The following is a 56,471-nucleotide window of genomic DNA, read 5'->3' on the forward strand; positions in this document are numbered from 1 at the left end:
GTGGTCGCATCGGAAGAACAGATCGTGGTCATTGCGCGTGTCGATTCGCCCAGCGACTACGGTTTCGTTGTGCGGGTAGGGCATCGCAGGCCACTCGCACATGCGACTTCAGGTTTGGTTCTTTTCGCCTTCCAGGGCGACGCAATGCGTGCACGCTGGCTTGCGATCCTGGATGCGAAGGGAGCCACCTACAAGCGCAAGCGCTTCATCGAGCATGCGGACGCCGTGCGCGCACAGGGCTATGCGAGCCTGGCCAGCGAGGCGGTCGATGGCGTGATCGATCTGTCGGCGCCGATCCTCCGTCATGGCGAAGCGGCCGGCGCGCTGACGATCCCGTTCGTCGAGAGTCATCCGGCCAGAGTCACCGTCAAGCGCGCGGTGGAGCGGTTGCGTGTGGCAGTGGAGGATATTTCGCGGGCGCTTACCGTGTGAGGTCGGGCATCGGCACAGTCGGTATCCTGCTCGCGTGTGCCTGCGCCTGTTTCACCACGCATGTCGCCGCGACAACCGATGACCAGACGCGTGCCGCAGCGCTGGTGGCAAAGATGACACTGCCGGAAAAGGTTGCGCAGGTGCAGAGCGGCGCTGCATCCATTCCGCGGCTCGACGTGCCTGCATATGACTGGTGGAGCGAAGGCCTGCATGGCAATGCCCGCAATGGATATGCCACGGTATTTCCACAAGCCATCGGCCTGGCGGCCAGCTGGAATCCGGACCTGCTGCAGCAGGTCGGCACCACGGTTTCCATCGAGGCGCGGGCCAAGTTCAATGCCGTCGGCAGTGGCCACGACCATGTCCGCTACCAGGGGCTGACCATCTGGTCGCCCAATATCAACATCTTCCGCGATCCGCGCTGGGGCCGTGGCCAGGAAACCTACGGCGAGGATCCCTACCTGACCGGCCGGCTCGCGGTCGGTTTCATTCGCGGTATCCAGGGTGACGACCCGGCACATCCGCGCGCAATTGCCACGCCCAAGCATCTGGCCGTACACAGCGGGCCGGAATCCGGTCGCCACGGTTTCGATATCGATGTGTCGCCGCACGATCTGGAAGCCACCTATCTGCCGGCCTTCCGGGCTGCGATCACAGAAGGCCATGCCGGCTCGGTGATGTGCGCCTATAACGCGCTGCACGGCACGCCAGTGTGTGCCGACAGCTGGCTGTTGACCACGTTGCTGCGCAAGGACTGGGGCTTCAAGGGCTATGTCGTGTCCGACTGCGATGCCGTCGATGACATGACCCGGTTCCATTATTTCAAGCCGGATAATGCGCAGTCGTCCGCCGCGGCGATGAATGCCGGAACCGACCTTGACTGCGGCCATGCCTACGCCGACCTGCTCGAAGCGGTGCGCCAGGGTCATGTGCAGGAATCGGTGCTCGACACCGCCCTCATGCGCCTGTTCGCTGCCCGCTACGGTCTCGGCGAAATGGGAGCGAAGGGCGACGATCGATATGCAAGTATCGGTAACGAGCAGATCGACAGCCCGACACATCGCCTGCTGGCCCTGAAGGCTGCGCTGGAATCGATGGTGCTGTTGAAGAACGCGCATGCGACGTTGCCGCTTCGGCCCGGTTCCAGACTGGCGGTGGTCGGCCCGAACGCCGACACGCTGGAAACACTCGAAGCCAATTATCACGGCACCGCGCGTGCGCCTGTCACGCCACTGCAAGGGCTGCGCGAGCGTTTCGGTGCGGGCCACGTGGGCTATGCGCAAGGTGCGCCGATCGCCGCCGGCGTGCCGGTGCCGATTCCCGAAACCGCGTTGCGCTCCGGAAGCAGGGTCGGCCTGACCGGCGAGTATTACGCGGCGCCCGATTTCAGCGGTGCGCCGCTGGCCACCCGCTCGGATCGCGTGATCGACTTCGACTGGGATCATGTTGCTCCGATCGAAGGCCTGTCCGATGACCGCTATGCCGTGCGCTGGAGCGGCCAGCTGATTCCGCCCGGCGTCGGCGACTACACCCTGGTCGTGCATGTCGACCGCTGTTTCGATTGTTCCGGGCACGATCCGGTCCGGCTCTACGTCGATGGCAAGCAGGTGATCGACGATGACGGCGATGGCAGACATGCCGCGGCTCTCGTGCATTTCGCCGATAGCCGACCGCATGCGATACGCCTGGAGCTGGTGCACAGCGGGCAGGACCAGGGTGTGCGCCTGCAATGGCTGGCTCCGGCCGAAGCGCAGCTGGCCAGGGTTGATGAAGTGGTGCGGCATGCCGATGCCGTCGTCGCCTTCGTCGGCCTTTCGCCGGATGTCGAGGGCGAGGAGCTGCAGATCGACATACCCGGCTTCGACGGTGGCGATCGCACCGACATCGCCTTGCCAGCCGCGCAGCGTGCATTGCTCGAACACGTCGCCGCCAGCGGCAAGCCGCTGATCGTGGTGTTGATGTCGGGCAGCGCGGTGGCGCTTAACTGGGCGCAGCAGCATGCCGACGCCATTCTCGCCGCATGGTATCCGGGCGAGGAGGGCGGCCGTGCGATCGCGCAGACGCTGGCCGGCGACTACAACCCCGGCGGCCGTCTGCCGGTGACGTTCTATCGTTCGACGCGGGATCTGCCGCCGTATGTCAGCTATGCGATGAAGGAGCGTACCTATCGCTACTTCACCGGCACGCCGCTGTACCCGTTTGGCCACGGTCTTAGCTATACGCACTTCGCCTATGCCGACGCGGCATTGTCGACGACACGACTTCAGGCCGGCACACCGCTGACGATCAGCGCCAATGTGCGCAACGACGGCAAGCGTGCCGGCGACGAGGTGATCCAGGTGTATCTGGACAGCCCGGACTCGCCTGCGGCGCCACGTCATGCGCTGGTGGGTTTTCGCCGCGTGCACCTCGCTGCTGGTGAAGGCCGCCGCATTCGTTTCGAGCTGTCGCCACGTCAGCTTGGCATGGTCGACGCCAGTGGCCAGCGTGCCGTCGAAGCGGGGCACTATCGCCTGTTCATCGGTGGCGGCCAGCCTGGCGATGCCGCCGGCCTCACCGCCGGGTTCACCATCGCCGGCCATGCCGCGCTGCCGCGCTGAGGGAGGCGATTTGTGATCGGTCCTGCCCGTTCTTCCCACCGGCATGGCATGAAGCGCCGAAGACGTCAGGTGGAATATGCGGCCTTGCCTGTCGGATCAGCGACTGCCGGCGACATTGAACAACTGGAATTCGCGGATACGCGCCGTACCTGCGCTGGACAGGATGTTCAGACGCACCTTGCTGGTGCTTACCGGCATGAAGTGGTCGATCTTCATGTGACCGATGGCCTCGGCGCTGGCCACGGTGGTCCAGCCGCCGTTCGTCCACACCTCGATGGCATATTTCTGCACATGCTGGCCGACGTTCAGCCACTCCATGGTGAGCGCGTGATCGATGGTCACCGGCTGCGCGAAATCGACCTCCAGCACGGCGTGATGCGAACCCGGCGGCGCCGACCAGAACGTGTCTTCGTTGCCGTCCAGCGCTGCGGCAACATTCGCATCAGCGGTGGTGTGCTGGCGCGCCAGATCGCTGTCCAGGCCGTAGCGTTTCTTCAGCGCCTCGCCGAAAGCCTTCAGGCGGGCAACATCGGCTTCCGGCAGGATGCCGTGACGGTTCGGTGCGATGCCCAGCATCAGCTGACCACCAAGGCCGACGCTGTTCTCCCAGATATCGATCAGCTCGTCGACGCTCTTCAGCGTCCGGTCGCTGTCCGGATGCCAGAACCATTGCAGCGTGTGCAGAGGAGTATCCACTTCCACTGGCCGCCAGCGCAGTTCGCCGTGGCGATCGATGACATTCCAGTTCTGGCCACGGATATGGCCATCTTCCTGGCCAACCCAGCGAATGTCGCCGTAGCCGAACAGCGAGACGTCGGCAAATACCTGCGTGTTGGGTTGGTAGGTACGCAGTTCCTCGACATATTTCCGGAAATCGTAAACGTGACCGGCGCTTCCCGCACCGTCGAGCCACCACTCGGCCAGCGGACCGTAGTTCTGCGCCAGCTCATCCAGTTGCGCCAGATAGTATTTGTCGTACGCCGTTGCATCGGCATAGCGCGGCTCATGGCGATCCCATGGCGACAGATAGATGCCGAATTCCAGCCCCTGCTTGCGCACGGCCTGTTCGGTGAGCTTTACCAGGTCGCCCTTGCCATGCATCCACGGGCTGTTCCTGACCGAATAGTCGCTCTGGCCGGTCGGCCAGAGCGCAAAGCCATCATGGTGCTTGGCCACCAGCACCAGGTATCTGGCGCCGGCGGATTTGGCGGCGCGCACCCACTGGTCGGGATCAACGTGATCGGGATTGAACACGCCGGGATTGGCGGTGCCATCGCCCCATTCGCGGTCGAGAAAGGTATTCGTGCCGAAGTGGACGATGACGCCGAACTCGAGATCCTGCCAGTGTGTCTGCTGCGGCGACGGCTTCACGTCAGTGAAGTTCTGTGCGGCGGCCGTGCCGCCAAGGCTCAGGGTAAAGGCAAGGGATGCGCGCAGGAGACGGCGATGAATGGGCATCATTTGCCATGTATCCGTGAGATTGTCTATGGACGTAAAAACGTCCATACGAAGATCATCGATTAGAGGTGTTTGATAGCGGCATGTCAATCATCAATGGTGGTATTTCCGTAGCGGTTCGATACTTGGACCGTGAGGGTTTCGCATTGCCCGGATTTCCCGTTGCCCCGCTTGCAATCGCTTCTCCGGCAGGCTGTTTCCGGCTGGTTGGTCGGCACGCCGTCATCGACCATCGTCGAGGGTCCTGCGGGTCTCGTCATCACGACGATCAGTCGCTTATTGAGGCGGCCTTACTTTGCCTGCACGCAATTCGCCGTTTGCGCGGCGCTGGCGAGCGCGCCACGGATGCGGCCGGAATTGGAGACCACCACGATCAACGCCTGATCGGACTGGCCCTGGCGGCAGAATCTCCAGGTGTTGGTGGTGCCGCTGGCGCTGCCATTGCTCTGGAAGCGAACGAGGCGGCGCCCGCTGTCGCCGAGGATGTTGATTTTCTCGTAGCCGTGCCCGGTGCGCAGCGGGCCGTTGTCGGGCTGGTTGTCGCGATCGGCATCGTGACCGATCAGCCAGCCGCCATCCCAGCGCGATTCATCGCTGCAGCTGCGGCCGTTGCGGCTCGGGCAGAACAGGGTACGTTTGCCGGTGGTGATGGCGGTGCCGCGGGCGTGCTGCAACGCTGCGATGAAATCGGTCTGCGCGACCTGCAACTGGTTGCGGCTCAGTAACTGCAGCAAGGGCGGTGCGGCGATGCTGGTCAGTACGGCCACGATGGCGAGCACCATGATCTGCTCGATCAAGGTCACGCCGAGTTGTTTGCCCGATGATCCGGAGTTCCTGTGAATCCGCATGGCGCCATCCCTGCACAGCCAGGACTTCATGCTAGGGCGGCACGGGAGTGCGGCCACCAGCCGAACAGGCGCCAGGGTGTCAGACTCTGCTGACGCATCCTGTCAGCAGGTCCGATTTAAAATGACTTGCCCCGCCCACATCTGTAGCCGATGACTGACCGCTTCCAGCTTGTTGCTCCCTACCAGCCTGCCGGCGACCAGCCGCAGGCGATCCAGCGTCTGGCCGATGGCTTCGAGGCAGGCCTGGCGGCACAGACGCTGCTCGGCGTGACCGGTTCAGGCAAGACCTACACTATCGCCAACATGATCGAGCGGGTGCAGCGGCCGACCATCGTGATGGCGCCGAACAAGACGCTCGCCGCGCAGTTGTACGGCGAGTTCAAGGAGTTCTTCCCGAACAACGCGGTGGAGTATTTCGTCAGCTACTACGACTACTACCAGCCGGAGGCCTACGTGGTAGCCTCGGACACCTTCATCGAGAAGGATGCCTCGATCAACGAGCACATCGAGCAGATGCGGCTGTCGGCGACCAAGGCGCTGCTGTCGCGACGGGATTCGATCATCGTCGCCACCGTGTCGGCGATCTACGGCCTGGGCAATCCGGAGGATTACCTGTCGCTGCGGCTGATCCTGGCCAAGGGCGAGCGCATCGACCAGCGCAAGCTGATCCATCAGCTGACCGAACTGCAATACACCCGCAACGAGATGGAACTGCGTCGCGGCACCTATCGCGTGCGCGGCGAGATCATCGACGTGTTTCCCGCCGAATCGGAAACCGAGGCGTTGCGCATCGAGCTGTTCGATGGCGAGGTCGAGAACATGGCACTGTTCGACCCGCTCACCGGCGAAACCATTCGCAAGGTACAGCGCTATACGGTCTATCCGCGCACGCACTACGCCAGCACGCGCGAAAGCGTGCTGAACGCGATCGAGACGATCAAGGTCGAGCTGAAGGAGCGGCTGGAGCAGCTGTACAAGGACAACAAACTGGTCGAGGCGCAACGGCTGGACCAGCGCACCCGTTTCGACATCGAGATGATGGCCGAGGTCGGCTATTGCCAGGGCATCGAGAATTACTCGCGCCATTTGACCCGGCGCGCCCCCGGCGAGCCGCCGCCCACCTTGTTCGATTACCTGCCGGCCGACGGCCTGCTGGTGGTGGACGAGTCGCACGTCACCGTGCCGCAGCTCGGTGCGATGTACAAGGGCGATCGTTCACGCAAGGAGACCCTGGTGGAGTTCGGTTTCCGGCTGCCATCGGCGATGGACAACCGGCCGTTGCGCTTCGAGGAGTGGGAAGAGCGCGTGCCGCGTGCGATCTATGTCTCCGCCACTCCACGCGCGTACGAGCTGGATAAATCGGGTGAGGCGGTGGTCGAGCTGGTGGTGCGCCCCACCGGTCTGGTCGATCCTGAAGTGGAAGTGCGCCCGGTGCGTACCCAGGTCGATGACCTGCTCGGCGAAGTGCACAAGCGCGTGGCGATCGGCGATCGCGTGCTGGTCACCACGCTGACTAAGCGCATGGCAGAGAATCTCACCGAGTATCTGGCCGAGCACGATGTGAAGGTGCGCTACCTGCATTCGGACATCGAGACGGTCGAGCGCAGCGAGATCATCCGCGACCTGCGCCTGGGTGAGTTCGACGTGCTGGTCGGCATCAACCTGCTGCGCGAGGGCCTGGACATGCCCGAGGTGTCGCTGGTGGCGATCCTCGACGCCGACAAGGAGGGCTTCCTGCGTTCCACCGGCTCGCTGATCCAGACCATCGGTCGTGCCGCCCGCAACGTGCGCGGCAAGGCGATCCTGTACGCCGACACGGTCACCCGCTCGATGCAGGCGGCGATGGACGAGACCGCCCGCCGCCGCGAGAAGCAGATGGCCTGGAACGAACAGCAGGGCATCGTGCCGACCACCATCGTGCGACGCATCGCCGACATCATGGAAGGCGCACGCAGCGAGGCGGGCAACCGCCGTGGCAGCAAATCGTCGCGCGGTCGTACCGCCGTGGCCGAGCAGGCTGCCGATTATGTCGGGCTCAACACGCAGCAGGCGGCGGCCATGCTGAAGAAACTCGAGGCGCAGATGTACAAGCACGCGCAGAACCTGGAGTTCGAGGACGCCGCCCGGCTACGCGACCAGATCCATCAATTGCGCGAACAGGCCTTGCGCTGATTGGCCAGCGGCGCGGGATATTGTCGAGCGCCAGCCGCTGCCGTATACTGCGCGGCTCGCGCGGTCATCCGAGGCGAGACGGGCGGTTAGCTCAGCGGTAGAGCACTACCTTGACATGGTAGGGGTCACAAGTTCGATCCTTGTACCGCCCACCAATTGAAATCCAGCAGCGGCGCGGCCTTTCGGGTTCGCGCCGCTGCTGTTTCCGGGCGATTGCTTCAGCATTGACCCCGGACTGTCCTTGCGGAGCTGAGGTACCCTCGCCGCCGGCTCGGCAAGCCTCGCATCGGGCGCCAACTGGGCTTGGCTCAAGTAGTTCGGGTCGTACTTTCCGGGCGACTCTTAAGTCCGTGGTCGCGGTTCCTCCATCAGGCCAGACCATCATCCGGAGTGTCGCCTCAAGGGCAGCGATTCCATGGACGTACGGATCATTCGTGCATCCATCGCATCCAGGCATGTGCCGAACAATTGGGCCGCCTCCTGCAGCTCCAAACTGGACAGTCCGCAATAGCCGAGAAGAAGGCCGGGCATGGCGGGCCTTGCATGGTAGTGCGGCGCTATCGGGTACAGCCCGAGCCCGCGTTCATGCGCATGATCGATCAGAGCCTCCAGTTGTGCGTGATCGTAGTCGCGCAACCAGACAACCACGTGCATGCCGGCATGCGAATCCGCAATCTGGATGCGTTCACCGGCATAACGTCGCAGCCCGTCGATCAGCACTTCGCGGCGTGCCTTGAGCGTTCTTCCCATTTGCCGCAGGTGTCGCTCAAAGCCGCCGCTCTCCATGAAGTGCGCCAGGGCGGCCTGTTCAATCACCGGATTGCAAATATCGGCCAGATATTTGGCGTTGATGAAATCCTGGCGCAGCGCGGCGGGCAACACCATGTAGCCCAGGCGCATCGAGCCGAACAGCGTCTTGGAAAACGTACCCACGTAGATCACGCGGTCGCCCTCGTCGAGCGAACGCAATGCTGCCAGAGGCTGGGAGTCGAAGCGAAACTCGCTGTCGTAGTCGTCCTCCAGAATCCAGCTTTGCCTTGCTTCGGCATAACGCAACAGCTCCAGGCGTCGTGACAACGACATGGTTGCGCCGGAAGGGAACTGGTGTGAAGGCGTTACACAGATCAGGCGGGGTGCCTGCGCTGGCAACTCGGCGCATACCAGGCCCTCGCGATCCGTGCGCACGGGGAGCAGGCTGGCCCCGTGCGCGGCGAATGACTGCCACATGCCGAAGTAATGCGGCTCCTCCATGACAGTGGCGTCTCCCTCGTTCAGCAGGACACGCGCGGTCAAGGCGTAGGCTTGTTGTGAGCCATTGATGATGAGCACCTGGTTGGCATGCGCATCAACACCGCGCCGAAGTGCCAGGTAGCGACAAATCTGCTCGCGCAAGGCAAGCAGTCCTTGTGGGTCTCCTCGTTCAAGCGGGGTGTAGAGCGCAGCGCGAGCGAGTTCACGGGCCCAGAGGGTACTCAACGCCGGCTGGGTCATCGGTTCGCCATATTGCATATTCAGACGCAGCCCGTGGTGGCGGCGCGTAATCAATGGATCTCTCTGTGTTCTCGCACGCTTTGCGTAGCGCGACGGTGCCGCGATGGGCTCCGCTTTCAGCAGGCGGAGTGGTGGAGGGGTTTGCAAGTGGCTGACATAGCTGCCGGCGCCAATCCGGACATAGACGAAGCCTTCGGCACGGAGTTGCTCGTAAGCCGCCAATACGGTGATGCGCGACATGCCAACTTCCAGGGCAAGTGCGCGGGTGGAAGGAAGGCGCGTATGGGCTTTCAATCGTCCGTTGAGAATGGAAGCTTTCAAGGCACGGGTAAGTTGTGCGTAAGCCGGCCCTTGACCATCGAATTCGAGGAACATGGAAACCTCAACAAATGGTTGTACCGTTCATGCGGCAGTCCGGATCAGCACGATGCATACGCAGCGTCCTCGATCGATATCCATCCATGCGTCCCGCGATGACGGGCCGGCAGCCATTCGCGCACGCGGCGCCTGCAGACGGCGAAATTCACCGTCAATGCTGTCGGTGTACCCGGCGTGACGCCCGTGATCCTTATCGACCCTGCACGACCGCCACGACGCCCGCACTGATTGCGGGTGTGGCAACGATGTGGGGTGACTCGTCGATCGCCCGTGCGACGATGGTCTGTGGCCCCAGGCCCACCTTGCGCTGCGCCTCCATCATTTGGGCTTCGTGTTGTGCCTTCGCGAACTCAGCCGGCGAGTGGGCGACAATGGCCATCACCGCGAAGCCGTTGTCGAGTTCGACAATTTGCTCGTCCGTATGGGCGACGGCCGCAGTGCCGATACAGGTCAGACCGACAGCGAGGGTTGCACCAATCATCAGACGTTTCATGATGTTCTCCCGACGGGCGGGATGCCCGTACGCAGGATCCTAGGCAGCCGTCGCAGGCGTTGCTTGAGGAAATATCGCTAAAATCATGAGGCGTTTGCTAGGTTATTTGCGGGATCTGCGGCTGCCGTCAGGAATGCGTGGATCGGCCATGGCAGCATGCCAGCGAGGCATCCAGGGAAACGGGCACGATTCGTTGGCGGGGGTGGTCGGGGCGCGTGTGCGGCCTCATCGGGCAGGGGTTTCCCGGCCGCGTTTCGTCTTGCGCTGTCGCGTCAGACACGCACCTCAACCGCCCCAATGTGACGTCGGTACAGCAGGGGTGGATGTCGATTTGCCAATCCCTCGTTCGTCGTTCAGAGGTACGGTTTTGTTGGGTCAGACGTACACAGTCGCGCCCGGCGACCCGTTGGAAATGCCCGTTTTTACCCATGACGGACATGGCCGATGCTCGCAGAGTCGCTGTAAAGGTGGGCAACACCGGTACCTGGTTCAGATGGCGCCGGAATGCTGTTCAGGAAACAACGAAATCCACGTATGGGCCATACCGGGGCTCGTGTCAGACTTGGTGTAACCTGAACGGGAGCAGGAGCGGGAATGGAGGTCGAGCAAATGGCTGTAGAGTCCGCCCCTGCTGCGTGGATTGCGTTCGGCAGGGTCGAGATCGACACCCTGGGCCATCGCCTGTTTGTCGATGGCGAGGAGGTCGCGCTCGAGCGCAAGGCATTCGCCGTACTCGTGCTGTTGGCGCGCGAACCCGGCCGCGTGTTGAGCCGCGACGAGATTCTCGACGTGGTGTGGGGGCATACCCATGTCACGCCTGCCGTACTCAGCCGCATCATCGCGGTGTTGCGCCATGCGCTCGGCGAGAGCGGCGAAGAAAGCCACTATCTGCATACCGTGCATGGCATCGGCTTCCGCCTCGATGCCCAGGTGCGATCCGCCGCGTCGCGTGGGGAGTTGATTGCGGACAGGGCGTCAGCGACCGCGGAACCTGCATCCTTGCCGGCAGCCCTCCCCAGCGAGGTCACCGCGCCACCGGCCGCGACGGCAATGAGTCCGGCAATGCCCTTGCAGGCTGACAAGACACGCCGGCTCGATGGGCGACTCGTTGCCGTGGTCACGGGTCTGCTCGTGGCGGCGGTCGCGCTGTTCGGGTGGTACCAATTCGCACGTCACCCTGCGGACACGGTGGCGGCGGTCGATCTCAAGTCCATCGCGGTGCTGCCGTTCGAGAGTCTCAGTACAGAGCAGAACAACGCGTATTTCGCCAGCGGCATGCAAGACATGATCCTGACCCAGTTGGTGGGTATCGGCGGACTCAAGGTGATCGCCCGCACCTCGACAGAGAAATACCCGAGCCATCCGGAAGACGTGAAAACCATAGCGCGACAATTGGGCGTGGCGACGCTGCTCGAGGGCACGGTGCAGAAGGCCGGCAATCAGGTGCTGATCAATGTGCAGTTGATCGATGCGAACAGCGGCAACCATCTCTGGGCGAAAGCCTACACGCGCACGCTGGACAACATTTTCAATGTGGAAGGCGAGGTCGCGCAGAACGTCGCGGAGGCGCTGAAGGTGCAGCTGACTTCCGCCGAGGCCGCGCGCATCGAGAGAATGCCGACCTGGAACGCCGCAGCCTACGATCTGTACCTGCAAGCCGGTGTGCATGCCAACCGCGCATTCGATGATCCCGAGCTGTCACAGTCCGAGTTGCCCTTGGCGATCGCGCTGTATCAACAGGCACTGGCCAGGGATCCGGACTTCGCGCTGGCTGCGGCCGCGCTGGCGCGCGCCCACATGCAGATGTATTTCTTTGCGCCTGATCGCACGAACGCGCGACTGGCTGCGGCGAAGACCGCTGCCGATCGCGCCCTGGCGCTTCAGCCGAATCTGGGCCAGGGACATTACGCGCTGGGCTTGTATGACTACTGGGGGCATCGGGACTACGCCAGCGCCACCACCCAACTGGAGCTGGCCCGGCGTGCATTGCCCAACAGTGCCACCGTGGAACTCATCATCGCCTCGATCGCCCGGCGCCAGGGTCACTGGGATGAGGCGGTGGCGTTGTTTCACACGGCCACCGTGCTTGATCCACATAGTGAATTTGCATTCGGCCAACTCGCCGTGACTTATCAGAGCATGCATCGCTACGCAGATGCCGACCTGGCCTATGCCGGCGCCATCGCGGTGAGCCGGGATCCCGCCGGCAATCGTGTGGCACAGGCCTTCAATCAGCTGATGTGGAAGGGCGATCCGGCACCGCTGCGCGCCGCGCTGGCCGCGCTCGCGCCGGGCAGCGAGGCCTATGCCAGCAATATCATGACAATGTATTTCGAGCACTGGTTGGCGCGTGATTATGCCGGCGCGGTCAAGGTAGTCGAGGCGGACAAGGCCGAAGACTGGGCCGATCCGAACAACATTGTCCTGCCCCGACGCCTGTATCTGGCGTGGGCCTTGCAGGCGGCGGGAGACACGGCCAAGGCGACGGCGACGTATGCCGAGGTTGCAGCGCGCATGCGCGCCACTCTCGTCGAGCGGCCGGACGACGCGGACCTGCATCTGGCTCTGGGATTTGCGTATGCCGGGCTCGGGCGAAAACCCGAGGCCGTCGCTGAAGGCGAGCGTGCCGTCGCCTTGATGCCGGTCAGCAAGGATGCCCTCACCGGACCGGATATGCTTGCGTCGCAAGCACAGCTGTATGTGCGGGTCGGCCAGCCCGACCAGGCCATCGCCCTGATCGGGCGCGTGCTGTCCATACCTAATGGCAGTCCCCTGTCGAGCGCGTTGCTCCGGCTCGACCCGGCCTGGGATACGCTGCGCGACGATCCACGTTTCAAGGCGCTGCTGAAGTCGCCCAACACCGGCTAGTCTGCCAGTGCACCGCTCGGTAACGCAGGCCAGTGCGTGTTGCCGGGTATCGAGCACCGGCTGATCAAGCCACGGCACCCGCAGGCCAACGGCATGGTCGTCCCGGAAAGGGAATGAAGGCGCTTCAACGAGCGCATCTGCGACGTCCTGGCGACGACGCGTTTTCGTTCCAGGGAAGACCCGCAGACGACACTCGAACGTCAATCGCTCAGTGCATCCCTCTGCTGCAGGAAGTCGATGGGCAGCATCCGTTCCAGACCCACCGGGCGTGGCACTCGCCTTGGCGATAGAACGGTTCAATCACCGCACTCAACTCGGCCCCCGGCACCACATCGCCCATCTCGGCCAGGAACACATCCTGCCGCATGCGTTGGGGATATGTCTCGAGTCCACTGGCGAGCCACCCGGAATCATGTCCGACACCGGCGCTGATATGCGCCGCGCCGTCCAGGGCTGGATCTCTTCGTCCATCGCGTCGCTCATCGGTGTTTCGTTTGAAAGCCAATACTCGGACAGCAAATCGATGAGTCGTACATCGTGGTATTCGCATGTCTGATAGTGGTCATAACGAAATCAAGGGAGAGTGGCTATATCGAACTTTTCCAGGCGTCGTTCCGGGCGCCCTTGCATAATGATGACTGGTCATATCCAGACTTAACCGGAGTGGATATATGAAGTCACTCTTGGTTTAGATATCGTAAATGTGCGGTAACAACGAAAGCAATGCATTTCAAGTGAATCATTATATCGTGATCAGGCTTGTTTGTATTCGACGTCGATGGTCATGATCGAGGCGCGAATTCAAGCCGGTGTGTCATGAATTCGATTCATTAACTCCATGGAAGGCGTTGTCGAATAGTTGTTTGCTACCGGTTGATAAGGAAGGGTGCGTGAATGCGTCCGACATATTATCCCGAAGAACTGAAGGCTGAAGCCATAAAACTGGTTGTGGAACGTCATCTTCCCGCAACCGTGGTTGCCTCGAGACTTAATGTTCGGACTGATGCGGTTCGAGTATGGGTGAGGAGGTTTCGTTTCAGCAAGAGGCCATTGCCTGGTGCCGAAGTTAACCGCCTGAAGGTGGAACTTCATGAGGTGGCCGTCGAGCGCGATGCTTTAGTCAGTCTGGCGGCCCGATTGCTTGCCAAGTTTGGTTGACGGATCGTTGGTGCCGACCTGTATCACCTGTCTGGCTTGCCATTATCAATGATGGCTGCTCAGGTTGAAGCAACCTGGTTTTGATGACGGTCACAGCTGCATTTACCTGACTGATATGCGGTTTCTATGAAGAAGCCGAGAAACAATCAGGATGTTGGCTATTCCTGGTTCATGAAAATCATCGGAGGGTGTCTGTAATGAAACTCGAGGTCACAAAACTATCTGCAGCAGTTCGCCTCGCGTTTTCGCTGGGCGCTGTCATTGCGGTTGGCGCGTCGGGCACGGCATTTGCCCAGGACACCAGCAACCAGTCCACAACCAGCAACCCTCCGCCGGACCAGCACAAGGCAAAGTCCCTGCAGACGGTGGTGGTCACCGGCTCGCTGGTCCGTCGTGTGGATCTGGAAACCTCGAATCCGGTGGTCACCATCGACCGCGCGCAGATCGAAGCCACCGGCAAGATGACGCTGGGCGACCTGGTACAGGATCTGCCGGCGATGACAGGCGGCAACACGAATCCACAGCTCAACAACGGCGGCGGTACCGGTGCTTCCACCATCAACCTGCGTGGTCTTGGCAACAAGCGCACCCTGATCCTGGTCGACGGTCAGCGTGTGATTGACGCCATCGGCACTTATATTTCAACTGAAGGTACATCACCGGATGTAAACGCCATCCCGGCGGCCATGATCGAACGCATCGAAGTATTGACCGACGGCGCATCGGCGACGTACGGCTCCGATGCGATCGGCGGCGTGGTCAACTTCATCCTGAAAAAGGATTATCAGGGCGCCCAGTTTACCGCCAACGTCGGCGAGTCCGACCACAACGATGGTGACCAGTCCGGCTACAGCTTCACTTTCGGGCAGACGTCCGACAAGGGAAGCATCATGGGTGGCATCGAGTACAACAAGCAGGATGGTGTTGAAGCGAGCAGCCGCAGTTTCTCGAAGAATGCGGTGTCGATCTATGGCACGAATGGCACTGGCCCGAGCGCGCCGCAGCCGGCGACCGCCAACATCGGCGGCTCGTCGTCCTCGCCTTACGGCCATATCCAGATCACCGGCACACCCGTGCAGCCGCTCTTTGGTTGCAGTTTTGTGGCGCTCAACCCGGGTGGCAACAGTCAACTGGTCAACACCTCCAATTATCACTGCTACCAGAACAACGGCGCGAACAGCGACAAGTACAACTACGCGGCGATCAACCTGATCCTGACGCCGCAGGAACGTACCAACGCGTTCGTGATGGGCACGTACCGCCTGTCCGACAACGTTTCGGCCTACATGAATGCCTACTACAACAAGACCTCGTCTGATTTCCAGCTGGCTCCCGGCATCTACGGCGACAACCCTTATGTGGCCGGCAACGCGATCATCGATGTCAACAATTACTTCAACCACTTCGGTGCCACGTTCAGCAGCGCCGGCCCGACCATCAACTCCCGCCTGTCTTCCCTCGGCAACCGTGTGGCGACGTTCGGTGCCAACACCGAACAAGTCAATGTCGGCTTGAAGGGCAGCTTCTCGCTGTTCGACCAGGACTGGAACTGGGACGTCGGCCTTGACTATGGCCATTCGGGCGCGGTCACCACAACCTTGAATCTGCCAGATGGGGGCAAGCTGTACACAGGGCCCTCCTACATGTCGGCCACCGGTTTGGCGTGCGGCACGGCGGCAGCCCCCACGGCCTGTCCGGCCGGTATCACTTCGACGGCTTTGGAGTTCAATCCGTTCGACTTGTACGCTCCGGGTTCGATCGCCGCGCTGAAGGCAGCTGCGTCACCGGCCATCACCAATCAATATGCGAGCCTCAAGGAGTGGCACGCGGGCATCAATGGGGGCGTGCTCAACCTGCCCGCAGGCACGGTGCAATTGGCGGCTGGTGCCGACTATCGCCAGGAAAATGTCAACTCGTACGTGGATCCGCTCCTGAATTTCGACCCGGTCGCGGGTACCTGTGTGCTGGGCAGTCAGTGCGTCTCGGCCACGCAGGGCGGCTACAACGTGAAGGAGCTCTATGCAGAGGCATTCATTCCTGTCCTGAGTGAACTCCCGCTGGTGAAGTCGCTGAATGTAACCATCGGCGATCGCTACTCGCGTTACAACGATGGCTACGGCAGCACCAATGACTTCAAGTTCGCCGTGGAGTACAAGCCGATCGACGACCTGCTGCTGCGTGGCACCATGGCGCAGGTGTTTCGCGCACCGAACCTCGCGGAGGAATACAACGGTGCGGCGGCCGACGCACCGAAGCTGTCAAACGATCCCTGTACAGGCTATACCGGTGCACCGGTCAATCCCGCCTGCGTGAATGTGCCGACGAATGGCACGTTCATCAACCAGGCCGTTGCCGCCAACAACCAGATCACCGGCATTCTGTCGGGCGCTCGATTCGCCGGTATCCAGCTCAAGCCTGAGCAAGGCAAATCGTTTGACTTCGGCGCGATCTACAGTCCGTCGTGGGCCCCCGGCTTGTCGACCACGGTTGATTTCTGGCATGTGTATCTCAACAACACCATCACTACGGTGAATGCGCAAAGCGTCCTCAACGTGTGCGCCGCCGGCAACCTGGCATTCTGCCCCCTGATTCACCGCAATCCGGTCGTCGGACCCAACCAGGGCCAGATCCTGACCATCGGCGAGCCGACCGCCAATCTGGGTACGCTGAACACCGGTGGCGTCGATTTGTCGCTGGCGTACAAATTGCCGCAATTCTCCTTCGGTCAATTCATGGCCGGCATCAATGCCACGTACCTGAAGTATTACAACCTGCAGACCGCCCCGGGTACGGCGAGCAACACGACCTATACCGATGCGGGCCATTTTCTGCCCTTTGGCTCGCCGCAGGAGGCGGCCTGCCCGGGCATAGGTACCTGCCTGTTCCCGCGCTGGCGTGCCCAGGGTTTCGTGAACTGGCAGCTGGGTAATTGGTCTGCCTCCTGGCGCATGCGTTACATCGGTCGCTTCCAGATGGGTTCGAAGAACCCGTCGCAGGATGTGTTGCCGGACGGTACGTGCTATTACCAGGGCAAGCCGAATCCGGCGGGCGGTGTTTATCGGTGCAACATCACCGGGGCGGTATACAAGTACGGCGCCACCGTCTACAACGATCTGTCGTTCGGCTACAACATCGAACCGCTGAACACGCGCATCGATTTCGGCGTGAACAATGTCTTCGACAAGCAACCGCCGATGCTGTACGCGAACAACACGCTCAACGCCAACACCGATCCCAGCGATTTCGACCTGATGGGTCGTTACTTCTGGGCCCGTGTGACGGTCAAGTTTTAAGCGTCAAGCGAGTGCGTTAACCTTGGTGGGCCGCGTGATCGAATCACGCGGTCCTCTTTATTGATGGCATGACTACCGAACCGGCCATTCTGATCTTCGAAGCCCTGCAGGCAGCAAGACCAGCCGATGCAGAGCGACTCTGTCGTGCGCAATTGGCCGACAACCCCAATGACGAGCAAGTACTGCAGTTGCTCGCCATGAGCCTGCACTATCAGCGCCGTCTTCCTGAAGCCACGGCCGCTTACTTCCGTTTGACCGAGTTGACCCCCGGGTGCAGCGCCTATTGGTGCAACTATGGAACCGCGTTGCTGGAAAGCCGCGCGACATCGGAAGCGGAGCACGCCTACGCGACTGCGATCAGGCTGGATCAGGGTAATCTCATGCCCAAGGTCCAGATGGGCTTGTTGCTGCTTGAACGCAAGGATTACCTGGCCGCGCGCGAGACCTTGCTTGATGCGTTCGACCTCGACAAGAGTGCGCCGCTGACACGCATCCACGCGGCGCACGCGTGCTGCTTGTGCCAGGATTTTCATGGCGCTGCCGACCTGCTGAAGCCGTGGCGGACGTGGTTGCCGCTCGACAGCGAACTGCTCCAGCTGGAGCTCGCCAAGTTGCTGCAGCTGATGGGCGATACGCCGTCGACCGCCGTACTTCTGGAAGATCTTGTTGCCCGCAATCCCTCATGCCTGGAAGCCAGATTGCTGCTGGCCAAGGTCTACGAAAGATTGAACGAACTGGCCCGGAGCGAGGTGATGGTGCGGGCACTTCTTGCGGACACCATTGTCTCGACCGATGAGGCGCGAAGTGACGTCAGGCACCTTTTTGCCACACTTGCCCTGAGAAAGGGCGACATCGCCCATGCACGGTCCGTATTGGAGCAATGCGGGCCACGACACGCCAGCGATTACTCGCATTATTTCGAGCTGGCGGACACATACGACAAACTGGGCGAGTCGGGGCCGGCGATGCAGGCCTTGCGAACGGCTCACGAATGGCAGGTGCAGGAGCTGCGAATCGCTTCGCCGGAGTTTTTCGTGCCGGACTGCGCTGCATTGCCGGCGGCACTTCCCCACGTGACTCCCGAAACCTATCGTCGCTGGCCAACAACAAGCGCACCCGACTCGCGGGATTCGCCGGTCTTCATTGTAGGCTTTCCTCGTTCAGGTACGACCCTGCTCGAACAGATGCTGGACGCACATCCGGGCCTGCAGTCGATGGACGAGAACCCGTTCTTCAACCGGCTCGCCGATAAGCTGAAGAATCATGACGCAGGCATCATGGACAAGCTGGAAAAGCTCCAGCAGCGCGATTGCGACGAGCTGCGCAAGCTCTACCTGATCATGGTTTCCGAGAAGATCCCGAGGCGCTGGAATGCGCAACTTGTCGACAAGAACCCGCTGAACATGCTGTGGCTGCCGCTGATTTACCGGCTGTTTCCCCGCGCGAAGTTCATTCTCGCGGTTCGCCACCCGTGCGACGTGATTCTGAGCTGCTACATGCAGAACTTCCGTTCCAGCATCCTGGGTGCCGCCTGCGCTGACCTGCCGCGCCTGGCGTCAGCGTATGTGGGAGCGATGGATTACTGGCTGCGGCTAGTGGATATCTTCCAGCCGGACGTGTTGGTGTCACGTTATGAGGATCTGGTGGCAGATTTCGCAGGACATACGGCACGCATTGCCCAATTTCTCGGGCTGAACGATTCGACGCCGATGCTGCGATTCGACCAGCACGCCCGCGACAAGGGATATATCGCAACGCCGAGTTACGACCAGGTCATCGAGCCAGTCAACAGGAAAGGCGTGAATCGCTGGACACGGTACCAGCAGGAGTTCGAGCGGGTGCTCCCCACGCTCGAGCGCATGCTTCGACACTGGGGCTATTCGAGCTCCCCTGGCGATTGACGAGCGCTCAACCCACGGGAATTCGAAGCAGCTCCGGCACGTCCGACGCATGCATGTCGCCAGCGTTCCACGGAGCCGGTATGAACTTTTTCATTGCCGGGCTTTTGCTGCTTTGTGAAAAATGCCGTGGACAACGAAATCGGGGGGCGCAGTCATGGGAGAAGATCGTTGTCCACGGGCGAGGAACCAAGCAGGGGCCATGTGTCACGTCATATTGCAATCCGGGGTATTTACGGCCGAATGCGATCTCGATACCTGGGGTGCTTCGCGCCAGGATCTCTCAAGGTCGACACACCAAGTGCAGACTATGCAACGACACGGCATGTTTACAGGGCCACTTTCGCTGCGCCACGTATGGCCAGTTGTCGAGGCAGACCGGTACGGCCCGCCCATTCGGAATCGATCAACCACGGGTCACCGCTGTCAGGCCGCCGCGTCGCCTGCCGATGGTCGTGAAAACCAAGGTCGGGGACCTCGCTATTCGTCCTCGCTCGAGTCCGGCGCGACATAGTCGGGATCTTCCGAGTCGCGGGCATGGGCGATCGCGTTGCGCAGGCGAAGATCCAGCCTGTCCCAGGCCAGGATCACCTTGCCGGAGTGGACCGCACTGACTGCCGACACCGGCACCACGAAGTCGCCGGCATTCTCGATATAGATCACCAGCTCCGGCAGGCCGTGACGGACCTCGCGAACCGAGCCGATCCCCTCGTCACCATCGGAGAGGAAGACCATGAAGCCCTCGCTGATCTGTTTGTGCATGGCTTGATTCTCCTGCTGCGCAAACGACGACAAGGTGTCGCCCGCCGGCATGTCCTCAATGCGCGAACCGCCTGACCCACGCGACATAACTGTCCACGAAACCCTGCAGGAAATTCCGGGTGCCATCGCTGTGGATGGTGCCGTCGTCGGCGATGAGGTCGTCCTTGAAGTGGATGAACACTTCCGGCTGGGCCAGCAACGGCACGTCGAGGTAGGCCAGTATGTTGCGCAGGTGTTGCTGTGCCAGCGCGGTGCCGGTGGAGCCGATCGAGGTGCCGATCACGGCGCCGGGCTTGCCTGCAAACGAATTGGTGCCCCACGGGCGCGAGGCGATGTCGATCGCGTTCTTCAGCACGCCGGGGATCGAGCGGTTGTATTCGGGTGTGACAAACAGCAGTCCGTCGGCCGCTTCGACTTCCTTCTTCAGCTGGCTGGCGGGAACGGGGTAGTCGGCGTCGAAATCCTGCGAATACAACGGCAGGCCGCCGATCGGGACATGCCGGAACGTGAACCCGGTCGGCGCAAGCCGCTCCACGGCTTGCGCGAGCCGGCGGTTGAACGAATCCGCCCGCAGGCTTCCGACGAAAACGGCGATCCTCAGCTGGCTCATTTCCGGTATTCCTTGCTATGGCATGGAAAGAACGAATCGACTTGTCGAGTGGGAGGCTGTTCTGTTGCAGCTGACTGTGCAATGTACTGCCGGGGCGGGTTAAAGGCAGATGAAGTCGCGGCCGGCGGCGCAGCTTGATGGAAGCCCGCATGCCAGACGGGCCCGTATCGGTCGCCGCAGCATGTACTCTTTGCGACCAGCCCCGTGCCGTCTGTCTACCTTGCTGCTCCATCACAAGTGAACCCGCCCCATGCAAGCCATTGAAACCCTGATCAACGACGCCTTCGAGCGCCGCAACGAACTTACCCACGCCGAGATCGAGACCCATCTGCGGCCCGCGATCGGCCAGGTCATCGACCTGCTCGAATCCGGCGAGCGCCGTGTTGCCGAACCGGACAGCCACGGCAGCTGGACAGTGAACCAGTGGATCAAGAAGGCGGTGCTGCTGTACTTCCGCATCAATGACAACCGCGTGGTCGATGGTGGCTCGGCGCAGGCGTTCGACAAGGTGCCGCTGCGTTTCGCCCACGGCAACGACGCCGAACTGCAGCAGCTTGGCGCGCGCGTGGTGCCCGGTGCGCTGGTGCGCCGGGGCGCGCACATCGCAAAGGACGCGGTACTGATGCCGAGCTACGTCAATATCGGAGCCTGGGTCGGTGCCGGCACGATGGTCGACACCTGGGCCACGGTCGGTTCCTGCGCGCAGATCGGTGCCGGCGTGCACCTGTCAGGCGGCGTCGGCATCGGCGGCGTGCTGGAGCCGCTGCAGGCGAATCCCACCATCATCGAGGACCACTGCTTCATCGGCGCGCGTTCGGAAGTGGTCGAAGGTGTGGTGGTGGAAAAGGGCAGCGTGATCGGCATGGGCGTGTTCCTCGGCCAGTCCACCCGCATCTACAACCGCGCCACCGGCGAGATCAGCTACGGTCGGGTGCCGGCCGGCAGCGTGGTGGTGTCCGGCAGCCTGCCGGCGAAGGATGGCAGCCACAGCCTGTACGCCGCGATCATCGTCAAGCAGGTCGACGAGAAGACCCGCAGCAAGACCGGCATCAACGAATTGCTGCGGAGCGCCGAATGAATCCGGTTCTGTATGGACTTCCCAACTGCGACACCTGCAAGAAGGCACGCAACTGGCTCGCCCGTTTCGGGGTGGAGCACATCTTCGTCGATTACCGCGCGAACCCGGTGCCGGCAGCGACGCTGAAGGACTGGGCACGGCAGCTCGGTGGTTGGGAGAAGCTGGTCAACAAGTCCTCGACCACCTGGCGCAATCTGCTGCCGCAACGCAAGAACCCCGGCAGCGATCCGGAATGGACCTTGCTGCTGAAGGAATATCCCGCACTGATCCGTCGCCCGGTGGTTGCGCAGCCCGATGGCATCGTCAGCGTGGGCTTTACCGATAATGGCTTCAAGAAAATGTTCGGACGCTGAAGGAGCGCTGCCGCAATGATCGTGCGCCTGTCCAAGATTTTCCTGCTGGCGTCGATCACGCTATGGCTGGCGCTGGTCGCGTTCGGCAATATCACGGACTACGGCAGCAACTGGCTGTTCGTGCAGCATGTGCTGGCGATGGATTCGATCTTTCCCGGTGCCGGCATTCATTACCGGGCGATCCATTCGGCATGGCTGCAACATATCGCCTATCTGTCGATCATTGCTGTCGAGGTGCTGGCCGCCGTGTTGTGTGGAGCAGGTACCTGGCAGATGTGGTGCGCACGCAGCATGCCGGCGGCAGCATTTCGTCGCGCCAGGCGATTTGCCGTGGCCGGCCTCACGGCCGGCTTACTGCTTTGGCTGGGTGGTTTCATGGCGATCGGCGGCGAATGGTTCGGCATGTGGATGTCCACGCAATGGAACGGTCTGGCCAGCGCATTCCGCTATGTGGTCGTGTTGCTGCTTGCCCTGAGTTACCTCGGCCAGCATGACGATGAACTCGATGATTGATACCGGGCCGCCGACATGAGCAATCACCGCGCGCGGCGATTCCAGAATAATCTGCGCATTGAGCGTGACAATGCGGCGTTGTACGCGCAGTTAGCCGGATTGGCGACGGACGCACGTCTGAGCCGTGCCTATCAGCGCATCGCCGAAGGCGAGCAGGGCAATGCGCAGTTCTGGGAAGCACGCCTGCGCGAACTCGGCGCAGTCGTTCCGCCGACGCGCATCGGTCTGCGCGTGCGTGCATTGAGCTGGTTCGCCCAGCGTTTCGGCACCGAGTTCGTGATGCCGACCGTGGTGCGGCTGGAGCATGCCGATCACGGCGTGACGCCGGTCGATCGCAGCGGCCATCGCGACCATTTCATTCCGGCGAACGAGCCTGGCGGCCATGGCCACCGGCACCGCACGCAGAGCGGCAATACGCTGCGCGCGGCGGTGCTCGGTGCCAATGACGGCCTGGTGTCCAACGTCAGTCTGGTGATGGGCATGGCTGGTGCCGCTTCGGGTGATCGCGCGGTGTTGCTGGCCGGCCTGGCCGGTCTGGTCGCCGGTGCGTGCTCGATGGCGCTGGGCGAATGGCTGTCGGTGAACAGTTCGCGCGAGTTCTATCAGGCACAGATCACCGAACGGGCCGAACGCCTCGCCGTGTCGCCGGAAGACGGCCTGCAGCACATCGCGGGCATCTATCGCGAAAAGGGGGTGGAGCCGGCCGCGGCCGAACATCTGGCCGAGCATGTCGCCGAGACGCCGCGGGCGGCGCTGGACATGCTGGTGCGTGAGGACCTGGGTATCGATCCGGGTGAGCTCGGTGGTTCGGCATATGGTGCGGCGATCTCGTCGTTCTGCCTGTTCGCCTGCGGTGCGCTGTTTCCGGTGGCGCCGTACTTCTTTCTCGGCGGCTCCACGGCGCTGTTGGCCAGCGCATGTTCCACTGCCGTCGGGCTGATGCTGATCGGCATCGGCACCTCGCTGTTCACCGGGCGCAGCATGCTGTTCTCGATCGCGCGCCAGCTAGGCATCACCGTGGGCGCTGCAGCGATCACGTATGCAGTGGGTCACTTGCTGGGTGCGGCGATAGCGGGTTGAAGTGAGGTTCCGCAAAAAATTGTTGTCAATGCGTCGTCATGCAAATGACCGTTTGAGGCAACCAGCAATGTCGTAGCGTGGTCCATTCCCTCAACCCAGGAGAAACGTATGAGCGCTTCCTCGATCGTCGTCGGCAGCGTTGCCGAACTGGTTCGTGCTGCTCAGGATCCCGGCATACGGCAGATCGTGGTCGATGGTGAGCTCACCGAGGTGCCGGCGCTCAGGCTGTCGCCCGGACAGGTGCTGCTGGGGCAGGGTGATGACGCGGCGCTGATCTTCGCCGCCGGCATCGACGGCCTGCAGCTGACCTCGGACAACGAGGTCCACGGCCTGCATCTGGTCGCTTCAGCGGACCGGCGCGCGATCTACAACGACACCCAGGTGGAAAGCCTCGGCCGGCTGGTGCTGGGTGAAGTGACCACGATCGGACAGGTGCAGATCCTCGCGTGTGACAAGGTGCGCAGCGGTCACGTCGAGGTCGCCGGGCTGGATGTGGTCAGCGCCGATGCGCGTGCGCAGGCCGACCGGCCGCAGGGTTTCGGCGTGCACGTGCTGCAGGGCGCCTTCACGCTGTGGAACATGCAGGCCGATGCCACGGTGGTGATCAGCGCGCGGCTGGTCGGCCTGTCCGCCGGACGTGCGGCGGCGCCGGTACTCGGCAGCGGCATCTTCGTCAGCGGCGCCGGCTTCGAGGGTGGCCGGCTCAGCGTGTCGCTGCTGGAAACCGGTGAAATCCACAGCGATGGCCGCATCGCGCCGGGCACGCCCGACGTGATTACCGGCGGCGTGTTCACCGTGTTCAACGCCTTCGTCGATACCGTGCGCAACCTCGGCCCGGTGGTGACCTACGGGCAGAACGACATGGTGCTCGACAACTGGGGCTCGGTGGGCCGCTGGATCGCCGAGGAAAAAATCACCTCGTACGGTCCCAGCGGCATCGGCTTCGTCAACTTCGGCCTGGTCAACGAACTGGAAGTCGAGGCGCCGATCGAGACATTCGGACAGGGCGCGCGCGGTTTCAATGTCTACGCCGGTACCGTCAATCGCGCGGTGTTCAATCGCATCACCACGCATGCCGACGGGGCCGTCGGTATCCAGATCAGCCAGCCGATCGGTTATCTCAGCGTGCGCCGCGGCCTCGAAACCTTCGGTGGCACCGGCGATTCGCTGGTGAAGGGCGTGGTGTTGAAGCTCTCGGCGATCGCGCTCAGCGTAAAACCCGGCGGCTCTGCCCGCGAGATCGACATCGAGGGTGGCGTCATCACGCATGGCGATGGCATCGCGCCGCTGGAATTGCTCGGCGTGGTGGGGCGGTTGGGCATCGAAGGTGGGGTCAGCGCCAAGCAGGGACATTGATCATCGCGAGGGCGCTCCTTTCGGGCGCCCTTGCTATGCTGCGAGGCTGTTGATTCGTTGCGTCTGGCGAGTGCCCATGTCCGAAGTTCTCGATCTCACCTGTGACCTGATCCGTCGCCGCTCGGTGACGCCGGAAGATGCCGGTTGCCTGCCTTTGATTGGCGGGTGCCTGCAACGTGCCGGGTTCCGCGTGGAGCATCTGCGCTACGGTGAAGTGGACAATCTGTGGGCAACGCACGGCACGGACGGACCCACGCTGGCCTTTCTCGGCCATACCGACGTGGTGCCCAGCGGCCCCGAAGCGTCGTGGCGGAGCCCGCCGTTCGAACCGACGATTCGTGATGGCCGTCTGTACGGCCGCGGCGCCGCCGACATGAAGGGCTCGGTGGCGGCGATGGTGGTGGCGCTGGAGCAGTTCGTGGCGGCGCATCCCGATCATCGCGGCCGGGTCGGCCTGTTGCTGACCAGCGACGAGGAGGGGCCGACCAATCTCGATGGCGTGCGCAAGGTGGTCGAGCATTTCCGTGCCATCAGCGAGCGCATCGACTGGTGCGTGGTTGGCGAGCCATCGGCGAAGGAGCGGCTCGGCGACCTGATCCGCGTAGGTCGTCGTGGCTCGTTGTCAGGCACGCTCAGTGTGCGTGGTGTGCAGGGGCATGTGGCGTATCCGGATAAGGCGCTGAACCCGATCCATGCGTTCGCGCCGGCACTGGCCGAACTGGCGGCCGAACGCTGGGACGAGGGCAACAGCGATTTCCCGCCGACGTCGTTCCAGGTCTCCAACCTCAATGCGGGCACCGGCGCCACCAACGTGATTCCGGGCGAGCTGAAAGCACTGATCAATTTCCGCTATTGCACCGCCAGTCGTGCCGAAGATCTGCGAGCGCGCACCGAGTCGATCCTGCACCGGCATGGCCTGGACTTCGCGCTTGACTGGAACCTGTCAGGCGAACCGTTCCTCACTCCTCCGGATGGTCTGCTGCGCGAAACCGTGGTGACGGTCTGCCGCGAGCTATGTGGCCTCGATCCCGAGCAAAGCACCGGCGGCGGCACTTCAGACGGCCGCTTCATCGCGCCGATGGGTGTCGAGGTCGTAGAGATCGGTCCGGTCAACGCGACGATCCACAAGGTGGACGAATGTGTCGCGGTGGATGAGCTTGAGCGATTGCCGGCGATATACCGGACGATTTGTGAACGCTTGCTGCAGCGTGAGGACTTGCGATAGGCATGCTCCGCATCCGTGTGGCACTGTCCGCTCCTTCTGCTGATTGAGCCGGAAGCATGGATCGGGGCATGTCGGAAAGCATTGAAGACAAGGCGTCGGCATCCACGCCAACGTGGCCTGTCGACGAACTGGAACGCGTGCCCGTGTGCCCGCTATGCAGCGGCTCGACGCGCGAACTGCTGCTTGGAAACCTGGTCGACAACGCATTCTTCGTTGCGCCGGGCTGCTGGACTCTTTACCGCTGCATGCATTGCCGCAGCGCTTATCTGGATCCAAGGCCGAGCGAGGCAAGCATCGGCAGGGCCTATGGGGTCTACTACACCCATACCGCCGACGGGGTGCGGGATACGCGAAGCCAGCGAGGTGCCGTAAGACATCTGAAGATGGCGCTGACGAACGGCTATCTGAATTCGCGTTACGGGACCCGGCGTCAACCGGCCAGCGGGCTAGGTGTCTGGGTGGCGAAGATCCTGCCGCTGCGACGACAGAAGCGCGATGCCGAATTTCGCTATCTGCCGAAGCCCGGACCCGGCCAGCGACTGCTGGATATCGGTTGCGGCAACGGCGACTTTCTGGCCAATGCGCGTGATGCGGGCTGGGATGTGGTGGGGATCGATACCGATCCCAAGGCGGTGGCCGTCGCGAAACAGCGTGGCCTTGACGTCAGAGTGGGCGGCATCGATCTGTTTGCAGGCGAATCGGATGGTTTTGATGCCATTACCTTGAGCCATGTGCTGGAGCATCTGCACGATCCAAGGCAATTCATCCGTGCCGTCCATCGCCTGCTGAAACCCGGTGGCGTGATCTTTGTCGACACCCCAAATATCGAAAGCCGCGGGGCACGGCGCTGGGGCAGGAACTGGCGCGGTCTGGAAACGCCCCGGCACCTGGTGCTTTTCAGTCAGCCAGGCTTGGTCGGGCTTTTGAAGGCTGCCGGGTTCGAGGATATCCAGACGAAACGCCGCACCGCCGTCAGACGATCCATGTACCTGGCCAGCCTGCGGATGCAGCTGGGGAAGTCGCCCGACGGATCGGAACCGCACCGTCTGCCGCCGCTGATGCGGCTCTGCTTGATGTGGCCGATTGCCCGTGCCCAGGACGATGAATTCCTGACCTTCCTCGCGCGGAAAGGCGAGGCGTGACCTGGTCACCCATCAGCCGGCATGCGTCCTTGAGTATCAGCAGGACTCACGAGGTGGCAGGTTCCAGCGTCAGCGTGTGCTGATCCGGCCCCGGCAGCAACGGCGTGGGTCGCCCCTTGACCCAGTCCTCGTGTCCCGCGCCGAAGTACGGTGACAGCGGGTTGTCGCTCTGCCCGCCAGGCATCTCGAGGATGCCCTCGGCCTCGTGGCCCGGCGCCACGTCGAGGCGTTCGGATGCGCCGAAGCCGGGTGCGGCGACGCGCGGCATGTTGTTGTCGCCGGGCAGCGGCTGATCGGGCATGTCGATGAGGCGGCCGAGCCAGTGCGGCAGCGCGGCGGCCAGCGGGTGGTTGATCCCGCTGCGGTTGTGCTCGCCCCAGCTGCGTGCGGCGAGGCCGCCGGGTTGCCGGCCGAGCTCGGTGGCTACCTGCGTGGCGGCGTCGATGAGCAGGGCGTGCCAGTCGCGGTATTTCGGGTCGAGCAGCTGCGCCGGTTGCGCCTGGATCATCGCCCATACCGCCGCCTCGGCACTGTTCTCGCCGGGCCAGCTGAAATCGTCGTAGCGATGCTTCACTTGCGCGGCGAACGGGGCCAGCACGTTCTCGCTGACCCGGCTGCGGAACGCACGCACCAGCCGGTAGTCGACGCTGTCGACAGCGGCGCGGCGCTGCCAGGATGCAGTGAGCTGACGCAGCTGTTGCAACGCCGGGTCACGGGTATCGGCCAGCGTCTGCAGCAGCAGTTGCTGCCAGCGGCTCAGCAGCACGGCGCGGTTGTCCAGCTGGATGTCGAGCAGGTCGGCAGGGGTGAAGCCGGCGCGTGCATGCAGGTCATCGCGGATCTGCTGCGCCCGCGCGCCCAGATCGTGGCCACCATTGCCGAGCAGGGCCAGTTCATCGCCGCCGACCGTGCGGTTGTTGGCGGTCCACAAACGACCCTCGGCGGGATGCTCGATACGCGGGTATTGCGCCGGTGTGGCCCAACCCTGCCAGCCAGAACCTGGTTCGGACCAGTCGGACGGCAGCACCGGATCGATACCTGCACGCAGCGGGATGCTGTTGCCGGCAATCGTCCAGCCGATCTGCCCGCTGCTGTCGGCGACCAGCAGGTTCTGCGGTGGTATGCCCAGTTGCGGTGCCAGGTCCAGCGCGCTGCGCACGTCCGGCATATGTTCCAGCTGCATCAGCTCGATGTTGTAGCCGCGTGGCCGGCCGCCGATCCACGCCAGTGCCAGTGGCGTGCCATCGGCATCCTTGCCCATGATCGGACCCCAGCGGGTGTCTTCGACGGTGAGGATGGTGTCCGGTTTGCCCTTGACCTGGATGTGCTCGGCATGGGTTTCGATGCTGGCCCAGCCTTCCGGCACCTTGTAGCGGCCGGTGCTGGATGGATCGCGCAATATCCGTACCCAGTCCTGCCAGTCGCCGTAGCTGTTGGTGAAGCCCCAGGCGATCTGGCCGTTGGAGCCGACGATCATCGCCGGCGTGCCGGGCAGGCTGACGCCGTTGACGTCGCGCAGGCCGTTCGGTGCGGTCGGGTCGGGATAGCGCAGGCGGGTGCGGAACCAGATGTTCGGCACCCGCAGGCCCAGATGCATGTCGTTGGCGAGGATCGCCGCGCCATTGCCACCAAGCGCGCCGGCGACTGCGAAACTGTTGCTGCCGGGGCGTGGCGCATCGAGTGCCGGCGCGAGGGCGGCAGCCAGGCTCGCGGACGATCCGATGGACACGCTGGCTGGCACGAGGTGGCGCAGATCGAATACGTCGGCGCCGGGAATCACCGGGGAAGGCGACAACGGTCCGCTCAGGGGCGCTTCCCAATCGGGATCGGGCGCCAGCAGGAAATCCACCAGCGAACCAGGCAGCACGGCGCGCATCTGGGCGATGCGCAGCTCGCGCTCGTTGCGGCCGTCGCTGTTCAGGTCCAGGTACATCGCGGCGATCACCAGCGCGCTGTCTTCCGAACGCCATGGTTGCGGCTTGCGGTCGAGCAGCAGGTATTCCCACGGCTGCACGCGCAGATCGGCCAAGCCGGCGTTGACGCCGTCGCGGTAGCGGTCGAGCTGGAGTTTCTGCGCCGGCGGCAGCTGCGCATAGGCGGCCTCGACGACGGCGCGCAGGCGATGGCGCCGATGGTTCAGGTCAACCTTGAGCGCGGCCGGCCCGACCAGGGCGGACAACTCGCCAGCGGCCGCGCGGCGCATCAGGTCCATGGCGAAGAAGCGCTCCTGCGCATGCACGTAGCCGAGCGCATAGCTGATGCCGGTGCGGTTTTTGCCCTCGATGGTGACCGTGCCCAGCGCATCGCGGCTGATGCTGACCGGGGCCGAGATACTCGCTATCCGGCGCACGCCGTCGAGCTGGGCGCGGCTGCCGGCAAGCAGGTACCCGCCAGTCGCAAATGCGATCAGCAGCAGCGCCAGCAGGGCGATCAGCAGCGCGCGCAGGATGCGCCAGCGTCGGGTGATCATGGCTTCGCGAACACGGCGAAGATGCCGGCATAGGGCTTCACCATGAAGGCCGGTGCGCCGGTGTAGCCGTCGCCGTCGACGTACAGCTGCGAGATGCTGCCATCCAGGTACAGCGCGTCGCGGCAGCCGAGCCGGTCGCGGAACAGACGTCCAAACGTATGGAAATTCACCGGCGCCTCGCTCACGGCAAAGACCACTTCGTGGGAAGTTTTCACGCAGACACCGCTGCGCCATTTCAGGCTGGACGAATCATCGACGAACTGCTCGTTGAGCTTGCCGTCGATCAGCAGCATCGGGCCGGACTGGGTGGCCCACTGCGCCGGCTTGCCCTCGGCCTTGAACGCGGCGCTGGTGCGTACCGCGGCGTGGCCGTCCGGATAGATCGCAAACACGCCGTTCGGCAGCAGCGAGAAATTGCCGGAGGCGGGATTGCCGTGGGCGAGGTTCAGCGGCACCACGGTCTTGCCGTTTTCGACGTACAGGCCGAGCGGGGCGAACTTGTGATCGTAGATGCCGGCATTGGTCGCAAACAGCAGTCGCTGGCCGTGCGCCTCGCCCCACTGGCGCAATGACTCGATGCTGCCGAATGGCTGGCCGCTCTGCGGATCGCGCCAGTGCAGGCCGAGCTGCTCGCGCTTCAGGTCCAGATGGACGACGCGGTAATTCTGGCCCTCGAACGCCAGTTCGCTGCTGTCCATGGCCTTCGACGCAGGCGTGCAGCCGAACAGCTGGGTCAGCAGTGCCAGCGCCAGCAGGCAGCGCAAGGGATGGTGGCCGGGAGGCCGATGAAAAGATATCGGAGCATGGGGGCGCATCTGTCGATGGTCGCCGCCCGGCCGTGCCGGTGCAAGTCCGGTCATGTCCGATGTGCGGCCAGGACCAGTGCAGTCGCGCAACTGCAGCTAGACTTTGTCTTTTGTCGCAGGGCCCATTCATGCCGTACACCCCGATCACGGCCACGCTCGGCTATGTGCTGTCGCCCGATCGCAGCAAGGTGCTGATGATCCACCGCAATGCGCGCGCGGATGACCAGCACCTGGGCAAGTACAACGGCCTCGGTGGCAAGATGGAGCCGGGCGAGGACATCGCCGCCTGCATGCAGCGCGAGATCCTCGAGGAGGCCGGCATCGTGTGCGAGTCGATGCGCCTGCGCGGCACGCTGAACTGGCCCGGTTTCGGCAAGCAGGGCGAGGACTGGCTCGGCTTCATCTTCGTGATCGATACCTACCGTGGCGAGCCGCTGGCTGCCAATGCGGAAGGCACGCTGGAGTGGGTGCCGCGCAACAGGCTGATGGAGCTGCCGATGTGGGAAGGCGACCGCCATTTCCTGCCGCTGGTGTTCGACGACGATCCGCGTCCGTTCCATGGCGTGATGCCGTATCGCGACGGGCGCATGCAGTCGTGGTCGTATACGCGGCTGTAGCCCGTTGATCCCGTGGGAGCGAACTCACGCCACGTCGGCCAGCCACGCGGCGCTGCTGAACTTGTCCTGCGCCAGTACCTCGGCACGACCAAGCTCGTCGGGTTTCAGTACATCGCCGGTCAGCCCATGCAGGCGGCGGAAGGTGGCGATCATCTGCCCGATCACGGCTTCGCGAGACAGTCCGGTCTGGCTGCGCAGCGGGTCGACCCGCTTGGCTGCGCTGGTCGTGCCCTTGTCGGACAGCTTTTCGCGTCCGATGCGCAGCACGTCCAGCATCTTGATGGCGTCGATGTCGTAGGCCATCGTCACGTGATGCAACACGGCGCCGCCGCGATGCGTCTGCGCGGCGCCGGCGATCTTGCCCCCTTCTGACGTGATGTCGTTGAGCGGCTGGTACCAGGCCTTGATGCCCAGTTCGCCGAGTGCCTGCAGCACCCATGCATCGAGGAAGGCATACGCCTCCTGAAACGACATGCCCTTGATCAGCGAAAGCGGTGCGTAGATCGAATAGGTGATCGTGTTGCCGGGCTCGATGAACATCGCGCCGCCGCCACTGACCCGCCGCACCACCTGGATGCCGTGGCGTTGTGCCGCTGCTGCGTCGACTTCGTTGCGTAGCGACTGGAAGCGGCCGATCACTACCGCCGGCGCGGCCCATTCCCAGATGCGCAGCGTCGGTGCGCGGCGACCGGCGCCGACCTCGTGGGTCAGCACGTCGTCCAGCGCCATGTGCAGCGTGGGCGATTGCGGAATGGTGTGGATCAGTTGCCAGTCGTGGTCGCGCCAGTCGGTACGCATCATGCGCGGGAATCCCGCTGCAGGGCACGGCCCACGGCGACCGCGATGGCTTCCGGCGATACGCCATACATCATCACGCCGGCCGGCAGCGCATCGAGCAAGCTGGCGGCGAGCATGGTTTCGTCGGCATCCGCGGGCTGTCCATCCAGGGCGGCATTGATCATGTACAGCGCACTGTCCGGCTCAAGGAAGAAATCGCCGCTCAGCTGCACATTCGCGAGATGCCCGTCTCGCACGTCGAGGTCGATCACGACCAGCTTGCCGCCGGGTATCTTGTACTCGCCGTGCATCGACCGTATTCCCCGGATCAATCAGACAGCTGTATCTGCCGGTCAGTAGCCGTGACCACCATGGAAATTGCCCTGGCCTACGCTGACCGAGAAGCCGATCCCGCCGCTGGGGTGCTCGCAATCGCCGAGCGCCTTGGTGACGCTGACCTCGCCGGTCTGGTAGCTGCCACTCACATGGTTGCCGCCAACCACACCCATGCCTACGCTGCCATGTACCTGGGCGTCGTTGTACTTGGAGTCGTCACAGGTTTGTGCATCGGCGGTTCGGTCATCGCTCATGCGTCCACTGGTGTCACCGTAATACACACCCGGTGCCGGCTTGGCTGCTGCTGCGGTGGAGCTGGGGCTGGCCGGCTGCGCGGTGGTCGAGCTGGAGGCCGGCATGTCGCCAGGAGGCAGCTTGAGGTTCAGTGGTTTGGTGGCTGTTTGCGCCCACACTGAACTGACCAGCAGGGTGCTTGCCAAGGCAATGATCAGACGTTTCATGTTCATGCGTGCTCCGGGGATATGACGTGTTCAACGCACAAGGTCGTGCTGGCGTGCACATCCACATTTGAAACGCGGGATGGCGGGAAGTTCCTGCCACCCCTGCGTCAGGCCGTCGTCTCGATCCGCTCCACCCGGCGCAGTCCGCGTGGCAGCAGGCCACCGCGGGTAGCGCGGCTGCCACCATATTCCACCAGATCCGACCATTTCAGGGTGAGTTTACGCTGACCGGCGTACAGGGTGACCTCGCCCCTGCCTTCGCTGACCACGGCCACGCCGGCGACGCGCTCGTCGCCACTGGCCAGTTTGGCCTTCGGCACCTCGATCAGCTTGTTGCCCTTGCCCTTGTCCAGCTCCGGCAGTTCGGCCACCGAGAACATCAGCAGATGGCCCTCGGTGGTGACCACCACGATGCGATCCCGGGCTGGATCGGCGCTGACCTGCGGCGCAAGGACATGCGCGCCATCGCTGAGGCTGATGATCTGCTTGCCGGCCTTGTTGCGGCCGGTGAGTGCCTCGAAGCGGGTGACGAAGCCGTAGCCGAAGTCGGTGGCGAGGATCAGCCGGGTGTCGTTGTCGCCGGCGATCACCGCGTCGAAGCTGGCGCCCGCCGCGGGACTGAAGCGGCCAGTCAACGGCTCGCCGTTGCCACGCGCCGAGGGCAGGGTATGCGCCGGCGTGGAATAGCTGCGCCCGGTGGAGTCGATGAACGCCACCTGCTGGGTGGTGCGTGCCTTCACCGCGGCGAGCAGGCCGTCGCCCTCGCGGTAGTTCAGGCCTTCGGCGTCGATGTCGTGGCCCTTTGCCGCGCGCGCCCAGCCCTTCTGGCTCAGCACCACAGTGACCGGTTCACTGGCGACCAGCGCGCTCTCATCCAGCGCCTGCGCGGCTTCGCGCTGCACCAGCGGCGAGCGGCGGTCGTCGCCGAACTTGGCGGCGTCGGCGCGCAGCTCATCCTTGATCAGGCCCTTCAGCTTGGCCGGGGACTTCAGCAGCACGTTGATGCGGGCACGTTCCTCTTCCAACTGGTCGCGCTCGGCATTGATCTTCATTTCCTCGAGACGGGCCAGCTGGCGCAGCTTCGTTTCGAGGATGTAGTCGGTCTGTTCCTCGCTCAGCTTGAAGCGTGCCATCAGCACGGGCTTGGGCTCGTCCTCGCTGCGCACGATGCGGATGACTTCATCGAGATTCAGGTAGGCGATGCGCAGGCCTTCCAGCAGATGCAGGCGGCGCTCGACCTTGGCCAGGCGGTGGTTGAGCCGGCGCGTGACCGTACTGGTGCGGAACGTCAGCCACTCGGAGAGGATGCGCTTGAGATCCTTCACCTGCGGCCGGCCGTCCAGGCCGATCATGTTGAGGTTGACGCGGAAGCTCTTCTCGAGATCCGTCGTCGCGAACAGGTGCTGCATGGTCTCGTCGGCATCGACGCGGTTCGAGCGCGGCACGATCACCAGGCGGATCGGGTTTTCGTGGTCGGACTCGTCGCGCAGGTCCTCGATCATCGGCAGTTTCTTCGCGCGCATCTGCGCGGCGATCTGTTCGAGGATCTTCGACGGGCTGACCTGGTGCGGCAGCGCGGTGATCACGATGTTGCCTTCCTCGCGCTGGTACACCGCGCGGGCACGTACCGAACCGCCGCCGCTCTGGTACATCGCCAGCAGCTCGTTGCGCGGGGTGATGATCTCCGCCTCGGTCGGGTAATCCGGGCCGCGCACATGCTCGAACAGGTCGGCGACGGTGGCGTCCGGATCGTCCAGCAGGCGGATGCAGGCGCTGGCCAGCTCGCGCAGGTTGTGCGGCGGGATGTCGGTGGCCATGCCCACCGCGATGCCCATCGAGCCGTTCAGCAGCACGTGCGGTACGCGCGCCGGCAGCCAGCTCGGTTCCTCCAGCGTGCCGTCGAAGTTCGGTACCCAGTCGACCGTGCCCTGGCCGAGTTCGCCGAGCAGCGCCTCGGCGATCGGGCTGAGCTTGCTCTCGGTGTAGCGCATCGCCGCGAAGCTCTTCGGATCGTCCGGCGAGCCGAAGTTGCCCTGGCCGTCGACCAGCGGATAGCGGTACGAGAACGGCTGTGCCATCAGCACCATCGCTTCGTAGCAGGAGCTGTCGCCGTGCGGATGGAACTTGCCGATCACGTCGCCGATCGTGCGCGCGGATTTCTTCGGCTTCGCGGTGGCGGCCAGCCCCAGCTCGCTCATCGCGTAGATGATGCGCCGCTGCACCGGCTTCAGGCCGTCGCCGACGAAGGGCAGGGCGCGGTCCAGCACCACGTACATCGAGTAGTCGAGATAGGCCCGCTCGGCGTATTCCTTGAGCGGGATCTGTTCGTAATTGGCTTGCAGGTTCATGCGGAGACGTCTGATGGGTTGCGCGCGGAGCGCGGATAGCCGGTCGATGGTGCCAGAACGTGCCGGCCCGGGACAGCTTGCGGGGGCGCCGCCGTTGTGCCGCAACGCCCGTGGTGGCTCATCGGCTGTCGCCGTTGGCGGCGGGCAGTGGCGGCGCGCGCAGCGGGACCGGCGTGGATTGCACGATCGAGGTGGTGGTCTGGCCGTAGCGCAGGAAGCGGTCGAGGATCAGGTCGAGGTTCTCCAGCGCATCCAGATGCACTTTCATGATGAAGCAGTCTTCGCCGGTGACGCGGTGGCACTCGACGACCTGCGGCATCTTCTGTGCGAGCTCGGCGACCTTCGGCAGCTGTCCGGGTACCGGGCGCACGCGCACATACGCCGTGATCGGCCAGCCCAGCGCCTTCGGATCCAGATCGACCCGGTAGCCGCGGATCACGCCGGTTTCCTCCAGCCGGCTCAGGCGTTCCTTTACTGCCGGCGCGGACATGCCGACGCTGGCGGCCAGCTTGGTGACGGGCTGGCGTGGGTCCTCCTGCAGCGCCTGCAACAGGGCGACATTGCGGGGATCGGTCATGAGATTCGGAATCTGAGGCATATGGGTCACTCCACCTGCAATATACGAAATATTGATCGCTCAATCCTTTCTTTTGGCATGGATCATGCGCCAATACTTTGTAAAAGTGCAGCCATGAACGACGAACGGAATATCCCGGCGATCCACCGGCTGACGTCAATACAGGTCGCACTCGGCGACCGGCTGCCGCCGCACGTGTATTTCATTGTCAGCGCGGTCTTTCATTACCTCGGCCCTGCCTTCGCCGTCTTGCTGTTTGCGCGCGTCGAACCACTCGGCGTCGCCTGGCTGCGGATCGCCAGCGCCGCGTTGATCTTCGCCGCGTGGCGACGGCCATGGTGCTATTTCCTGCAGCAGGATGTCGCGGCGCGCTGGAACATCGTGGGTCTGGGCGTGGTGCTCGGCTGCATGAACATCTGTTTCTATCTGGCGATCGACCGCTTGCCGCTGGGTACGGTCGGCGCGATCGAGTTTCTCGGGCCGATCGCGCTGGCACTGGCCGGCACGCGCACCCGGCGCAACGTGGTGGCGCTGGCCGTCGCGGTGGCCGGCGTGTGGATGCTGATCCATGTGCGTTTCGCCGGTGCGCCAATGGGTTTTGTCTACGCCTTCGCCAATTGCACACTATTCATGCTGTACATCGTGCTCGGGCATCACGCCGCGAAGGATGGTGGCGGCGAGGGTATCGATCGTCTCGCCGGGGCGATGCTGGTGGCCTTGCTGCTGGTGATGCCATTCGGCCTGCACGATGCGGCGGTGGCACTGGTCAGCCCCGCGCTGCTCGCGGCCGGCATCGGCATCGGCATTTCGTCGTCGGTGATTCCCTATGTCTGCGACCAGCTCGCGATGGCGCGACTGCCGCGTGCCACCTTCGCGCTGCTGCTTGCGCTGTTGCCCGCCACGGCGAGCGTGATCGGCATCGTGGTGCTGCATCAGATGCCGAGTCCGGTCGAGATGACAGGCATCGCTCTGGTCATCGTCGGGGTCAAACTGCACCGGGTCAGCCGCCGGTGAGTGCCGTACATAACTGAGAAACCACCAGGAGGATTCGCGATGGACTACATCAATCTGGGCAAGTCGGGCCTCAAGGTCTCGCGCATCTGCCTCGGATGCATGAGCTATTCGGTAACACCCACCAAAGAGAGGCCATGGACTCTGGACGAGGAGCACAGCCGGCCGTTCATCCGGCGCGCGCTTGAGCAGGGCATCAATTATTTCGATACGGCAAACATGTACTCCAAGGGCGACAGCGAGCTGGTGCTGGGGCGTGCGCTGCGCGACTTCGCCCGGCGCGAGGAAGTCGTCATTGCGACGAAGGTGTTCTATCCGATGCGCGGTGACGCGAATGGCGGCGGCCTGTCGCGCAAGGCAATCATGACCGAGATCGATGCCAGCCTGCGCCGGCTCGATACCGATTACGTCGACCTTTACCAGATCCATCGCTGGGACGACACAACGCCGATCGAGGAGACGATGGAGGCGCTGCATGATGTGGTGAAGGCGGGCAAGGCGCGTTACCTCGGCGCCTCGTCGATGATGGCGTGGCAGTTCGCCAAGGCGCTGCATACCGCCGACCTGCACGGCTGGACGCGCTTCGTCTCGATGCAGCCGCACTACAACCTGCTGTACCGCGAGGAGGAGCGCGAGATGCTGGGGCTGTGCACCGACCAGGGCATCGGCGTGGTGCCGTGGAGTCCGCTGGCGCGCGGTCGGCTGGCACGGGCGTGGGAGGATAAGCCGAGCACAGTGCGTGGCGGCTCCGATCCGTGGGGTGATGGCGTGTATGCCGCGAGCAAGGCGGCGGACAAGGCCGTGGTGGATCGCGTCGGCGAGGTCGCCGTGCGGCTCGGCGTGCCGCGCGCGCAGGTGGCGCTGGCGTGGCTGCTGCACAAGTCCGCGGTCACCGCGCCGATCATTGGCGCGACCAAACCGCACCATCTGGAAGAAGCCGTAGCATCACTGGCGGTCAGATTGCAGGATGCCGAGATCGAGGCGCTTGAGGCGCCTTACCTGCCGCATGCAGTCGCCGGCATCGACTGATCAAATCCATGCATCGGAGTCGAAACATGCCGAAAAGCGTGCTTGCCCTCGGACTGGATCCGGACTTCGCCGATCTCTCGGAGTTTCCCGGGCTCACCCCCGATCTCGTCAGGGCGTTCATCGATGCCCAGCTGGAGCGATTGCGTGCCTTGGGTTATGCGGTGGAAAGCTGTCTCGTCGATGCGGGCGAAACCGCCGAAGCGGTTGCCGCACAGCATCTCCAGCGAGGGAGCTTCGACTGCGTGATGATCGGCGCCGGGCTGCGTTCGCCGTTGTTGTTGCTGCTGTTCGAGAAACTCATCAACCTGGTTCACGAGCGCGCGCCCGGCGCGAAGATCTGCTTCAATTCCACGCCGGCCGACACGGCAGAAGCGGTGATGCGCTGGATCTGATCGTTCGGGAGAAGTTGCCCGAGATCTCCCGCTATTGGCGAACCGTCTCGATGCCCAGCTTGTGCAACTGTTCCTGCACGCTGTCCGGGCCGGCCAGATGCCCGGCGCCGACCGCGACGAAGGTGGTGCCGGGCTGCTGCAGCATGGCGGCGATCTTGCCGGCCCAGGCCTGGTTGCGTTGCACCAGCAGGCGTTGGTAAAGATCGGGTGCCTGCGTGCGCACGTCCTCGTCCTCGATCCGCGCGATGGTGGCGGTGTCGCCGTTCTTCCACGCACTGATCAGTTCGGTGAGTTCGGCAGGCCCCTTGTCGATGTCATGCAGGGTCGAGCGCAGGAAGCTCAGCTCGACGGCGGGCGGCAGGTCGGCGAGGAAACGGATCTGCTGCTCGGAGGTTTCCAGCCCGTTGACCGGCTTGCCGGCCTGCAGCATCTGCGCCTTCAGGAGCTTGTCCACGCCATGTGCCGGATCCAGGCCGGCCTTCACCAGGGGCGCCACGGCCAGCGTCACGGCGGCCAGCCACGGCCGCATGATCTGCAAGGTCTGGGCGCCGCCAGGCAAGCCGGCGACCTGTGCCGCCTGGGTCAGGCTGGCATTTTCGGCGGCGGTGAGTTTGTCCGACAGCGGATGGCTGGGATCCAGCCCGTATTGCAACACCAGCGCCTGCATGGTCGTGCTGTCGTCGTCGGTCAGCTCGATCGTCAGCGAGTCGCTGGCAGCAAGTGCCTTGTCCAGCACCGGGTAGTGCCAGTCGGCATCGTCCGGAAGCAGATGCACGGTGCCGAACAGGTAGACGGTGGCGTGTGCATTGCGCACGACCCACAGCGCCGGTTGGGCAAAGGCCTGGGTGACCAGCAACAGACTGAGCAGCGCAATGACTGCGCAGCGGTGGGCGCAGCAGGACAGTCGCATGAATCTTCCTTGCAGTGGCGGTGGCACCGCCGATGGTGGCACGACGCCGGTACGCTGGCGACAGACTCAGCGCGGCACGCGGTAGCCGCCGGGCACGCCGCGCGGGCTCAGGGTGATCTGCCACAGCTGGTCGCGGCGGCTGCGGAACACCGCGGTGGACACGGCCAGGTAGTAGCGCCACATGCGCCGGAAGCGTTCGTCGTAACGGGACGACAGCGTTGGCCATGCCGCTTCGAAGTTGGCGCTCCAGGCTGTCAGGGTGCGGTCGTAATCGGTGCCGAAGTTGTGCCAGTCCTCGACCACGAACAAGTCTTCCAGCGCCGCCGCGACCTGGCTGGCGGCGGGAATCATCGAGTTGGGGAAGATGTATTTCTCGATCCACGGATCGGTCTGTGCCGGCGCGCTGTTGCTGCCGATGCAGTGCAGCAACGACAGGCCGTCGTCCTTCAGGCAACGCCGCACGGCCTCGAAGTAGGTACGGTAGTTCTTGCCGCCGACATGCTCGAACATGCCGATCGAATACACGGCGTCGAACCGTTCGTCGATCTCGCGGTAATCCTGCAGGCGGATCTCGACCGGCAGTCCGGTGCACAGCTCGCGTGCGTAGTCGGCCTGCTCCTGCGACACCGTGATGCCGACGCCTTCGATGCCGTAGTGCTCGGCCGCGTACTTCAGTGCCTCGCCCCAGCCGCAGCCGATGTCCAGCACGCGCTGGCCGGTCTGCAATTGCAGCTTGCGGCAGACCAGGTCGAGCTTGGCCGCCTGCGCATCGTCGAGATTGTCGGCCCGCGCCCAGTAACCGCAGGAATACACCAGCCGTGCACCGAGCATGGCGTGGAACAGGTCGTTGCCGAGGTCGTAGTGGGCCTTGCCGATCTCGAACGCGCGTTCGCCGCGCTGCAGGTTGATGAAGCGGGCTTTCAGGTGCGCGAGCAGGGTGTCGAGCGTCTTCAGTTCCTGGTCCAGCCCGGCGGTGAGCAACCGGGTGCACAAGCCCGGCAGGTCGTCGGCATCCCACCAGCCATCCATGTAGGCCTCGCCCAGTCCCAGCGAACCGTGCGCGAACACCCGCGCATACAGCCGCGCATCATGCACGCGCAGGTCGATCGGCGCATCGCCATCGATGTGGATACCGGCCTGTTCAAGCAGTTCGCTGGCGCGGTTCTTCAGGTCGTCCTGGCTCATGCCTAGTCTCGCAGCAGGGGAAGTTTGTGGTGGTCAGCGCTTGCCGAGCAGGGCAAAGCTTGCCGGCCAGCGTGCATACGTCGCGTCGACGCCGGCCACGCGTACCAGCTGCAGCAGGATATCGGCCTGGTCCTCGCGCAGCAGGAACTCGATCTTGACCGGCAGGTCATCCGCCAGCTCGAAGAACTGTTCCTCGTGCAGCACGCCATGCCGGCCGAAGCCGGCGATCGCGCGAAATACCGAGCCACCACCGAGACCGTGTTCCTTCGCCTGCTCCAGCAGCCATTCGGACAGCAGCATGCCGTCGTGCTTCGCGCGCAGATGGCAGTAAAAGGTCAGGTGCACGCCGTGTTGCAGGGTTTCCTGGTTCATGCGGGCTCTCCGGATCAGTGACGCAGCAGGCTGCGGGTGAGGGTGATGCCGAGTACGGTCATCGCCAGCGAGCCAACGACGTGCGCCACCACGTGGCCACTGAACCACAGGTACTGCTGACGCAGCAGCAGCGTGGTGGATTCGGCCGAGAAGGTGGAGAACGTGGTCAGGCCGCCCAGAAAGCCGGTGAAGACGAACAGCCGCAGCTCCGGCGACAGGGTCTGGAAATGATCGAACAGGCCCATCACGCAACCCATCATCAGGCCGCCGGCCAGGTTGGCGGCCAGCGTGCCCAACGGGAGGGTGGGAAACAACGGGTTGAGCATCACGCCCAATCCCCAACGCAACCAGCAGCCCAAAACGCCGCCGATGCCAACCGCTACAAATCCGTTCAAGCCCACGTGCGCGCCTCCTGACAGTGAAAGTGTCCGGTTGCCGCGGCGGCAGGCACGCCTGCGCCGCCGGAAGCCGGTGGTGCAGGCATCATCAACCTCAACGCATGGCGAGAGGCAGTTTGTCTCGCGATCCCGAAAGCCTCCGCGAAACGGGAGGCATGCCATCTCCCGAGCAGTCATCCTAGTCGATCTGACTGCCCGGTCGTCAAGCGCAATGGATCGGAGCAGCGGTTCTATACTGCGCGACCCGCCGACGTGGTTGCCCCGCCGTGAATCCAGTTCCCCGTACCGTGCGCCGCAGCCTGCCGTGGTTGCTGGCCGGGTTGTCGATGATCGGGCCGTTCTCGATCGATGCGGTGTTTCCGTCGTTTCCGCTGATCGGCGCACGCTTCGCGGTCGACGACGCGGCGCTACAGCAGCTGATCAGCGTGTACCTGATCACCTATGCGGCGATGAGCCTGTTTCACGGGGCGATTTCCGATGCCATCGGGCGCAAGCCGGTCATGATCGCCGGCATGCTGGTGTATGCACTGGCTTCGGTGGGTGCGGCGCTGTCGACCTCATTTGCCATGCTGTTGGCTTGTCGCGGCCTGCAGGGCGTGTGCGCCGGCGCGGGTCTGGTGGTGGGGCGTGCGGTGATCCGCGACACCCTGGAGGGCGCTGCCGCACAGCGGCTGATGTCGCACGTGATGATGATTTTCGGCGTGGCGCCGGTGATCGCGCCGATGGTCGGCGCGCTGCTGCTGCCGCTGGGCGGCTGGCACGGCATCTTCTGGGTGCTGGCCGGCTTCACCACGTCGCTGGCGCTGGCCTTGGCGCTACTGCTGGAGGAAAGTCATTCGCGGGCGCAGCGCACACCGTTTGCGCCGCGACCGCTATTGGCCAGCTACCTGTCGTTCGGCCGTGATCGGCCGTTCTGGCCATTGCTGATTTCCAGTTCGGTCAACTTTGCCGGATTGTTCCTGTATATCGCCTCGGCGCCGCGCATCGTGCGCGAGCTGCTGCACCTGTCGGCGGCCGGCTTCCCGTGGCTGTTCCTGCCGGTGGTGACCGGATTGATCGGTGGTGCGTGGTTGTCCGGGCGGATGGCCGAACGGCGCAGTGCAGGTTTCACGGTGAACCTGGGTTACGCGGTGATGCTGCTGGCCTGTGCATTGCATCTGTTGCTGGCACTGGTATTCCCGGCGCCGCGATTGCCGTGGTCGATGCTGCCGCTGGTCCTGCACGGTATCGGTGTGCAGCTGGCGTTTCCCACGCTGACGCTGCTGTTGCTTGATCGCTTTCCGCAGCAGCGTGGCGGCATTTCATCGGTACAGGCATTCGCCAGCCTGCTGCTCAGCAGTGTGGTCGCCGGGGTGCTGTCGCCGCTGTTGTCGGTCAGCATGCTGCACCTTGCGCTGGGGGCGTCGATGCTGACGGTGATCGGCACGCTGGCATGGGGTTGGTATCGCGCAATTGCCCGGCGTGCGCCGGATCAGGCGCTGGCAGGCACCGATGCGACGACCGTGCTGCAAGCGGAGATTGCCGAACCGCGCTGATGGTGATGCGCCGGGCAGATGCCGGGAATCGGGGGCTATGCCGGGGCCTGTGGCTGGCTGTCGACAGTCGGCGTATCCAACGCCACCACAGCCTCGACCGACATCAGCACCACCGCGCGGGTCAGTGCCTGCGCCAGCGACGGCGACCGGTAGCTGGCATCGGCAAGCCAGCGCTGCCATACCGAATCGTCGACCTTTTCGTTGACGCCGGTACCGAGCACACGATCGAACGGCGGCTTGAATTCCTTGTACAGGCCGCACATGAATTCCGCATAGGAATCGCGTGGCACGCCACTGCAGGCGTCGACGGGAAGGAGCAGGATTTCGCTGCAGGCCAATCCGGCCGCGATCGCCTTGCCCTGCAGCCACGCCAGGGGCGGGTCGGACAATGGATCAGGTTTGTGTCCCGCGCCGTCACGGTCGTTGCTGCCGCCGACATCGGCATGCGCGCCGATGAACCAGCGCTGCTCGATCTCGATCTGCTCCTGCTTTTTGGAAGTCAGGGTTTCGCCGGACTTCAGCGTGTTCGGGTTGCGTGTCCATACTGCTGGCTTGAAGTCGGCGCGATGCTCATCCAGTGCCAGCGCCTGATAAGCGTATTTGACGATCTTGCTGAGCTCGGTGTCGTGGAATTGATAGCGTGCGCGGGCGAATGGAAACCACGAGGCGGTATCCGGTATGCCGAGCGAGCCGACCGTATCCCACACGCCAATGAAATGGACCCCGATCTCGACCGAGTGACTGGCGCGGAAAGCCACCGCCGCCGCGTCGTTGGGCTTGTTGCTGATGTCACGGTAGAAGTCGTAGGCATTGGAAACATCGGCCTTCGTCACGTTGCCATCGGCATGGCGTCGGAGCAGGCCGCACTTGCGGATCAGGCCACAGAGGCTGCGCGCGGCGTAGGCGCCACGGCTGAAACCGAAAAGATAGAGCTCGTCGCCAGGCTGCCAGTTGGCGCACAGCCAGCGATAGCCATCGAGCACGCTGTCCGACAGGCCGAAACCGAAGGCACCGCCGAGCAGATGGGTCAGTCCGGGCCTCACGCCGACACCCGGAATGTAGTTGACGAGCTGCTCGATGCCGGCGGCATCGCGCGATGCGATAAGGCGGCGCATGCGTTCCACATTGGTGTTCGACTCGGGCTTGTTCCAGGTGCCGTCGAACAGCAGCACAAGCCTGCGGGTGGCCATGACGCCCTCCAGCGTGACGCGGTCAAGGGTTGCCTGGAGGAACTCTAGGACGGTGGCGGCACGCCAGCCAGTGTCGCGGTTCGATAGGCGGGTGAAGACAGCCATGGTCAGGTGATCATTCTTCGGCTGTTCCGCGCGAAGCGCAGGCGGCGTAATCTGCGGGCTGGTCACCGTCGCTGAAGCTGGAAAACGATGGACATGCAGGCGCAGATCGACGGGGCGAAGGCACTCTGCAAGATGCACGGCCGCTCGTCGGCTCTGCTGCTGAATGCGTGGTGTGCGGATGGCGTGCGGCTGCCTGCACTGCGCGCGTTCGCAGCGATGGCTGCCACCAGTGGCGGCGTGGCCTGGTCGCTTGGTCACGCCGATGGCGAGCGGGTATCACGGGCATCCGGTTTTAGCCGTCCGGTTGCACAGCGACTCTTCGGATTGACATAAGGATGGTGGGCTCAGCTGCCATGTCCGACGGGCATAGCGTGCTTGGTCGCGCGTTTTACCGGCGCGACCCACGCGAGGTCGCGGTCGATCTGTTGAACAAGGTCCTTGTGAATGCCGACGGTCGCAGCGGGCGCATCGTGGAAACCGAGGCGTACTGTGGCGTACTGGATCCGGCGGCGCATTCATGGCGCGGTAAAAGTGCGCGCAATGCGACCATGTTCGGTGAGCCGGGCCTGCTCTACGTGTACTTCACCTATGGCATGCACTGGTGTTGCAACCCGGTATGCGGCGAAGGTACCGCGGTGTTGCTGCGGGCGCTGGCGCCGCTCAGTGGCCTCGCGGCCATGCGTGCGGTACGGCCGTCCTGCCGAAGCGATCGCGACCTGTGTCGCGGGCCGGCACGGTTGTGTCAGGCGATGGGCATCGATGGTGCGCAGGACGGCATCGATCTGGTCGAGGGCACCACCGGTTTCAGCATCATCGACGACGGCACGCCACCGCCTGCAGCCCCCGTGGTGACGACGCGCGTGGGCATCACCCGCGCGATCGACCAGCCCTGGCGCTGGTATGTGCCGGGCGATCGGCACGTATCGCGTCGCTGAACGGGGCGTGATGCTTCCCGCTGCGCCAACATGAAGTTGACGATGGCTTGATCGCACGGGGTGCACGGTGTGCCGTGCATGATCCATGCAACGGAGCCTTCTGTCATGCCATACAAAGCCATCAGTGATCTGCCCGACAGCGTGCGCGATCATGTGCCGAAACATGCCCAGGAAATCTACAAGGAGGCGTTCAACAGTGCGTGGGACGAATACAGCGACAAGAGCGATCGGCGCGGCAGCGAATCGCGCGAGGAGGTCGCGCACAAGGTGGCCTGGTCGGCAGTCAGGAAGAAATACAGCAAGGGCGACGATGGTGACTGGCACGCCAGGTAAAGCTGCGGAGTGTTACTGCCTGGTGCGCTGGCTCAGATCAGGTTGCGTGCCTGCAGGAATGCCCTGGCCTCGGCGGCATCCTGCTCGAACCAGGCATGGGTCGAGCCGAGCCGGAACGAGTAGCCCCACGCATCCATGTCGGACATCAGCCGGTCGCGACCCACGCCGGGGAGTTCGTCGGCCAGCACGATCTGCAGATAGCAGGTGGCGTCCTCTTCCTCGATCGAATCGGTCGCATCGGTATGGACGCCCAGACGTCTTTCCGGAGTCAGGACGATCAGATGGCAGGCTTCGTGCAGCAGCGAGTGCACCGGGGTGTCGTCGCGGGCATGGACGGTGTTGCCGATGATGCCCGCTTCCTCGTCACCCCAGAAGCTGCCGGGAATCGGCTCACCCGGCGGCACATGTCGCAGTTGCAGGTCGAAACGGGCGAGCAGGGTGGCGGCCACGGCGAAACCGATCTGATGCATGCGCATGACGGCGCTGGCCGGATCGCTGGATTCAGGGTGGAGGCTGGTTTCGGAGTGCATGCGCGTGCGCGGACAGCGCAGATCGACGGGGCGGGAATGACGCCGGGCGACGTTCGATCGCCCGGCTGACTGGTGGCAGTGACCGCCGGGAACTTACGCGGTCGTGGCGGTGGCCTTGCCGTCCGGCAGGGTCACCGAGAGCTCCAGTACTTCGTGGCCACTGTCGCGCTCGAAGTTGATGTTGATCGCATCGAGATCGACGTGGACGTACTTCTTGATCACTTCGAGCAATTCGTTGCGCATCATCGGCAGGTAGTCCGGTGCGCCGCGGCTGGAACGCTCCTGCGCCACGATGATGCGCAGGCGTTCGCGGGCGACGGTGGCGGTGGCCTCCGGCTTGCGCTTCAGGAAATCAAGAATGCCCATCGTGATCAACCTCCGAACACGCGCTGGAGAAAGCCCTTCTTGGGCACGTCGATGAAGCGCAACGGACGCTCTTCGCCGAGGATGCGGGCCACAGTGTCGCTGTACGCCTGACCGGCCTGTGAATTGGCGTCGACGATCACCGGGATGCCGTTGTTGGACGCGGTCAGCACGTTCTCCGATTCGGGGATCACGCCGACCACCTCGATGCCGAGGATTTCCTCGACATCCTTCACGCTGAGCATTTCGCCGATGGCGACGCGAGCCGGGTTGTAGCGGGTCAGCAGCAGGTGCTGGATGACCGGGCCTTCGCCGCGTTCGGCGCGCCGGGTCTTGCTGGCGAGCAGGCCGAGGATACGGTCGGAGTCACGTACCGAAGACACTTCCGGGTTGACCACGACGACCGCGTGATCGGCGAAGTACATCGCCAGATGCGCGCCTTTCTCGATGCCGGCCGGCGAATCGCATACGACGTAGTCGAAGCCATCCTCGGAGAGACCGTCGAGCACCTTCTCGACACCTTCCTGGGTCAGCGCGTCCTTGTCGCGGGTCTGGCTGGCGGCCAGTACGTAGAGGTTCTCGTGGCGCTTGTCCTTGATCAGCGACTGCTTCAACGTGGCCTCGCCATGCACGACGTTGACGAAGTCGTACACCACGCGCCGCTCGCAGCCCATGATCAGGTCGAGGTTGCGCAGGCCCACGTCGAAGTCGATCACGGCGACTTTCTTGCCGGCCATCGCCAGGCCGGTGGCGAGTGAGGCGCTGGTCGTCGTCTTGCCGACGCCGCCTTTGCCGGAGGTGACAACGATAATCTCAGCAGTCAAGGGTGCATCTCCCGGTGTAGTTCTTGTTGTCGTTGTTGTTGTCGCTGATCACAGCCTGGCGATCAGCAATTTTTCGCCTTCGAGCCAGCATTGCACGGACTGGCCTTCGAGGTCGTCAGGAATTTGTTCGAACACGCGATAGTGGCCGGCAATGGCCACCAGCTCGGCGCGGAAATCGGAAACGAAGATGCGTGCCTTCTCGTCGCCCTGCGCACCGGCCATGGCGCGGCCGCGCAGGCCGCCGTAGATGTGGATGTTGCCATCGGCAATCACTTCGGCACCGTTGGCGATGGTGCCGGTGACGATCAGGTCGCGGTCGCGTGCATAGATCTGCTGGCCTGAGCGGACCGAGCCGGCATGGTGCTGGGCACCTTGCATGCTGCCTGATGCCGGTGCGGACAGGATCGGTTCGCGCTGGACCGGTGGGGCTGGCTCGGCACGCGGGGACGGCTCGGTAGCGATCTGACTCTGCCCACCATTGACCGGCTCGTAGGCAGCACGGAACTTCGCAATCAGCGGCAAGCCCATGCGCTTGGCGAGTGCCTCGGTCTCGCTGGTTCCGTAGGCCAGGCCTACCGGCAACATGCCGGCGCTGCGCACGGCCTCGAGCAGCGCGTCGACGGCGCCGTCATCCGGCAGGTTGAGCAGGTGGCTCAGGTCCAGTACCACGGCTGCGCGGGAAAACATCTGCGGAGCGGCGCGGACGCGCCGTTCCAGTTCATCGCACAGGGCGGCGGCATCGACCCGGCGCACACGCACACAGGCGATGCCGACCTGGCCGAAACGCAGGTCGCAGGCGTCGGAAGTATCCATTTTTGCATTCATGGACGCCGCTCTCCGGCAAGGCGGCGTGGGGTGGAGTCATGCAGGGAAGGGCGCTCGCGCTCGGCCAGCCAGGGTACGTCGGGCAGACCACCGTGATCGAGCCAGGTGTCGCGCACATAGGCGTAGCTGGGCAGATCGCGGGCCAGCAAGCTGACCTGCGGGCCATCTTCGCCCATGCGCTGTTGGCCGACTTCCTGGAATCCATAAGTGCCGTGGAACAGCACCACCACGTCGTCGCGCGGCTCCAGGAACACCTCGCAGGTGAGCAGCGGCACGCGCACCTCGGCGTAGCTGTGCACGTCGCAGTAGAAGATGCGGCCCAGCCCATGCCGGCGGTAGGCATTCGCGATCACGATGCGGTCGATGTAGACGAACTGCGGGTAATGCCCGGCGAACCAGCGATAGTTGGGGCTTTCGTAATCGCCACCTTCGCGCAGCGCGATCAGGAACCCGGCCAGGTGGCCGTCGATCTCGGCCACGCGGAAATAGTCGGCGTGTTCATAGAAATAATGCAGCCGGGTGGCGTCGAGGGCGAGGATGGAGCGGCCGGCGGCGTTGTTGAGCGCCAGCACGGCATCCAGGTCGTGCTCGCGCACGTCGCGGATGGCAAGGGCCATTCGTTGCTCCGCAATGAAATGGATAAATGAAATAGATACGGGAACCAAGGCCGACGGATCGACCTCACAATGGGCGCATTATGGCATGCGGCCGGTGCCGGTACATCTCGCAAGGGCACATGTAAAGGCTTCGTAAAGCGGCCGTCCGTCCGTCAGCGGCAGCAGCCATCCATGACTTCTCGCGCATTGCGTGAAAACGGCGCACGCCCAATGATGCGTGGCATGCGCTGGCCCTTCTTCAATCACATCCGCCTGCTTCGCTATGCGGGTTTCTTCACCTACCTGTCGGTGGGTACGCCGCTGATCACCAACTGGGCCACCGAACGGCTCAACCAGTTGCAGCGCCCGAATTTCTCGCTGCTGCTGTGGACGCTGTGCTACCTGATCTTCGGCCTGATGTACTGGATGCTGACCAGCAACCTGGGTTCGCGCCGTTACCCGGGGCTGAAACTGCTGGGGCTGGCCCTGATGACGGCGGCGGCGGTGGCGGTGGGCTGGTACAGCCACAGCGGCCTGTCGGCGATGCTGATGGTGGTCGCCTCGCTGGTGTTGCCGTGGCTGCTGCCGTTCTGGCTCGCTGCCTTCTGGCTGGTGCTGCAGCATCTGAGCCTGGTCGCGATCTTTGTCACCTTTCCCGAATACGATCACAGCATCGCTTTGGGCTTCCTGCAGGCCAGCATCTACCTGGGCATCTCGGTGCTGGTGTTCGTGACCTCGACGGTGGCCAGCCAGCAGGCCGATCAGCGCGAGGCGCAGCGCCGGCTGAACTCCGAACTGCGCGCCACCCGCGCGCTGCTGGCAGAGTCCAGCCGCATCGCCGAGCGCATGCGCATTGCACGCGACCTGCATGACCTGATTGGCCATCACCTGACTGCGTTGAGCCTGAACCTGGAGGTGGCCAGCCACCTCACCAACGAGGCTGCCGGTGCACATGTACGCAAGGCGCAGAGTACGGCGAGACTCCTGCTTGCTGATGTGCGCGAGGTGGTCAGCGAGTTGCGCCAGGACGATGCGATCGACCTGACCCAGGCGCTGCGCAGCCTGACCGAGGGCGTGCCCGGCCTGAACGTGCATGTGGTCATGCCGCCGCGTTTCAGCGTGGAAGACCCGCGCCGCGCCCAGGTGTTGCTGCGCTGTGCGCAGGAAATCATCACCAACACCGCCAGGCATGCCGGCGCGCGCAACCTGTGGCTGAATTTTGCCTATGCCGGTGAGAGCCTGCTCGGCCTGCATGCGCGTGATGATGGCCGTGGTGCCGAACAGGTCGAGCCGGGCAACGGTCTGTCCGGCATGCGCGAGCGGCTGGCTGAGTTTGGCGGCAGCCTGACTTTGGACACCGGCCTGAGTCAGGGCTTTGCACTGACCGTGCGCCTGCCGCTGGGTGAGCACACCGCGCTGGCGCATGCGCCGTCACGATTTGAACCGCCCGCGCTGAATGTGTCGTAATGTTGGCGGTTCGCCCGGGCGTGGGCATGGCAGAATGCGCCTTCGATGGCAGGCCGGTTTCCGGGCCGTCCCTGAGTCACGTTTCTCCGAGGATTCGCGATGATCTCCGTTTGTCTCGTCGACGACCAGAATCTGGTGCGCCAAGGGGTCCGCTCGCTGCTGGATCTGGCGGAAGATATCCGCGTGGTGGCCGAATGCGCCGATGGTGCGCAGGCGGTGCAGGACATCCCGCGGATCAAGCCCGATGTGGTGCTGCTGGATCTGCGCATGCCGAACATGAGCGGGCTGGAAGTACTGCAGGCGCTGTCGGCGCGCAACGAGCTGCCGCCAACCATCATCCTCACCACCTTCGACGATGACCAACTGGTGCTGCAGGGCCTCAAGGCCGGCGCACGCGGCTATCTGCTGAAGGATGTCTCACTGGAGCAATTGGTGGAGGCGGTGCGCACGGTCGCCGCCGGCGGCTCGTTGGTGGCGCCCATGGTCACCCAGCGCCTGATGGCGGGTGTCTCGCGGATGCAGAACCATTTCACCAGCCTTGAGCAGCCCGATCCGCTGACCGAACGTGAAACCGAGATTCTGCGGCTGTTGTCCGGCGGCTACAGCAACAAGGAAATCGCCAACTCGCTGAAAGTGGCGGAGGGGACGGTGAAAAACCACGTTTCCAACATCCTCTCCAAGCTGGGTGTACGCGACCGCACCCGTGCCGTGCTGAAAGCGCTGGAGATGGGCATCGTCTGAGCCACGCCGGCCGGAGGCAGCTCGGCAGGCCGGCGCTGCGGATGCCGCATGCGGCACGTGATGCCTGTCGTGCCCCGTTTTTTGGCCTTCCAGACGCGTGCGCAGCGGCGGATAGCGTTCCAGCGCGCGAGCAAGTAACATCCGTAGCTTCGGCGTTTGCCGACCCCCTGCCACGGCCCTCGGGAACCCTCAGGCAGACCCGTGCGGCGGCTGGGGCGACATCTTTAGGTATGGCGTAAAGACGCTTCGGAGAACTCTGGAATGATGCGTGTCCTTGAATTTCTTGTTGCCCTGGTCATCGTTGCTGTACTCGGTGTCCTGGCGGCTGTGGTCATGCCCGGTAGCGGTCATGTGGAACGCCAGCTGGTGATCGGCAAGGATCTTCGCCAGGTTTACGATGTACTCGACAATTACCGCCGGTTGCCCGACTACGCCGTGCTGCGCAGCTACGATCGCAACGTGCAGTTCAGCTATTCCGGCAAGGCCTTCGGTCCGGGTGCCGAAGTCAGCTGGACCAGCACCGATCCCAAGGTCGGCAACGGTGGTCTGACCATCGCCAGCGCCACGCCGGATTTCGACAAGATCTCGCCCACGACCAAGAGCGCCAGCATCGTCTGGAATCTGGACAACGACTGGCGCGGCATGGACAAGCATTTCACGCTGGACCTGGAACGCCAGGGCAGCCGTGGCCAGCTGACCCAGGTCACCTGGTCGTATGACGTGGCCTACGGCTGGAACCTGGTCAACCGGTTTTCCAGCATGTACATCCATGGCGATCCCGATGCGTTCGTCCAGTTCAGTCTGAACAACCTGCAGAACGTGCTGGCCGGCATCGCCAACGTCGACTACAGCGCGCTGATCCCCTACATCGAGCAGACCCAGCCGACGCCGGTGCTGCTGGTGTCCACCTCGATTGCGCGCAAGGACGGCCTGGAAGGGCTGGACGATGCCACCAACAAGGCCATCGGTGAACTGCAGGCGGCAGCCAAGAAGCTTGGCGTGAACGTGACCGGCCCGCGCATCCTGTTCACCACCAACTACGGTGACCAGACCTACAGCTTCGATGTGGCGCTGCCGATCGATTCCAGCACGCTGACCGTCAACGGCCAGAGCGAGCAGCTGACCGCGCCGACTGCCGCGCCGCTGGACACGTCCGCCCCGGCCGATGCCAGCACTACCGCCGGCGCCGCCAGTGCCCCGCTCGCAACAGGCAGCCATGACCGCTTCGGCCGGCTGGTGGTGGACAGCAATGTGCGCGCCACGCTGGCGTTCGGCGGCGCGGTCCTGAAGGGTGTGTGGAACGGCACGTTTGCCGGTGTGCCGCTGACCCGCGACATGCTCAAGGCCTATGCGCAGACCCACGGCTATACGTTCGATGACGTGGTCAATCGTCCGTACGACATCATCGTCACGCCGGAAGTGAAGGACGCCGGCGGCAACATCACCGCCTACGCCAAGTACAACGTGTTCCTGCCGATCACCAATGCGCCGACTCAGACGCCGGAGCAGGAGGCAGGGATCCAGCCGCCGGCACCGGATACGGGTGCACCGGCTGCTTCCGGCACGGCGCCAGCACCGGCGAGTACTGCACCGGCACCGGCGAGCACGGGTGCAGCACCGGCCGCAGCTGCCAGCGCCGCTCAGTAAGTACGAGCCGGGTTGCAAAATATAAAGGCCCTTCCTGTCGGAGGGGCCTTTTCTTTATCGGCTGCTTCTCTAATCCACCGCAGCCAGCGGCCGAGCCGCTGGCTGCGACCGGGCGAACTCCAGGAGTGTCTTGCGGTACATTGCGGAACGACCTGTGATGTCGACGGCTGCAGTGCGACAGCCGTCGACGACGCGTTCCACACAATTTTCCAGCGGACATGATCGAGACCGACCAGCTCACCCGATGCTATGGCAACCTGACTGCGGTGGATGCGCTGAGCATGCGCGTCGAGCCCGGCCAGGTGCTTGGCCTGCTGGGTCCCAACGGCGCGGGCAAGTCCACCGCGATGCGGATGATCGCCGGGTTCCTGATACCCACTTCGGGCACGGCGCGGGTCTGTGGCTACGACGTCGTGCGCGAACCGATCAAGGCGAAACGTGCCCTGGGCTATCTGCCGGAAGGTGCTCCCAGCTACGGCGAATTGACCGTGCGGGAATTCCTGCAGTTCATCGTGCGCATGCGTCAACTCAAGCCGGATGCCGGCTACCGTCGCTTCGACGAAGTGGTGCACCGGTTGCAGCTTGAGGACGTGCTGGGGGTGTGCATCGACACCTTGTCGAAAGGTCTGCGCCGACGCGTCGGGTTGGCCCAGGCGATCCTGCACGATCCGCCGGTGCTGATGCTGGACGAACCCACCGACGGCCTTGATCCGAACCAGAAGCATGCGGTGCGCCAGCTGATCGACATGATGGCGCGCGAGCGCACGATCCTGATTTCCACTCACCTGCTGGAAGAGGTGCATGCGCTGTGCAACCGCGTGGTGATCATCGCCAACGGCAAGCTCATGGCGGATGCCACGCCGGCTGAACTGGAACAGCGTTCGCGCTATCACGGCGCAGTGTCGTTCAGTGCGCCGGGCAGCGGCATGTCGCAGGAAATGCTGGGCCGGTTGCCGCAGGTGGCGTCGATCGAGGTCGATCCGCTGGACGGCCGCATCACGGCATTCCCGAAGCCCGGCGAGCGCATCCTCGAACCGGTCGAGCGCCTGCTGCGCGAACAGGGACTGGAGGTGTCGGAGATCCAGCTGGAACGCGGCCGGTTGGACGAGGTGTTCCGGCAGATCACCACCCAGGGCGCCGGCAGCCGCGACAGCACGGCGAACGGGGGAAGGGCATGACCTTGGCTGGCGCGGTGATGCGGCGCGAGTTGCGCAGTTATTTCGTCACGCCGGTGGCCTATGTGTTCCTGGTCATCTTCCTGGTACTGGCCGGCATCCTCACGTTCTATACCGGCGATTTCTACGAGCGCGGGCAGGCCGACCTGCAGCCCTTCTTCGTGATGCATCCGTGGCTGTACCTGATCCTGGTGCCGGCGCTCACCATGCGCATGTGGGCCGAGGAAACCAGAGGCGGCACGCTGGAGCTGCTGCTGACCCTGCCGGTGACCCTGTGGCAGGCGATGCTGGGCAAGTTCCTGGCGGCATGGCTGTTCATCGGGCTCGCGCTGGCACTGACGTTTCCGATCTGGATCACGGTCAACTACCTGGGTTCACCCGACAACGGCATCATCCTGGCCGGCTATCTGGGCAGCTGGCTGATGGCCGGCACCTTCATCGCGATCGGCGCCTGCCTGTCGGCATTGACCCGCAGCCAGGTGGTGGCGTTCATCCTGACCGCGCTGGTATGCGTGCTGCTGATCCTGGCCGGGCAGCCACAGGTGCTGGATTTCATCCAGGGCACGTTGCCGCGCAAGCTGGTCAATGGCATGGCGCATCTGTCGATGCTGCGGCATTTCGAGGCCATCGCGCGTGGTGTGCTGGACGTGCGCGACTTGTTGTATTTCCTGCTCAGCACGATCGGCTGGCTGCTCGCCGGCGTGTTGCTGCTCGACCTGAAGCGGACGCGCTGAGCCATGCCGAGCTTCCATCTGCCGCGCGTCCTTTCCACCCCGCTGCGACTGACCCGGCGCGGCGTGCTGTATGCGGGGCTGATATTGCTGGTGCTGGTCTTCGTGCCGCTGATCGTGGCCAGCAGCCGCTGGTTGCATGCATCGCGCATCGATCTCACCACCGACAAGCTGTACACGCTGACGCCTGGCACGCTGCAGATCGTCGACACGCTGAAACGACCGCTGCGGCTGACCCTGTACTTCTCCGAGCATGCCACCCGCGACCTGCCGCAGCTGCGCAGTTACGAGCAGCGCGTGCGCGAGATGCTGCAGGAGATGGTGGCGCGTTCGCACGGCCGCATCCGCCTGCAGGTGATCGATCCGGTGCCGTACTCCGACGACGAAGCGAGTGCCGAAGGTGGCGGCCTTACTGCCGCCAATGGCGGCAGCAACGGCGAGCGGGTGTTCTTCGGCCTGGTCGGCAGTGCCATGGGAGCGGGTGCCGACGGGGATGCCGTAGAGGATCGCGTGGCCGAGAAGACGCTGGCGATCGCGTTCTTCGACCCGGCGCGCGAGTCGTTTGTCGAATACGACATCGCCAAGCTGCTGTACGAGCTGAATCAGACCAGCAAGCCGCCGATTGGCGTGATCAGCTCGCTGCCGGTCGCCGGCAACCCTCTGCTCGGCCAGCCGGCGTGGACGGTGATGCAGCAGCTCGATCAGTTGTTCGACGTGAAGATGCTGGACGCGACCACGCTGAAGCACGTTGATGAGAGCATCAAGGTGCTGCTGCTGATCCATCCCAGGCAACTGCCGCCTGATGCGCAGTATGCGGTCGAGCAGTACGTGCTGCATGGCGGTCATCTGGCGGTGTTCGTCGATCCGGATGCGGAGCTCGATACCACCCCCTACGCTGCCGACAGCCCCACGTTCCCCGACCACAGCTCGGATTTGCCGCATCTGTTCGCGGCGTGGGGCGTGCTCTACGATCCGCGCAAGGTGGTGCTTGACCGCTCCCGTGCCTTGCAGATCGAGCTGGCCGGCAACGGCTTCAATCATCCGGCGATGCTCGGCCTCGGTGCGCAGGAGCTCAACCGCGATGACGCGATCACGGCCAGCCTGCAGCGCATCAACGTCTCCACCATCGGCTATTTCGATCTGGCACACGATGCACGCACGCGGCTGATCCCCTTGCTGCAGAGCAGTGCGGATGCCGAGGTGGTACCGACCCAGCGGGTGCTGGATGCTTCAGGTGACCCTACTGCGTTGCTGCAGGGATACAAGCAGGACAACAACCATTACGTGCTGGCGGCGCGCCTGCGCGGCACGCTCGACAGCGCATTTCCGGAACGCGCCGGTCAGCCGGGATATCTGGCCCATTCCGCGCCGAATGCCGAGGTGATCCTGGTTGCCGATACCGACCTGCTCAGCGACCGCCTGTGGGTGGAGCCGCAGACCATGCTCGGCCAGACGATGATGCAGGCCTTCGCCAACAACGGCGATTTCGTCACCAATCTGGTCGACAACCTCAGTGGTTCCTCGGCGCTGCTTTCCATCCGCGGACGTTCCACCTCGCAGCGTCCGTTCACGCGGGTGGAAGCGCTGCGCAATGTGGCCGACCAGAAATTTCTGCAGAAGGAGCACGAGCTGGAGCAGGAGCTGGCCGAGACCCGGCGCCGGCTCGATGAGCTGCAGCCGTCCAAGGGCAGCCACGGCAGTACCATCACGACCGAGCAACGGCAGGAAATCGAGCAGTTCCGTCAGCGACAGCTGGCGATCAACAAGGAGCTGCGCGAGGTGCAGCACCAGCTCAACGCCGAGATTGACGCGCTCGGGCTGCGCGTGAAGTTCATCAATATCGTGCTGGTGCCGGCGCTGGTGGTTCTGATCGGGCTGCTCTACGGCTGGCGCCGCAGCCGGCGCAGCCGTCAGAGTAGGTGATTGCGGCAGGGGGCGGATACCGCCTGAACCCGCGAGCGGCAATCTGCCGCAAGGCAGGCGGCATGTGCGGCATTATGCTGGGTGGTCGCGAAGTGCTGGATGGTCGCGGACAGGTTTCGGGTCGAATCGGGTCGCCGGTGCATTGAAGTGATGGCAATGCTGTTGAAATGGATCGTGCCGTGGGAATTTTCGTGGGTGTTTCTCGCGATCTTCCTCGCGACCTGCGTGCTGTACCTGCGCGGCAGTCGCCGATTGTCGGTGAGTTTCGGTCGCAGGCTGGCGTTCTGGACCGGCATGGCGATCATCTACCTGTCGCTGCAGACCTATCTGGACTATTACGCCGAGCATGAATTCTTCATGCACCGCATCCAGCAGTTGCTGCTGCATCACATGGCGCCGCTGTTGATCGTGGCCACGTATCCGGCTTCAGTGCTGCGGGCCGGTCTGCCGCTAGGGTGGCGAGTGCGCGTGCTGCGGCCGCTGCAGCGCTCGTGGCCGTGGCGACTGGTCAGCGGGGTGGTCCTGAATCCGTTGGTCGCCACGCTGCTGTTCGTCGTGTTCGTGTTGATCTGGCTGATTCCCGCCTTGCAGACGCTGGCGATGCTGGACTGGCGCATCTATCGCTTCATGAACTGGACGATGCTGATCAGCGGC

General features: G+C 63.8%; 52 protein-coding genes, 1 tRNA gene, 1 pseudogene and 1 riboswitch (2 of these 55 cut by a window edge). Of the genes and pseudogenes, 30 read left to right on the forward strand and 24 right to left on the reverse strand.

The features are described from left to right. Both ACYVKM_RS15900 and ACYVKM_RS15905 read left to right on the forward strand, forming a co-directional pair. Nucleotides 1–432, forward strand: the 3' portion of a protein-coding gene (locus tag ACYVKM_RS15900; protein WP_460878587.1) for an IclR family transcriptional regulator. Its footprint begins 318 nt before the window's first position; 432 of the gene's 750 nt are visible here — the last part of the coding sequence; the start codon falls outside the window, past its left edge; its stop codon occupies nt 430–432. Beyond that, on the forward strand, nt 429–3,032 hold the full coding sequence (locus ACYVKM_RS15905) for a glycoside hydrolase family 3 protein (RefSeq protein ID WP_460878588.1): 2,604 nt from the start codon (nt 429–431) through the stop codon (nt 3,030–3,032). The genes ACYVKM_RS15900 and ACYVKM_RS15905 overlap by 4 nt, the downstream gene beginning before the upstream one ends. A 96-nt stretch (nt 3,033–3,128) precedes the next feature. On the opposite strand, the gene ACYVKM_RS15910 is transcribed toward ACYVKM_RS15905, so the two are convergent. After that, nucleotides 3,129–4,493 (reverse strand): alpha-L-fucosidase, encoded by a 1,365-nt coding sequence (locus tag ACYVKM_RS15910; protein WP_460878589.1) that lies wholly within the window; start codon nt 4,491–4,493, stop codon nt 3,129–3,131. A 287-nt stretch (nt 4,494–4,780) separates the two neighbouring features. Further along, complete coding sequence (locus ACYVKM_RS15915) at nt 4,781–5,338, reverse strand: GspH/FimT family pseudopilin (RefSeq protein ID WP_460878590.1); 558 nt, start codon at nt 5,336–5,338, stop codon at nt 4,781–4,783. A 150-nt stretch (nt 5,339–5,488) separates the two neighbouring features. Between ACYVKM_RS15915 and uvrB the strand changes: the two genes are divergently transcribed. Continuing rightward, nucleotides 5,489–7,510, forward strand: coding sequence for an excinuclease ABC subunit UvrB (gene uvrB, locus ACYVKM_RS15920; protein WP_460878591.1), 2,022 nt, complete (start codon nt 5,489–5,491; stop codon nt 7,508–7,510). Nucleotides 7,511–7,590: 80 nt separating this feature from the next. Next, nucleotides 7,591–7,665, forward strand: a tRNA-Val gene (locus ACYVKM_RS15925). Between the two features lie 226 nt (nt 7,666–7,891). Here ACYVKM_RS15925 and pdxR read toward each other — a convergent pair. Both pdxR and ACYVKM_RS15935 read right to left on the reverse strand, forming a co-directional pair. Continuing rightward, a complete protein-coding gene (gene pdxR / locus ACYVKM_RS15930) occupies nt 7,892–9,376 on the reverse strand; it encodes a MocR-like pyridoxine biosynthesis transcription factor PdxR (protein ID WP_460878592.1) in 1,485 nt (494 codons plus the stop codon). 193 nt (nt 9,377–9,569) lie between these two features. Then, the gene (locus ACYVKM_RS15935) at nt 9,570–9,872 is read right to left on the reverse strand and encodes a hypothetical protein (RefSeq protein WP_460878593.1); all 303 of its coding nucleotides are present in this window, start codon (nt 9,870–9,872) and stop codon (nt 9,570–9,572) included. 609 nt (nt 9,873–10,481) lie between these two features. Between ACYVKM_RS15935 and ACYVKM_RS15940 the strand changes: the two genes are divergently transcribed. Beyond that, on the forward strand, nt 10,482–12,740 hold the full coding sequence (locus tag ACYVKM_RS15940; protein WP_460878594.1) for a winged helix-turn-helix domain-containing protein: 2,259 nt from the start codon (nt 10,482–10,484) through the stop codon (nt 12,738–12,740). Nucleotides 12,741–12,943: 203 nt separating this feature from the next. Here the strand turns inward: ACYVKM_RS15940 and ACYVKM_RS15945 are convergent. Then, nucleotides 12,944–13,173: pseudogene (locus ACYVKM_RS15945) on the reverse strand (hypothetical protein); the annotation flags it as partial. Between the two features lie 461 nt (nt 13,174–13,634). Here ACYVKM_RS15945 and ACYVKM_RS15950 point away from each other — a divergent pair. From ACYVKM_RS15950 to ACYVKM_RS15960, 3 genes are all read left to right on the forward strand, one after another. Continuing rightward, nucleotides 13,635–13,898, forward strand: a complete 264-nt coding sequence (locus tag ACYVKM_RS15950; RefSeq protein ID WP_460878595.1) for a transposase — start codon at nt 13,635–13,637, stop codon at nt 13,896–13,898. A 197-nt stretch (nt 13,899–14,095) separates the two neighbouring features. Beyond that, nucleotides 14,096–17,191 carry a TonB-dependent receptor plug domain-containing protein gene (locus tag ACYVKM_RS15955; protein WP_460878596.1) on the forward strand — a complete coding sequence of 1,032 codons (3,096 nt, stop codon included), beginning with the start codon at nt 14,096–14,098 and terminating at the stop codon, nt 17,189–17,191. A gap of 68 nt (nt 17,192–17,259) precedes the next feature. Then, nucleotides 17,260–19,092, forward strand: a complete 1,833-nt coding sequence (locus tag ACYVKM_RS15960) for a tetratricopeptide repeat-containing sulfotransferase family protein (RefSeq protein ID WP_460878597.1) — start codon at nt 17,260–17,262, stop codon at nt 19,090–19,092. A gap of 477 nt (nt 19,093–19,569) precedes the next feature. Here the strand turns inward: ACYVKM_RS15960 and ACYVKM_RS15965 are convergent, their stop codons facing one another. Further along, nucleotides 19,570–19,851: a hypothetical protein gene (locus tag ACYVKM_RS15965; protein ID WP_460878598.1), complete on the reverse strand. Its 282-nt coding sequence runs from the start codon at nt 19,849–19,851 to the stop codon at nt 19,570–19,572. Between the two features lie 55 nt (nt 19,852–19,906). Beyond that, nucleotides 19,907–20,461 (reverse strand): NADPH-dependent FMN reductase, encoded by a 555-nt coding sequence (locus ACYVKM_RS15970; protein WP_460878599.1) that lies wholly within the window; start codon nt 20,459–20,461, stop codon nt 19,907–19,909. Between the two features lie 250 nt (nt 20,462–20,711). On the opposite strand from ACYVKM_RS15970, the gene dapD reads away from it, so the two are divergent. From dapD to ACYVKM_RS16005, 7 genes are all read left to right on the forward strand, one after another. Beyond that, on the forward strand, nt 20,712–21,539 hold the full coding sequence (dapD, locus tag ACYVKM_RS15975; RefSeq protein ID WP_460878600.1) for a 2,3,4,5-tetrahydropyridine-2,6-dicarboxylate N-succinyltransferase: 828 nt from the start codon (nt 20,712–20,714) through the stop codon (nt 21,537–21,539). Continuing rightward, entirely contained in the window at nt 21,536–21,892 is a 357-nt protein-coding gene (locus ACYVKM_RS15980; RefSeq protein WP_460878601.1) for a Spx/MgsR family RNA polymerase-binding regulatory protein, read from the forward strand. Before dapD ends, ACYVKM_RS15980 begins: the two co-directional genes overlap by 4 nt. A gap of 15 nt (nt 21,893–21,907) precedes the next feature. Then, nucleotides 21,908–22,405 carry a DUF2165 family protein gene (locus tag ACYVKM_RS15985; protein ID WP_460878602.1) on the forward strand — a complete coding sequence of 166 codons (498 nt, stop codon included), beginning with the start codon at nt 21,908–21,910 and terminating at the stop codon, nt 22,403–22,405. A 15-nt stretch (nt 22,406–22,420) separates the two neighbouring features. Then, nucleotides 22,421–23,485 (forward strand): VIT1/CCC1 transporter family protein, encoded by a 1,065-nt coding sequence (locus ACYVKM_RS15990; RefSeq protein ID WP_460878603.1) that lies wholly within the window; start codon nt 22,421–22,423, stop codon nt 23,483–23,485. A 108-nt stretch (nt 23,486–23,593) separates the two neighbouring features. After that, nucleotides 23,594–24,841 carry a hypothetical protein gene (locus tag ACYVKM_RS15995; RefSeq protein WP_460878604.1) on the forward strand — a complete coding sequence of 416 codons (1,248 nt, stop codon included), beginning with the start codon at nt 23,594–23,596 and terminating at the stop codon, nt 24,839–24,841. A gap of 76 nt (nt 24,842–24,917) precedes the next feature. Next, nucleotides 24,918–26,066: a succinyl-diaminopimelate desuccinylase gene (dapE, locus tag ACYVKM_RS16000; RefSeq protein WP_460878605.1), complete on the forward strand. Its 1,149-nt coding sequence runs from the start codon at nt 24,918–24,920 to the stop codon at nt 26,064–26,066. A gap of 56 nt (nt 26,067–26,122) precedes the next feature. Then, complete coding sequence (locus tag ACYVKM_RS16005; protein ID WP_460878606.1) at nt 26,123–27,208, forward strand: class I SAM-dependent methyltransferase; 1,086 nt, start codon at nt 26,123–26,125, stop codon at nt 27,206–27,208. A 46-nt stretch (nt 27,209–27,254) separates the two neighbouring features. Here ACYVKM_RS16005 and ACYVKM_RS16010 read toward each other — a convergent pair whose 3' ends face one another. Continuing rightward, nucleotides 27,255–29,678: a penicillin acylase family protein gene (locus tag ACYVKM_RS16010; RefSeq protein ID WP_460878607.1), complete on the reverse strand. Its 2,424-nt coding sequence runs from the start codon at nt 29,676–29,678 to the stop codon at nt 27,255–27,257. After that, on the reverse strand, nt 29,675–30,376 hold the full coding sequence (locus tag ACYVKM_RS16015) for a phosphodiester glycosidase family protein (protein ID WP_460878927.1): 702 nt from the start codon (nt 30,374–30,376) through the stop codon (nt 29,675–29,677). The genes ACYVKM_RS16010 and ACYVKM_RS16015 overlap by 4 nt, the downstream gene beginning before the upstream one ends. Before the next feature lie 236 nt (nt 30,377–30,612). On the opposite strand from ACYVKM_RS16015, the gene ACYVKM_RS16020 reads away from it, so the two are divergent. Then, nucleotides 30,613–31,101 (forward strand): NUDIX hydrolase, encoded by a 489-nt coding sequence (locus tag ACYVKM_RS16020; protein ID WP_460878608.1) that lies wholly within the window; start codon nt 30,613–30,615, stop codon nt 31,099–31,101. A gap of 24 nt (nt 31,102–31,125) precedes the next feature. Here ACYVKM_RS16020 and ACYVKM_RS16025 read toward each other — a convergent pair whose 3' ends face one another. From ACYVKM_RS16025 to ACYVKM_RS16045, 5 genes are all read right to left on the reverse strand, one after another. Then, a complete protein-coding gene (locus ACYVKM_RS16025; RefSeq protein WP_460878609.1) occupies nt 31,126–31,902 on the reverse strand; it encodes a lipoate--protein ligase family protein in 777 nt (258 codons plus the stop codon). Beyond that, nucleotides 31,899–32,189, reverse strand: a complete 291-nt coding sequence (locus ACYVKM_RS16030) for a biotin--protein ligase (RefSeq protein ID WP_460878610.1) — start codon at nt 32,187–32,189, stop codon at nt 31,899–31,901. The genes ACYVKM_RS16025 and ACYVKM_RS16030 overlap by 4 nt, the downstream gene beginning before the upstream one ends. A 42-nt stretch (nt 32,190–32,231) precedes the next feature. After that, a complete protein-coding gene (locus ACYVKM_RS16035) occupies nt 32,232–32,675 on the reverse strand; it encodes a hypothetical protein (protein WP_460878611.1) in 444 nt (147 codons plus the stop codon). A 107-nt stretch (nt 32,676–32,782) separates the two neighbouring features. Then, nucleotides 32,783–35,023, reverse strand: coding sequence for a DNA topoisomerase IV subunit A (parC, locus tag ACYVKM_RS16040; RefSeq protein WP_460878612.1), 2,241 nt, complete (start codon nt 35,021–35,023; stop codon nt 32,783–32,785). A gap of 118 nt (nt 35,024–35,141) precedes the next feature. Beyond that, on the reverse strand, nt 35,142–35,621 hold the full coding sequence (locus ACYVKM_RS16045; protein WP_460878613.1) for an Lrp/AsnC family transcriptional regulator: 480 nt from the start codon (nt 35,619–35,621) through the stop codon (nt 35,142–35,144). A gap of 93 nt (nt 35,622–35,714) precedes the next feature. On the opposite strand from ACYVKM_RS16045, the gene ACYVKM_RS16050 reads away from it, so the two are divergent. The 3 genes from ACYVKM_RS16050 to ACYVKM_RS16060 are packed head-to-tail and all read left to right on the forward strand — an operon-like array spanning nt 35,715 to nt 38,032. Next, a complete protein-coding gene (locus tag ACYVKM_RS16050) occupies nt 35,715–36,614 on the forward strand; it encodes an EamA family transporter (RefSeq protein ID WP_460878614.1) in 900 nt (299 codons plus the stop codon). 39 nt (nt 36,615–36,653) lie between these two features. Then, nucleotides 36,654–37,640 (forward strand): aldo/keto reductase, encoded by a 987-nt coding sequence (locus ACYVKM_RS16055; RefSeq protein WP_460878615.1) that lies wholly within the window; start codon nt 36,654–36,656, stop codon nt 37,638–37,640. Nucleotides 37,641–37,666: 26 nt separating this feature from the next. Further along, the gene (locus tag ACYVKM_RS16060) at nt 37,667–38,032 is read left to right on the forward strand and encodes a hypothetical protein (protein WP_460878616.1); all 366 of its coding nucleotides are present in this window, start codon (nt 37,667–37,669) and stop codon (nt 38,030–38,032) included. A gap of 31 nt (nt 38,033–38,063) precedes the next feature. Here ACYVKM_RS16060 and ACYVKM_RS16065 read toward each other — a convergent pair whose 3' ends face one another. The 4 genes from ACYVKM_RS16065 to crcB form a co-directional block, all read right to left on the reverse strand. Next, nucleotides 38,064–38,942 (reverse strand): TraB/GumN family protein, encoded by an 879-nt coding sequence (locus ACYVKM_RS16065; protein WP_460878617.1) that lies wholly within the window; start codon nt 38,940–38,942, stop codon nt 38,064–38,066. Between the two features lie 66 nt (nt 38,943–39,008). Further along, the gene (cfa, locus tag ACYVKM_RS16070) at nt 39,009–40,127 is read right to left on the reverse strand and encodes a cyclopropane fatty acyl phospholipid synthase (protein ID WP_460878618.1); all 1,119 of its coding nucleotides are present in this window, start codon (nt 40,125–40,127) and stop codon (nt 39,009–39,011) included. Nucleotides 40,128–40,160: 33 nt separating this feature from the next. Continuing rightward, a complete protein-coding gene (locus tag ACYVKM_RS16075) occupies nt 40,161–40,499 on the reverse strand; it encodes a DUF190 domain-containing protein (protein ID WP_460878619.1) in 339 nt (112 codons plus the stop codon). Between the two features lie 14 nt (nt 40,500–40,513). Then, a complete protein-coding gene (crcB, locus tag ACYVKM_RS16080) occupies nt 40,514–40,900 on the reverse strand; it encodes a fluoride efflux transporter CrcB (RefSeq protein WP_460878620.1) in 387 nt (128 codons plus the stop codon). A gap of 69 nt (nt 40,901–40,969) precedes the next feature. Then, nucleotides 40,970–41,072: riboswitch (Fluoride riboswitch) on the reverse strand. A 151-nt stretch (nt 41,073–41,223) separates the two neighbouring features. Between crcB and ACYVKM_RS16085 the strand changes: the two genes are divergently transcribed. Continuing rightward, on the forward strand, nt 41,224–42,432 hold the full coding sequence (locus ACYVKM_RS16085) for a multidrug effflux MFS transporter (RefSeq protein WP_460878928.1): 1,209 nt from the start codon (nt 41,224–41,226) through the stop codon (nt 42,430–42,432). Between the two features lie 35 nt (nt 42,433–42,467). On the opposite strand, the gene ACYVKM_RS16090 is transcribed toward ACYVKM_RS16085, so the two are convergent. Beyond that, entirely contained in the window at nt 42,468–43,622 is a 1,155-nt protein-coding gene (locus tag ACYVKM_RS16090; protein WP_460878621.1) for a DUF2235 domain-containing protein, read from the reverse strand. 198 nt (nt 43,623–43,820) lie between these two features. On the opposite strand from ACYVKM_RS16090, the gene ACYVKM_RS16095 reads away from it, so the two are divergent. The 3 genes from ACYVKM_RS16095 to chaB all read left to right on the forward strand — a co-directional run bounded on the left by ACYVKM_RS16095 (nt 43,821) and on the right by chaB (nt 44,995). Then, nucleotides 43,821–44,060, forward strand: a complete 240-nt coding sequence (locus tag ACYVKM_RS16095) for an isocitrate lyase/phosphoenolpyruvate mutase family protein (RefSeq protein ID WP_460878622.1) — start codon at nt 43,821–43,823, stop codon at nt 44,058–44,060. Between the two features lie 20 nt (nt 44,061–44,080). After that, the gene (locus ACYVKM_RS16100) at nt 44,081–44,662 is read left to right on the forward strand and encodes a DNA-3-methyladenine glycosylase (protein ID WP_460878623.1); all 582 of its coding nucleotides are present in this window, start codon (nt 44,081–44,083) and stop codon (nt 44,660–44,662) included. A gap of 105 nt (nt 44,663–44,767) precedes the next feature. After that, nucleotides 44,768–44,995, forward strand: a complete 228-nt coding sequence (gene chaB / locus ACYVKM_RS16105; protein WP_460878624.1) for a putative cation transport regulator ChaB — start codon at nt 44,768–44,770, stop codon at nt 44,993–44,995. Nucleotides 44,996–45,027: 32 nt separating this feature from the next. Here chaB and ACYVKM_RS16110 read toward each other — a convergent pair whose 3' ends face one another. From ACYVKM_RS16110 to ACYVKM_RS16130, 5 genes are all read right to left on the reverse strand, one after another. Beyond that, nucleotides 45,028–45,471 (reverse strand): hypothetical protein, encoded by a 444-nt coding sequence (locus tag ACYVKM_RS16110; RefSeq protein WP_460878625.1) that lies wholly within the window; start codon nt 45,469–45,471, stop codon nt 45,028–45,030. 147 nt (nt 45,472–45,618) lie between these two features. Beyond that, entirely contained in the window at nt 45,619–45,891 is a 273-nt protein-coding gene (minE, locus tag ACYVKM_RS16115) for a cell division topological specificity factor MinE (protein WP_460878626.1), read from the reverse strand. 5 nt (nt 45,892–45,896) lie between these two features. Beyond that, nucleotides 45,897–46,712 carry a septum site-determining protein MinD gene (minD, locus tag ACYVKM_RS16120; RefSeq protein ID WP_460878627.1) on the reverse strand — a complete coding sequence of 272 codons (816 nt, stop codon included), beginning with the start codon at nt 46,710–46,712 and terminating at the stop codon, nt 45,897–45,899. A 48-nt stretch (nt 46,713–46,760) separates the two neighbouring features. Then, nucleotides 46,761–47,537: a septum site-determining protein MinC gene (gene minC, locus ACYVKM_RS16125; protein WP_460878628.1), complete on the reverse strand. Its 777-nt coding sequence runs from the start codon at nt 47,535–47,537 to the stop codon at nt 46,761–46,763. After that, nucleotides 47,534–48,154, reverse strand: coding sequence for a GNAT family N-acetyltransferase (locus tag ACYVKM_RS16130; RefSeq protein WP_460878629.1), 621 nt, complete (start codon nt 48,152–48,154; stop codon nt 47,534–47,536). Before ACYVKM_RS16130 ends, minC begins: the two co-directional genes overlap by 4 nt. A 222-nt stretch (nt 48,155–48,376) precedes the next feature. Between ACYVKM_RS16130 and ACYVKM_RS16135 the strand changes: the two genes are divergently transcribed. From ACYVKM_RS16135 to ACYVKM_RS16165, 7 genes are all read left to right on the forward strand, one after another. Continuing rightward, a complete protein-coding gene (locus ACYVKM_RS16135; protein WP_460878630.1) occupies nt 48,377–49,600 on the forward strand; it encodes a sensor histidine kinase in 1,224 nt (407 codons plus the stop codon). Nucleotides 49,601–49,699: 99 nt separating this feature from the next. Beyond that, complete coding sequence (locus ACYVKM_RS16140) at nt 49,700–50,341, forward strand: response regulator (protein ID WP_460878631.1); 642 nt, start codon at nt 49,700–49,702, stop codon at nt 50,339–50,341. A 261-nt stretch (nt 50,342–50,602) separates the two neighbouring features. After that, nucleotides 50,603–51,988, forward strand: a complete 1,386-nt coding sequence (locus tag ACYVKM_RS16145; RefSeq protein ID WP_460878632.1) for a polyketide cyclase — start codon at nt 50,603–50,605, stop codon at nt 51,986–51,988. A gap of 218 nt (nt 51,989–52,206) precedes the next feature. Beyond that, nucleotides 52,207–53,166: an ABC transporter ATP-binding protein gene (locus ACYVKM_RS16150; protein WP_460878633.1), complete on the forward strand. Its 960-nt coding sequence runs from the start codon at nt 52,207–52,209 to the stop codon at nt 53,164–53,166. Continuing rightward, nucleotides 53,163–53,897 carry an ABC transporter permease subunit gene (locus tag ACYVKM_RS16155; RefSeq protein WP_460878634.1) on the forward strand — a complete coding sequence of 245 codons (735 nt, stop codon included), beginning with the start codon at nt 53,163–53,165 and terminating at the stop codon, nt 53,895–53,897. Before ACYVKM_RS16150 ends, ACYVKM_RS16155 begins: the two co-directional genes overlap by 4 nt. Before the next feature lie 3 nt (nt 53,898–53,900). Next, nucleotides 53,901–55,817, forward strand: coding sequence for a Gldg family protein (locus tag ACYVKM_RS16160; RefSeq protein ID WP_460878635.1), 1,917 nt, complete (start codon nt 53,901–53,903; stop codon nt 55,815–55,817). A gap of 147 nt (nt 55,818–55,964) precedes the next feature. Then, nucleotides 55,965–56,471: the 5' portion of a cytochrome c oxidase assembly protein gene (locus ACYVKM_RS16165; protein WP_460878636.1), read on the forward strand. 372 nt of this gene lie beyond the right edge of the window; 507 of the gene's 879 nt are visible here — the first part of the coding sequence; its start codon is at nt 55,965–55,967; its stop codon lies beyond the right edge, outside the window.

It is taken from the genome of Rhodanobacter koreensis, assembly GCF_054782855.1.

Bases quoted from the DNA above. Each gene is read 5' to 3' on its own strand.
- ACYVKM_RS15910 (WP_460878589.1), bottom strand. From the start codon at position 4,493: ATGATGCCCATTCATCGCCGTCTCCTGCGCGCATCCCTTGCCTTTACC.
- ACYVKM_RS15915 (WP_460878590.1), bottom strand. From the start codon at position 5,338: ATGCGGATTCACAGGAACTCCGGATCATCGGGCAAACAACTCGGCGTG.
- uvrB (WP_460878591.1), top strand. From the start codon at position 5,489: ATGACTGACCGCTTCCAGCTTGTTGCTCCCTACCAGCCTGCCGGCGAC.
- pdxR (WP_460878592.1), bottom strand. From the start codon at position 9,376: ATGTTCCTCGAATTCGATGGTCAAGGGCCGGCTTACGCACAACTTACC.
- ACYVKM_RS15935 (WP_460878593.1), bottom strand. From the start codon at position 9,872: ATGAAACGTCTGATGATTGGTGCAACCCTCGCTGTCGGTCTGACCTGT.
- ACYVKM_RS15940 (WP_460878594.1), top strand. From the start codon at position 10,482: ATGGCTGTAGAGTCCGCCCCTGCTGCGTGGATTGCGTTCGGCAGGGTC.
- ACYVKM_RS15950 (WP_460878595.1), top strand. From the start codon at position 13,635: ATGCGTCCGACATATTATCCCGAAGAACTGAAGGCTGAAGCCATAAAA.
- ACYVKM_RS15955 (WP_460878596.1), top strand. From the start codon at position 14,096: ATGAAACTCGAGGTCACAAAACTATCTGCAGCAGTTCGCCTCGCGTTT.
- ACYVKM_RS15960 (WP_460878597.1), top strand. From the start codon at position 17,260: ATGACTACCGAACCGGCCATTCTGATCTTCGAAGCCCTGCAGGCAGCA.
- ACYVKM_RS15965 (WP_460878598.1), bottom strand. From the start codon at position 19,851: ATGCACAAACAGATCAGCGAGGGCTTCATGGTCTTCCTCTCCGATGGT.
- ACYVKM_RS15970 (WP_460878599.1), bottom strand. From the start codon at position 20,461: ATGAGCCAGCTGAGGATCGCCGTTTTCGTCGGAAGCCTGCGGGCGGAT.
- dapD (WP_460878600.1), top strand. From the start codon at position 20,712: ATGCAAGCCATTGAAACCCTGATCAACGACGCCTTCGAGCGCCGCAAC.
- ACYVKM_RS15980 (WP_460878601.1), top strand. From the start codon at position 21,536: ATGAATCCGGTTCTGTATGGACTTCCCAACTGCGACACCTGCAAGAAG.
- ACYVKM_RS15985 (WP_460878602.1), top strand. From the start codon at position 21,908: ATGATCGTGCGCCTGTCCAAGATTTTCCTGCTGGCGTCGATCACGCTA.
- ACYVKM_RS15990 (WP_460878603.1), top strand. From the start codon at position 22,421: ATGAGCAATCACCGCGCGCGGCGATTCCAGAATAATCTGCGCATTGAG.
- ACYVKM_RS15995 (WP_460878604.1), top strand. From the start codon at position 23,594: ATGAGCGCTTCCTCGATCGTCGTCGGCAGCGTTGCCGAACTGGTTCGT.
- dapE (WP_460878605.1), top strand. From the start codon at position 24,918: ATGTCCGAAGTTCTCGATCTCACCTGTGACCTGATCCGTCGCCGCTCG.
- ACYVKM_RS16005 (WP_460878606.1), top strand. From the start codon at position 26,123: ATGGATCGGGGCATGTCGGAAAGCATTGAAGACAAGGCGTCGGCATCC.
- ACYVKM_RS16010 (WP_460878607.1), bottom strand. From the start codon at position 29,678: ATGATCACCCGACGCTGGCGCATCCTGCGCGCGCTGCTGATCGCCCTG.
- ACYVKM_RS16015 (WP_460878927.1), bottom strand. From the start codon at position 30,376: ATGGACAGCAGCGAACTGGCGTTCGAGGGCCAGAATTACCGCGTCGTC.
- ACYVKM_RS16020 (WP_460878608.1), top strand. From the start codon at position 30,613: ATGCCGTACACCCCGATCACGGCCACGCTCGGCTATGTGCTGTCGCCC.
- ACYVKM_RS16025 (WP_460878609.1), bottom strand. From the start codon at position 31,902: ATGATGCGTACCGACTGGCGCGACCACGACTGGCAACTGATCCACACC.
- ACYVKM_RS16030 (WP_460878610.1), bottom strand. From the start codon at position 32,189: ATGCACGGCGAGTACAAGATACCCGGCGGCAAGCTGGTCGTGATCGAC.
- ACYVKM_RS16035 (WP_460878611.1), bottom strand. From the start codon at position 32,675: ATGAAACGTCTGATCATTGCCTTGGCAAGCACCCTGCTGGTCAGTTCA.
- parC (WP_460878612.1), bottom strand. From the start codon at position 35,023: ATGAACCTGCAAGCCAATTACGAACAGATCCCGCTCAAGGAATACGCC.
- ACYVKM_RS16045 (WP_460878613.1), bottom strand. From the start codon at position 35,621: ATGCCTCAGATTCCGAATCTCATGACCGATCCCCGCAATGTCGCCCTG.
- ACYVKM_RS16050 (WP_460878614.1), top strand. From the start codon at position 35,715: ATGAACGACGAACGGAATATCCCGGCGATCCACCGGCTGACGTCAATA.
- ACYVKM_RS16055 (WP_460878615.1), top strand. From the start codon at position 36,654: ATGGACTACATCAATCTGGGCAAGTCGGGCCTCAAGGTCTCGCGCATC.
- ACYVKM_RS16060 (WP_460878616.1), top strand. From the start codon at position 37,667: ATGCCGAAAAGCGTGCTTGCCCTCGGACTGGATCCGGACTTCGCCGAT.
- ACYVKM_RS16065 (WP_460878617.1), bottom strand. From the start codon at position 38,942: ATGCGACTGTCCTGCTGCGCCCACCGCTGCGCAGTCATTGCGCTGCTC.
- cfa (WP_460878618.1), bottom strand. From the start codon at position 40,127: ATGAGCCAGGACGACCTGAAGAACCGCGCCAGCGAACTGCTTGAACAG.
- ACYVKM_RS16075 (WP_460878619.1), bottom strand. From the start codon at position 40,499: ATGAACCAGGAAACCCTGCAACACGGCGTGCACCTGACCTTTTACTGC.
- ACYVKM_RS16085 (WP_460878928.1), top strand. From the start codon at position 41,224: ATGATCGGGCCGTTCTCGATCGATGCGGTGTTTCCGTCGTTTCCGCTG.
- ACYVKM_RS16090 (WP_460878621.1), bottom strand. From the start codon at position 43,622: ATGGCCACCCGCAGGCTTGTGCTGCTGTTCGACGGCACCTGGAACAAG.
- ACYVKM_RS16095 (WP_460878622.1), top strand. From the start codon at position 43,821: ATGCAGGCGCAGATCGACGGGGCGAAGGCACTCTGCAAGATGCACGGC.
- ACYVKM_RS16100 (WP_460878623.1), top strand. From the start codon at position 44,081: ATGTCCGACGGGCATAGCGTGCTTGGTCGCGCGTTTTACCGGCGCGAC.
- chaB (WP_460878624.1), top strand. From the start codon at position 44,768: ATGCCATACAAAGCCATCAGTGATCTGCCCGACAGCGTGCGCGATCAT.
- ACYVKM_RS16110 (WP_460878625.1), bottom strand. From the start codon at position 45,471: ATGCGCATGCATCAGATCGGTTTCGCCGTGGCCGCCACCCTGCTCGCC.
- minE (WP_460878626.1), bottom strand. From the start codon at position 45,891: ATGGGCATTCTTGATTTCCTGAAGCGCAAGCCGGAGGCCACCGCCACC.
- minC (WP_460878628.1), bottom strand. From the start codon at position 47,537: ATGAATGCAAAAATGGATACTTCCGACGCCTGCGACCTGCGTTTCGGC.
- ACYVKM_RS16130 (WP_460878629.1), bottom strand. From the start codon at position 48,154: ATGGCCCTTGCCATCCGCGACGTGCGCGAGCACGACCTGGATGCCGTG.
- ACYVKM_RS16135 (WP_460878630.1), top strand. From the start codon at position 48,377: ATGCGCTGGCCCTTCTTCAATCACATCCGCCTGCTTCGCTATGCGGGT.
- ACYVKM_RS16140 (WP_460878631.1), top strand. From the start codon at position 49,700: ATGATCTCCGTTTGTCTCGTCGACGACCAGAATCTGGTGCGCCAAGGG.
- ACYVKM_RS16145 (WP_460878632.1), top strand. From the start codon at position 50,603: ATGATGCGTGTCCTTGAATTTCTTGTTGCCCTGGTCATCGTTGCTGTA.
- ACYVKM_RS16150 (WP_460878633.1), top strand. From the start codon at position 52,207: ATGATCGAGACCGACCAGCTCACCCGATGCTATGGCAACCTGACTGCG.
- ACYVKM_RS16155 (WP_460878634.1), top strand. From the start codon at position 53,163: ATGACCTTGGCTGGCGCGGTGATGCGGCGCGAGTTGCGCAGTTATTTC.
- ACYVKM_RS16160 (WP_460878635.1), top strand. From the start codon at position 53,901: ATGCCGAGCTTCCATCTGCCGCGCGTCCTTTCCACCCCGCTGCGACTG.